The sequence below is a fragment of the Arenibacterium sp. CAU 1754 genome (assembly GCF_054482635.1).
This window is the reverse complement of sequence record NZ_JBTLRG010000004.1, coordinates 57672-115342: the sequence shown is the minus strand read 5'-3', so window position 1 is coordinate 115342 and position 57671 is coordinate 57672. Positions and strand designations below refer to the sequence as shown.

The following is a 57671-nucleotide window of genomic DNA, read 5'->3' as shown; positions in this document are numbered from 1 at the left end:
TCCCATCGCGCCGCTTGGTGACGCCGGGCAGGCGCACATGATCCACGCGGCGGGGGAAATCGAACCGTCCCGCCACCGGCGATCCGGTCAGGATCAGGGCGGATGCATCCGGGTCCGCCTTGGTGATTGCCTGTGCCAGGGCCCGGGACCGGCGCAGATGGCCCAAGCCAAAGGTGTCATGGCTATAAAGCATGATGCGCGGCGCGCGGGACGAACGGGGGGAGGCGGGGCGATTCATTGGCGCGCCTTAAAGCCGCCCATCGCGGCAGGTTCGTGCTGATGTGCGTGCGCGGCCATATCTTGCCTCATGGTCGGTCTGTGTCGCGGCGTTGAGCGTGCACCCGGTTCCTGAGGTCCTGGCAGCATATGTTGCAACGGCGCGATCTTACTTGAATTCGTACTAGTAAAAATGCCTTGGATTGAAAACACGAAACTCATCATCCCTGCTTGGGGAACCAAGCCTTATCGATAATCTAAGCGTTACCTGCGGCCCTGCCAATTGCGTCATTTTGTATGGGCCTATAGCCTTCGGTTCAACTGACCCATCAGGCAAGGCGAAATTCTTCATGCTGACCAACCTCACATGGCTCGTTGTCGCGGTCCTTTTTGCCTTCCTGACGCCCGGTCTCGCACAGGCGCAATCGGGCACGGACGGGACGGACCCGGCACAAAACGGGGCGCTGGCCGAGGCCATTCGCCAGGCCGCCGAAAGCGGGGTCAACGTCATCATCGTGGACAGCGCGGGCAACATGATCAGCACCGCCGCAGCCCCGGACCCTGAGGCCACGGCCAACGTGGCGATGGAAGGCGCATCATCTCTGATGAAGACGCAGGCCGAGGCCAACAAGTTCCGGAAAACGCTGCGTGAACGGCTGCGCGATCTGCCCAATTCGTTCAACGAGGTCGCGTATGTTCTGCGCGCCACCAGCCCCGACGGGCGCATCATGACCTATGTGAATGTCCTGTTGTGGAGCGTGGGCCTGTTTGTCCTGGCACAGCTGCTGACCCGAGAAATCTATGGCAAGCGGCTTGTGCGCAATTTTGTGGTCGGAAGGATACGGGAAAACCCGACCGGCTACCGAGAGAAAATGCCGTTCCTGGTTTTCCGGTTCGTCATGGGTGTGGGCGCCACGATATTTTCGATGGTTCTGGCCTATACGATCGGAGCGATCATTTTCGGTCCGGTCGACGATCTGTCGGTGCAGTTCACGATTTCGGCCATCTACGTTGCCTATTTCGTCGGGCGCACCGTTTCCGATCTGTGGCGCATGTTGTTGTCGCCCTTTCTCAGCCAGTACCGGATCCCGGTGTTTTCGGATCGCGCGGCCAAGGGGCTGTATTACTGGGCGGCGATCCTGGCCTGGTACAACATCTTTACCATTCTGTTTTCCACTTGGGTCGCCGATTTCGGGCTGAACTATAACGTCTATGCCATCCTCTACGGCATACTGTCTCTGATCGGGGCCATCGCGAATATTCTGATGATCCTTTTCAACGCCAATGCGATCACCAATGCCATTCGCAATGGCAAACCCCATTCAGAACTGACATTTGTCAAACGGCTGGTGGTGGCGGCCTGGGCGCCGCTGTTGATCGGATACATGATTTTTGGCTGGTTCAAACTGGCGTTTGATCTGGTTCTGGAACGTCCCGAACAGACACCTCTGATCCTGGGGGCCTATGTCGTATTCCTGTCGATCGTGGTGGTCTATGGCGTGATCAATTACGTGATCGAACGCTATTTCGACCGCACCATCGCGGTTGAACGGATGAACGCCGAGATGGCCATCGCCGACGCGGCCGAGGACAGTGAACAGCCATTGCCGCCCCGGCCTCCGCGCCCGTCGATCACCACGTTCGAGGACCTCGCCCGCCGCGTTGCCGGTATTCTGGCCTTTGTCGCAGGCAGCTATGCCTTGTTGCGGATCTGGGATCCGGGAAACATGGTCATGGAAGAGTCGCTGGTGGGTCGGGCGCTGGACGTTCTGGTGATCCTGTTCATCGGCTATGTCGTCTATCACTTCTTTCGCATCTGGATCGACAGCAAGATCGCCGAGGAAACAGTTCCCGAAGAAGATATGGAACTGGGCAACGAGGGCGGCGCAGGTGGCGCCAGCAGGTTGGCCACGCTGCTGCCTTTGTTTCGCGGTGCCATCCTCGCGATCGTCGTGGTCTCGATCACGCTGATTGCGCTGCTGGAAATCGGCATCAATGTCAGCCCGCTGTTTGCCGGTGCCGGTGTTGTGGGACTAGCCGTCGGTTTTGGGGCGCAGACCCTGGTCCGGGATATCTTCTCAGGGGCGTTCTTTCTGCTCGACGACGCGTTCCGCAAGGGGGAGTATATCGACGTCAACAGTGTCAAAGGCACGGTCGAAAGAATTTCGGTCCGGTCCTTCCAGTTGCGCCATCATCTGGGCGCCCTGCACACGATCCCCTTTGGCGAAATTCAGGTGCTGACTAATTATTCGCGCGATTGGGTCATCATGAAACTGCCCCTGCGGGTAACCTATGACACCGATGTCGAACACGTGCGCAAGATCATCAAGAAACTGGGGCAGGAACTTTTGCAGGACCCGGTGATCGGGGACAACTTCATCCAGCCGCTGAAATCACAGGGCGTGATCGAAATGCAGGACAGCGCCATGATCATCCGGGTCAAATTCATGACCAAGCCGGGCGATCAATGGCTGGTGCGCAAGAAGGTATATGAAGAAATCCGCGAACTTTTTGCCCGGGAAGGTGTGCGCTTTGCCCATCGTGAGGTCACCGTGCGTCTGGCCGACGGCAAGGTCGATGACCTGACGGACGAACAGCGTGACGCGGTTTCAGGTGCTGTCCAGGCCGCGATAGACGAAGAGGTGGTGGAGGACCAGGGCGGTGGCGACGACCGCTAGGGCCTCACGTTGCGCCGGGTTTGGGGATGATCCGTCCGGTATTGGCCTGAACACTGGGTTTTCCCAATTTCTGCGCCAAGGTCTGAAAACTGAACCCGAGTGACCCGCAAGCGCACAGGGCCACTCCGTTCTGCTCGTTGATCAGGATCAGGCGGTCATTGAGAAACTGGAGCCCGAACCCGCGCGCATCCAGCGCCGAAACAAGGTCGGACCACGACGTGGCCGCGGAAAACGTCTGGTTCAAATGGCAGGCCAAGGTCACTTTTGTTTCCGTGTCCAAAGCACTTGCAGACGGCGTTCGGCTTTGGGTTGCCCAGATCGTCGACATCGGACGTGCTTCGGGACGCATAGTCATGGCGTTCATCTTGACCCTCTTTAACAACTAACCACTTGGTTACCTTTCACTCTGGGTCAAATACGGGAAGGGTTTGGGAAATTTCAGGTCTTTTTTGTGCCGAAATTCCCACCCAGCCGCCGCGCGTGCGACAGGGCAGGACGCGACATCACGCAGATCAGTGATGGTAGGGGTCCAGTGAATCCCGCAACCCGTCCCCGAGAAAGTTGAACGCCAGTACGACCACGATGATCGGCACCATCGGCAAGGCGGTCCAGGGATAGATCTCGATATTGGCCAGGTTCTGCGCGTCATTCAGCATGACACCCCAACTTACTGCAGGGGCGCGCAGGCCAAGGCCCAGGAACGACAGCGCCGTTTCCCCCAGGATCATTGTCGGGATCGACAGTGTGGCGCTGGCAATCAGGTGCGACATGAAATTGGGCAGCAGATGCTTGCGGATGACCCGGCTTGACGAGGCCCCCATCATTTCGGCCGCGCGCACATATTCCTCTTCCCGCAGGGACAGGAATTTGGATCGCACCGATCGTGCCAATCCCGGCCAGTCAAGAATGCCCAGGATAACCGAGATGATAAAGAACACGGCCACCGGCCCCCAGTTTGACGGCACGGCCGCCGACAGGGCCAGCCACAGCGGCAATTCGGGCAGGGATCGCAGAATCTCGATCACGCGGTTGATGCCCCAGTCGATCCCGCCGCCGAAATACCCTGCAACGCTGCCGAAAAAGATGCCCAGAGCAAAGGAAACGGTGATCCCGATCAGGCCCACGGTCAGCGACAGCTGGGCGCCGAACAGGATGCGGCTGAACACGTCACGGCCCAACCGGTCCGACCCCCACAGGAAAATGGTTGCCCCCTCGGGCGCACAGAACAGATGCCGGTTAGTCTTGATAAAGCCGGCCAGACGATAGGTGCCGCCCTCGCAGAAGAACTCCAACTTCATCGGTTTGGTCTCATCCGTCGTGAACACCCATTGGAAAGTTTCCAGATCGGGTTGGGAAGACACCGCATAGACATAGGGCCCAATGAATTTGCCCTCATGAAACAGGTTGATGCTTTGGGGTGCGGAATAGAGATATTCGGAATGACGCTCGTTCGGGGTGTAGGGGGCGATGAACCCCGCAAACGGCAGCATCAGATAGGAAAACAACAGAAAGATGCCCGAGATCAGGCCCAGCCGGTGCTGTTTGAACTGGCGCCACACCAACAACCAGTTGGGCGCGTCCAGATCGCTGCGTTCCAGTGTCTGAATGCTGGTCTCCGGATCATAGGGTGCATCGTCCACATAGCGGCCATCGGGTAACTGGGTCATGACTGGCGCCCCTGATAGCGAATGCGCGGATCCAGCAGAACCAGCAGGATGTCCGAGATCATCGTGCCGACCAGTGTCAGCAGCGCCACGAACATCAGAACGAACCCGGCCAGAAACTGATCCTGCGTCTTGAGCGCGGTCAACAGGGTTGGGCCGATGGTCTGCAGGCCCAGGACCACGGAGACCAGAACCGACCCCGACACCATCGACGGCAGCAGGTTCCCGATATCCGCCACAAACGGGTTGAACGCCACGCGCAACGGATATTTCACCAGCATGCGCACCGGGCTCAGCCCTTTTGCGATGGCGGTTTCCACATAGGGTTTACTCAGCTCATCCAGAAGGTTCGCGCGCAGCCGCTGCATCATCGCCGCCGCGCCGGACGTGCCGATCACGAAGGTCGGCACGATCAGGTGGAGCAGGATGGATTTCACCTTGTCCCAGCTCAGCGGCTCGGATTCGAACGACGGGTCCATCAACCCTCCAATGGGCAGGTTGAAATACTTGTGCCCATAGTAAAACAGGATAAGCGCCAGCAAGAAATTGGGTGTGGCCAACCCGAGATAGCCAACAAAGGCTGATGTGTAATCGACCCAGGTCTTGGATTTGGCCGCCGCCAGAATGCCCAGGGGCAACGCGACGAGATACACGAAAAGAACGGCCGCAAGGTTGACCAGAACGGTCAGCCACAGGCTGTCGCCCACGATCTCGGAAACAGGGCGGTCGAATTCAAATGACCAGCCGAAATCGCCCTGCAGCAGGCCCGAGTACCCTTGCGGTCCGGGGATGAACCCGACCCAGATCAGGTATTGCTGATAGAGCGGGCGATCGAGCGCATATTCCTTACGCAGAAATTCGGCCTTGGCCACGCCGGCAGACTGGCCCGTGGCCCGCAATTCGCTGATCTGGTTGGACAGGTAATCGCCCGGCGGCAGGTTGATGATCATGAAGATCAGTGCCGACACCACCAGCAGGGTCAGAAGCATCGTGCCAAAGCGATAAACAGCGTAGCGTAAAGTGGACATCAGTCCGTCATGCCCTCAGCGAAAAAGAATTCATCCGGACGGTGAATGCCGAAATGCGCCCCCGGATCCCAGGCCCAGATGCCTTTTTGGGGAACGTTGCGCAGGCGGTTGGACACCACCACCGGCTGTGGCGCTTCGGCGAGGATGCCGATGCCGAACACCTGATCGGCGTGAATGGCCAGCATTTCGCGCCAGACGGCGCTCCGTTCTTCGTCGGTCTGGGCCTTTTCCCACTGGTGTGACAGTTCCATCAGGCGGATCGCGGGTTCCATATCCGGCGCTTCGCCGGCCTCTCCGCCGGTTTGATAGTGCTGACCCCACTTGGGCCAGGCGAAAAACTCCTGATGGCGCGGGGCCAGATAGTCGGGCGATGTGTAGGGCTGAGGAATGCCATTGTCCCACCCGTACCAGACCGCCGCCATGGTGGTGCCGGAATAGATGCGATTGCGCAGAATATCGCGGTCCAGCGGACGCATCACCATCTTGATGCCGATTTCACGCCAGGTGTCGGTAACAATCTGCAGGGCGTTTTCGACCTCTTGTCGTTCACCGGCGGTTTCAACCACCAGCTCCATCGGGCGTCCGTCAGGCAACAATCGGATACCGTCCTTGCGCCTCTTATCCAGACCCGCCGCGTCCAGCAGGGCATTTGCCTGTTCCTGGTCGAACGCGGCCCAGGCCGCGCGGTTGGCGGGGTCGAAAAATGGGCTGGCGGGCAGCACGGTCATCGCCCCCGGTTTTGCCAGTTTGAAAAACAGCGCCCGGTTGATTGTGTCCCGGTCGATACCCAGGGACAGCGCCCGCCGCACCCGCACATCGCGCAATACCTCGCGCCAGACCGGGTCGGCATAATTCAGGTTCGGATAGATTGCGATCTGGCTTGCGGTGCCGTTCGCCCACAGCAGGGTCTTGTAGTGGCCGCCATCCACCTCTCCCTTGCGCAGGATCGGGATGTCGCGGAAATCCAGTCCGCGCGCCTGCAGGTCCACCTCGCCCGCGTTTGCCTTGGCCGCAACCAGACCGCCCGTCACGATCTCCATCTCGACGACGTCGATATAGGGCAGTTGAACACCATGGCTGTCGAACCGATGGTAATAGGGGTTACGCACAAACAGATGCCGGATCTTTTTGCCCGCGCTGGAATTGATCCACGGCTGCAAGGTCGGCAACGACGTGCTGTCGAACTTGTACATGTTGTCCCGCTTGTTGTGCAGCGCCGCCCAACTTTTGACGCGGCTCTCGCTGATGGCCTCTTCCAGTTTGGCGGGATCGGCGTAATCAATGTGGAACTGTTTCAGGTAATGCGCCGGGCGATAGATGAACGGCGGGCGCGCCTGTGCCAGCGACTGCAGGAAATTCGGGTTTGGCGCGTCCCATTCAAACACGACCGTGGTCGCATCAGGGAATGTCACGTTGGGATATTTGCCATCGATCCGCAGAAAATCTGGGGGGCCGGCCGGGCTCAGTTCCGCATGGTTTGCGACATCTTTCCACCAGTATTCGAAATCGGCCGAGGTGAACGGCGCGCCATCCGACCAGCGGTGGCCAGGACGCAGATGCAGCGTAAATACCTTGTTGTCCTGATTTTCATACCGTTCCAGAATGTCGGGAACCAGATTGTATCCTTGGTCATACCCGACCAGCCGGGCATAGCCGTAAACGACCATCTGGCGGATGTCCTTGTCACGTGACACCATTGTGGCGAGCGTGCCGCCCTGGATGCCGAACTGGCGCCCCTTGGCCTCAAGATCGACAAACAGCGGCACCGCAGGGGCGCGCTCGGTGACCGGCGGCAGGTCGCCGCGCGTCACTTCTGATTTCCAGAAGGACCCCTCCTGCAGGGTCGGGTCCGCAGCTGCGGCACCGCAGGTGGTTGCCCAGGCAATCGCTGCGGGGAGGATCAGTTTGCGAAATATTTTAGACATGACAACGCACCTTGTGTCCGGGGTCCATTTGCGTCAGCGCCGGTACGACGTTGGCGGAGAACCGGAAAGCCTCGGGCCAGCTTTCGGGCGATCCGGCCCCTTGTGCCACCAGCTTCAAATCGATGGGGCGGTTGATATCAGGCGTCGGCTGCGCCGCGATCAGGGCCTTCGTGTAGGGATGTTTGGGGTTGTTGAACAAGGTTTCCGGCGGGGCCTGTTCAACGATCAACCCCTGGCGCATCACCGCTACGTCATCGGCGATGCGCGCGACCACGGCCAGATCGTGGCTGATGAACAGGTAACTCAGGTTCATCCGGTCGCGGATATCCTCAAGCAGGCTCAGGATCTGTTCCTGAACCGAGACATCCAATGCCGAGGTCGGTTCGTCACAAACGACGAGGGCCGGATCCAGCATCAGCGCCCGTGCGATCGACAGGCGCTGTCGCTGACCGCCTGAAAACGCATGCGGATACCGCATCAGCATTCCCGAATTCAGGCCGACCTGTTTCAGCATCTGCGCGGCCCTGTCGCGCCGGTCCGACCGGGTGCCGATCCCGTGAATGTCCAGCGGTTCGCTGAGGGCGTCCAGAATTCGCATACGCGGGCTGAGCGACGAATACGGATCCTGAAACACCATCTGGGCCTGTTTCTTGAAGGCAAACCGTTCGGCGCTGTCCATGGCATGCACCGGCATTGGGGCCGCATCAGATGTGGCGCGAAACATGATTTCGCCCCCCAAATCTGGCGGTTCGGCCCCCAGCGCGATACGTGCCGCGGTGGTCTTGCCCGATCCGCTTTCGCCGACCACGGCCAGCGTCTTGCCGCGCGGCAGCGCCAGATCGATGCCCCGGCAGGCCTGTATCGGGGCGCTGGGTTTCCACGAGGACGAGCCTCGCATGAAATAGGTCTTCGAGACGTTTTTCATTTCAAGAATGAGATCGTCCCGGGGCAACGGGGGCGGTGCGATGGCCTGTGCCGGTATACTGGGCGCGGCGTCAAAAAGCTGTTGGGTATAGGGGTGCGCCGGCGCGTTCAGCAAGGGTGCGGCGGCCCCGGATTCCATCACGCGGCCCTTGTGCATGACCACGACCTGTTCGGCCATGTTGGCCACCACGCCCAGATCATGGGTGACCAGGATCATCGCCATGCCGGTGTCGCGCTGCAAATCCTTCATCAGGCCCAGAACCTGTGCCTGCGTGGTCACGTCCAGCGCCGTGGTCGGCTCATCCGCGATCAAAAGGTCGGGCTTTGACACCATCGCCATGGCGATCATCGCTCGCTGGCGCATTCCGCCCGACATTTCGAAAGGGTAGGAGCCATAAGCGCGTTCGGGGTCGGGAAAACCGACCCGGTCGAACGTGGCGAGAACCTCGCGTTTGGCCTCGGTCTTGCTGGCACCCTTGTGCAGCAACAGCACCTCGGACACCTGATTACCGATCTTGTGAAGCGGCGACAGGGAGCGCATAGGCTCCTGAAAGATCATCGACACAGCATCGCCGCGCACATCGCGCATTGCACGCTTGCCGAGGGCGGACAATTCCAGGGGGCCGTTGCGCCCGTTCAGCACCACCCGGCCCGAATGGATGCGCGCAATTCTGGGCAGGATGCGCAGGATGGCACGGCAGGTGACCGTTTTGCCCGACCCGGATTCCCCGACCAGGGCCAGTGTCTGACCCTGTTCAACCTGAAACGAGACATCGCGCACCACCGGGTCGTCGCGGCCGAACCCGATGCTCAGGTTCTCGACTGTCAGCAGAGGGGCCATGCGAGAACTTTCATTCGGTTACGCATTGCACATCATTCTTTGTCTAACCCCCAGTCTTCGGGGACTACCTTCGCTTGGCGCCGACCCGCTAGTCAAATGACAATTGCACGCACCCGTGAGGAACACGTGAAATTGTTGTCGCAGGCGGCCTACACATCGGCGTGGAAATTTGGCATGACTTGGCGACCCGGCCGACACACAGGCCCCAACAAAGGATCGCACCCGTGAGCCGCCTTGACCTTTTCATCGACCGCATGGTGTCGCAACGCGCCTGTCTGGATTTTGCCATTGCCGAAACCGCCCACATGACCGGGCCGACCTTTGAACTTGGCCTCGGCAACGGGCGCACCTATCACCACATGCGCGAAAAGATCACCGGACGTGACATCTATGTGTTCGAACGTGCGGTTGCCTCACATCCGGATTCGACACCGCCGGAAGATCTGACAATTCTTGGCGACGTGATGGAAACGCTGCCCCAGTCCGTTGAACGCTTTGGCCCGACCGCCAGCCTGATCCACGCCGATCTGGGCGGGCACAACCGGGAAAAGAACGACATTTTCGCGCGCAAGGTGTCGCCGCTGATTGAACCGCTTCTGGCACCCGGGGGGCTGATGGTGTCCAGCGACCGGATGTATTTCGAAACGTTGACCGAACTGCCGCTGCCCGAGGGCGCGGTCGAGGGGCGTTGCTTTATCTATCGCAAGTGATCGGCGGGCTATAGGGGCGCGAATCCGTAGCATTGCGCCGGATTTGCCGTTACCTCTGGACCAACCGGATCAGCCAAGGATGCAGGCGCAGATGCAAAACGTTCCTTTCGACCAGTTGGAAATCGGGATGGAGGCCGAACTGAAACGCGTTCTGCGGGCCGACGACCTTTATGTCTTTGCCAATTCGTCCGGCAATCTGAACCCGATGCACTTGCCGAAAGAGGACGGTGACGGCGATGGCCGCCCCGAGGCGGTCGCGCCGGGCATGTGGGTGGCCTCGCTGATCTCGGCGGTTCTGGGCTGTGATCTGCCGGGGCCGGGGACGCTCTATCACACGCAGACCCTGCGGTTCGTCGGTCAGGCCCACGCGGGCGAAACCCTGACGGCCAAGGTACGCATTACGGGCAAGGGCGACGGGCGGCTGGTGCGATTTGACACCACCGTTTCGGCCGAAGATGGCCGGATGATCGTCGAGGGCGAGGCCGAGGTGTTCGCCCCCGAAAAACCGATGACCTTCCAGCACATGCAAATCCCTGGACTGACGGTGCAAAGCCATGTGCATTTCGACCGTCTGCTCGAACTGGCCGAACCGCTGCCGCCGATCCCCACCGCCGTTGTTGCCCCCGAAGAGCCTGACGCGCTGGGCGGGGCCATCCTGGCAGCGCAGCACACGCTGATCACGCCCATCCTGATCGGCAGCGCGGCAAAGATCGCCTCTGCGGCCGAGGAGTCGGATATCGATTTGTCCGGCTACACGATCGTGGATGTGCCCGATCACCACGCTGCGGCGGCGCAAGCGGTGGCCATGGTGCATTCCGGGCAGGCCGCCGCCCTGATGAAAGGGCACCTGCATACGGACGTGTTCCTTGGGGCAATCGTGAAACGCGAAACCGGTCTGCGCACCGGGCGCCGCCTGAGCCATGTGTTCGTCATGGACGTGCCGGGCCTTGCGCATCTTTTGATGGTAACGGATGCGGCGATCAATATTTCGCCCGATCTGCAGACCAAGGCGGATATCATCCAGAACGCGATTTATCTGGCGCACAGCCTGGGCATTGTCGAACCCAAGGTCGGTGTTCTGTCGGCTGTGGAAAAGGTGAACCCGGCCATCCCGTCGACTCTGGACGCAGCGATCCTGTCGAAAATGGCGGAACGCGGTCAGATCAAGGGCGGTCTGGTCGATGGGCCGCTGGCCATGGACAACGCCATCGATCTGGGGGCGGCCGCGACCAAGGGCATTCATTCGCTGGTCGCGGGCCGGGCTGAAATCCTGGTCGCCCCCAACATGGAATCCGGCAACATGCTTGCCAAGGAGCTGACTTATCTGGCCCATGCCCAATCGGCGGGCATCGTGATGGGGGCGCGCTGCCCGGTGATCCTGACCAGCCGTGCGGATGACGAAAAATCGCGGCTTGCCTCCTGCGCGGTGGCGGCTCTGCACGCAGCGCGAGGTCGGGCATGAGCATTCTTCTCACCCTCAATGCGGGCAGTTCCTCGATCAAGTTCGCGGTTTACCGCGACGGGGACGAGCCGGAATTGCTGCAGGCCGGGCAGGTCGAGAACCTTGGGCCGATTGCCCGGCTCATCCTCAAGGGGGACGGCGGCGGGACAAGTGAAATCGGCCCGGCGGATCATGCCGGTGCCGTCCGCGCCATCTTGCGGGCGGTTGCGCCCGTGCTGGACGGCGAAAAGGTGGCAGGGGTAGGCCATCGCATCGTTCACGGCGGCAAGACGTTTGGCGAACCGGTCGAACTTTCACCCGAGGTGATCGATCAGCTTACCGCCCTGATCCCGCTTGCCCCGCTGCATCAACCCCATAACCTGGCCGCTGTTGCCGCTGCGCAAGAGGCGTTTCCGGACGCGGTTCAGGTGGGGTGTTTCGATACGGCGTTTCACAGGGGCCATCCCTTTGTGAACGATGCCTTTGCGCTGCCGCGCAAATACTATGATCAGGGGGTACGCCGGTACGGGTTTCATGGTCTTTCCTACGATTACGTGTCGGGTGTTCTGCAGCGCGATTGGCCCGAACTTGCACGGGGCAGGGTGGTTGTTGCCCATCTGGGCAACGGGGCCTCGATGTGTGCAATCAGGAGCGGGCAAAGCATTGGCTCGACCATGGGGTTTTCCGCGCTTGATGGCCTGCCCATGGGAACCCGCTGTGGCCAACTCGACCCCGGCGTGCTGCTGTATCTGATGGATCAGGGCATGAGCAGTGCTGAAATCACCACCATGCTCTACAAGGAAAGCGGGCTGAAAGGTCTGTCCGGTATTAGCCACGACATGCGCACACTGCTGGCCAGCGACGCCGAACACGCGCGCCAAGCCATTGATTACTACGTCTTCCGGATCAAGCGTGAACTGGGTGCAATGGCGGCCGTGATGGGCGGGCTCGATGGTGTCGTGTTCTGCGGCGGGGTTGGCGAAAACGCCACTGAAATCCGCGCCCGCGTCCTGAGCGGCATGGGCTTTCTCGGGCTGGAACTGGATTTGCAGGCGAATGCAGAGAACCAGACGCGGATCGGTTTTGGGCCGATCCGTGTTATGGTGATCAATACGGACGAGGAACAGGTGATCGCCCGGGCCGTCGCACGCACCCTGAGGGCCTGAACCCTGCGTCACGCCCCCTTGTGCCAAGGCGCGAATGCAACAATGCTGGCGGCAACCAAGGGGGGAGAAATCACATGCTGTTTTACGACTGTTCCACCGCGCCCAATCCGCGCCGTGCCCGGATGTTCATTGCCGAAAAAAGGCTGGATATTGAAACCCGCGATATCAGCATCGCCAAGGGCGAACAGCTGACACCCGAATTTCTGGCCGTGAACCCGCGCGCGACCATTCCCGTCCTCGTCACACAGGAGGGCAATGTGCTGTCCGAAAACCTCGGCATTGCGGCCTATCTCGAAGCGGCCTTTCCCGAACCGCCCCTCATGGGGCGCAATGCCGAGGAAAAGGGCGCGGTGATGATGTGGAACGCCATCGCAGAACAACAAGGCGGCATGCCCATCGGCGAGGCCCTGCGCAACGGCAACCCGCACATGAAGGGACGCGCCATAACCGGGACGGAAAACTATGAACAAATCCCGGAACTGGCCGAACGCGGAATGAAACGCGCGGCGGCCTTCTTTGACATTGTCGAAGAGCGGCTTCAGCAAAGCCCGTTCATCGCCACCGACCATTTCACGCTGGCCGACATCACCACCTTTGTGTTTCTCGACTTTGCGCGCGTCATCAAGATGCGCATTCCCGATGCCAACACCGCCACGCAATCATGGTATGAAAACGTCAAATCGCGCCCCAGTGCGGCGCTGTAACCCGGCGCCGATTGCCTGAACGCTTTTGTCACTCGGGGGATTGAAATACCGCGCTTTGCATTTACCCTGCGTGCCGACCTGACCCCCGTCAATCAAGGATGAACCAATGCCCGAAGCCTATATTGTCAGCGCCACCCGGACTGCCGGTGGCAAAAGGGAAGGCCGCGTTTCCAGCTGGCACCCTGTCGATCTCGCCGCGGCCGTTCTGGATGATGTGGTCGCCCGGGCCGGCATCGCGCCCGACGCGGTTGAGGATGTCATCATGGGTTGCGTCAGCCAGGCGGGCGAACAGGGCCTGCATTTCGGACGCAACGCTGTGCTGGCGTCGACCCTGCCGCAATCGGTGCCTGCCGTGACGATCGATCGTCAATGCGGGTCGTCCCAGCAATCGATCCACTTTGCCGCCCAGGCCGTCATGTCCGGCGTTCAGGATGTGGTCATCGCCGCCGGCGCCGAAAGCATGAGCCGCGTCGCCATGGGATCGACCGGCCGATGGAGCCGCACGCCCGAACCCGGCAGTCCCACCAGCCCCGGTCTGGATCGCAAACACCCCGGAACGATTTTCAGCCAGTTCACCGGCGCCGAGATGATCGCCGAGAAATGGAAGCAGAGCCGAGACGATCTGGACCGGTTCGCACTGCGCAGCCACCAGAACGCGATTGCGGCCACAGACTCTGGTGCATTTGATGCCGAGATACTGGCGCTGGACGTGCAAACGGAAAAAGGCCCCGAACGCCACATTCACGACGAAGGTATCCGGCGCGAGGCAACGCTCGACAGTATTGGGTCTGTCCGAACGCTGGTCGAAGGGGGCCGCATCACCGCCGCCAACGCCAGCCAGATTTGCGACGGATCGGCCGCTGTCATGGTTGTCTCGGAACAGGCGCTGAAAACCCATGGGCTGACCCCGCTGGCCCGTATTCACGCCATGACCGTCACCGCAGGCGATCCGGTCATCATGCTGGAAGAGCCTTTGTTCGCCACCGACCGTGCGCTGCAGCGCGCTGGCATGAAGATCGATGATATCGACCTATACGAGGTGAACGAGGCCTTTGCCCCGGTCCCGCTGGCCTGGTTGCAGCACACAGGCGCGGATCCGGACAAGCTCAACGTCAATGGCGGCGCCATCGCGCTGGGCCACCCCTTGGGCGGATCGGGGGCAAAACTGATGACGACGCTGGTGCACGCGCTCAAGGCGCGCGGAAAACGCTATGGGCTGCAAACCATGTGCGAAGGCGGCGGTATCGCCAACGTCACCATCATCGAGGCGTTGTGACACAGGACATCGACGCCAACACCCGAAACGCCAAGGCGTTTTACGACCTGATGTTCAATCAGTGCAAACCGCGCGAGGCCATCGCGCGGTTTGTTGGTGAAACCTATACCCAGCATAATCCGCATGTGGGCGACGGTAAGGATGCCTTCATCGCTTATTTTGAGCGTATGGCCACCGAATACCCGGGCAAAAACGTGCGTTTTGTGCGCTCGGTCGCGCAGGGGGAGCTGGTGGTGTTGCATTGCCATCAGACATGGCCCGGAAGCGATGATTATGCGGGGATGGATGTCTTCCGTTTTGACGAAAACGGCAGGATCGTCGAGCATTGGGACGTGCTGCAGGTCATTGCGGGCGAGTCCCAAAACGATAACGGCCTGTTCTGAGACAGCCGCCCTAAGGCAAGGGCGAGTTTGACTTTGACCTGTAGAAAAAGCCCCCAAATCGTACTGGACAGAAATGTCTAGACGGACGTGCCCCGGCTGAATACCGTCGTTTCAAACAGGACAGTCCGACAATAGGGGGGGAGGCATCCATGAAGGCGCATTATCAGGCCGTGGTGATCGGCGGTGGCGTGGTGGGCGCCTCGGTTCTTTATCATCTTGCGAAATTCGGATGGCGCGATGTCTGCCTGATCGAACGCAGCGTTCTGACTGCCGGATCGTCCTGGCACGCGGCGGGCGGCATCCATGCCCTGAACGCCGATCCGAACATTGCCCAGCTTCAGGCCTATACGATCGACCTCTTGTCCGAGATCGAACAGGAAAGCGGTCAGAACATCGGCCTGCACATGACCGGCGGGCTGACCATGGCCGGAACGCCGGACCGCTGGGAATGGCTGCAATCGGCCTATCGCGTGTTCCAGTCCATCGGGATCGAGGATTGCCGCCTTGTGACGCCGCAAGAGGCGCGCGAACTGAACCCGATCATGTCCACCGACGGTCTGTTGGGCGGCATGTGGGCTGACCGCGAAGGCTATATCGACACGACGGGCACCGTGCATGCCTATGCCGGCGCGGCCAAGAAACGCGGCGCCGAGGTGATTGAACACAACCGCGTTCTTGAACTGCACCAGACGTCCGATGGCTGGGACGTGGTGACCGAAAAGGGCACGATCCACACCGAACACGTGGTCAACGCCGGGGGGCTTTGGGCCAAACAGGTCGGGCGCATGGCGGGGATTGAATTGCCGGTCTCACCGCTCAAACACCATTATCTGGTCTCGGATACCATTCCGGAACTGGAACAGATCGATTTCGAAGTTCCGATGACCGTGGACCTTGAGGGGTTCACCTACCTCAGACAGGATCAAAAGGGCGTTTTGCTGGGCATTTATGAGGTTGATCACGAACACTGGGCCATGGACGGCGCCCCGTGGGACTATGGAGTGGAGCTATTTCAGGAAGACACGGACCGCATCGAAAAGGAACTGACCCTCGGGTTTGAACGCTATCCCTGCCTGCAGGAGGTCGGCGTTAAAACATGGGTCAACGGCGCCTTTACCTTTTCGCCGGACGGCAATCCGCTGGTCGGCCCGGTCCCCGGCAAGCCCGGGTATTGGTGCGCCTGCGCGGTCATGGCCGGATTCCTGCAAGGCGGCGGCGTTGGCAAGTCCCTGGCCGAATGGATGATCCACGGCGAACCCGAGGCAGACGTGTTCGGCATGGACGTGGCCCGCTATGGCGATTTTGCCCAGAACAAACGCTATATCCGTGAAACCACCGGGCAGTTCTATTCTCGCCGGTTCGTGATGACCTACCCGAACGAGCAGTTGCCCGCCGGTCGCCCGCTTAAGATGGCCCCCGCCCATACCGCCATGACCGAGGCGGGATGCAAATGGGGCGCCAGTTGGGATCTCGAGGTGCCGCTCTATTTCGCGCCCAATGGCTTTGTCGAAACGCCGACCCTGAAACGATCCAACGCGCATGACATCGTGGCGCAGGAATGCAACGCCATCCGCAAGGGTGTTGGCCTGCTCGATATCACCGGATTTTCCCGGTTCGCGGTGTCCGGGCCCAATGCCGAACGCTGGCTGAACCGCCTCATGGCCAGCAAACTGCCCAAGCCAGGCCGCGCCGCACTGGCCCCGATGCTCAGCGAAACGGGCAGGCTCAAAGGGGATCTGACGGTGCTGAACTGGGGCGATGGAACCTGGTGGATCATGGGGTCCTATTACCTGCGCGCCTGGCATATGCGCTGGTTCAGCGACCATCTGCAGGACGGCGTGACCGTCACCGACCTAGGCGAGGAAATCGCCGGGTTTGCCCTTGTCGGCCCCAAATCCCGCGATGTGATCGAAACCCTGGCCGAACAGGACATATCCGGCCTGCCGTTCATGGGCTGCGGATCGTTCGACATCGGCCTTGTGCGGGCTCGCGTTGCGCGCATGTCGGTGACTGGCGAGATGGGGTATGAAATCAACTGCCGGATGGGCGATCATATCGCGCTGCGCCAGATGCTGCTTGCGGCGGGCGCGGAGCAGGACATTCGCGAATGTGGTTTCAACGCCATGCTTTCGACCCGGCTTGAAAAATCATTCGGCATCTGGTCGGCGGAATTCACCCAGGGTTACACCCCCGCGATGACCGGGATGGACCGCTGGATCGCATGGGACAAGGGTGACTTTGTCGGTCGCGCCGCCGCGATGGCCGAGCGCGACGGTCCCGGCCCGGCGCAGGTGCTTGTCACGCTTGAAATCGACGCGCTGGACGCGGACGCAAGCGGGTATGAACCGGTCTGGTCAGGCGACCGCAAGGTCGGCTTTGTGACCTCGGGCGGGTATGGGCACACGTTGGAAAAATCACTCGCCATGGCGCTGGTTGACCGCGACTGCGCTGACACGGGCACGCCCTTGTCGGTGCATGTGGTCGGTGTCGAACGCCCCGCCCGCGTGATCGCCCCGTCCCCCTATGATCCCAAAGGCGTGGCGATGCGATCATGATCCGCGCATGTGCGACCTGTTCACCGGAACCGGGCGGCGCCGTTGCGCCCGGCGCGGATGCCTGACCCATGGCCCGTCCCAAACCCAGCCTGTTGCACCGGGACGATCCCACCCTTGAACCGCTCAGCGGTAATATCAAGGTAACGCGCCAGGATTGGCTGAACGTCGCCATGGATGTTCTGGTCAGCGACGGGGTTGAACAGGTCAAGGTGATGTCGCTGGGCGATCGGCTGGGTGTGTCGCGGTCCAGTTTCTACTGGTATTTCAAATCGCGACAGGACCTGCTCGACGCGTTGTTGAAACGCTGGCAGGACACCAATACCGCCGCCCTCGTGGCCCAGGCGGAACGGCCGGCCGAGACAATAACCCAAGCCGTCTGCAATGTTTTTCGCTGTGTCGTGAACCCGGTGCTTTTCGACACGGCGCTGGATTTTGCCGTGCGCGCCTGGGCCCGCCGTTCAGGCAAGGTGCGCCGGGTGCTCGACCTGTCCGATCAGCGCCGCGTGGCCGCTCTGACGGCAATGTTCGAACGGTTCGACTTTGACCCGACCGAGGCGATGACCCGCGCACGCGTGCTCTATTACATGCAGAACGGCTATAACGAGGCCGAACTCAACGAATCCCTGCAGGACCGGTTGGCTTTGGTCCCGCATTACCTGCTGATCTTCACCGGCCAACACCCGCGCCCGCAGGAAATCGCGGACCTGCGTGCCTATGCTCTTGCTGCTGATAATGAGGCCAGTTCATGACCCAATCTCCCGACGTCATCATCATTGGAACCGGCGTCATCGGCGCGGCCATCGCGTTCGAGTTGTCCAAGGCTGGTTGGGCCACCCTGTCGCTGGATCGCAACCAGCAGGCCGGGCATGGTTCAACCTCGGGGTCCTGCGCCATCGTGCGGATGCACTATTCGACCTTCGATGGCACCGCCCTGGCGTGGGAGGGCTATCACTATTGGCGCGATTGGGCCGAATACCTGGGGCTGCCGGCTGGCACCGATCTTGCCAAATTCCGCGAGGTTGGCTGCCTGGTGATGAAAACCGAGGCCAACGATCATCTGCAAAAGCACATGAAATTCAGCGCCGGTCTGGGGTGCCCGTACGAGGAAATGACCCCGGAACAGATCACCGCGCGTCTGCCGATCTACACGCTGGAGAGTTTCGCGCCGCCAAAGCGCCTGGACAATCCCGCCTTTGGCCAGCCAAACGGGCGTCGCATGGGCGGGGCTGTCAACTGGCCCAACGCGGGCTATGTGACGGACCCGGCGCTCTCGGCGCAAAACCTGCTGGCGGCGGCCCAACAGCATGGCGCGCGCATCCGGCTGGGCGCCGAGGTGGTCGAGATCCTGCAAAGCGGCGGACGCGTCAGTGGCGTGAGACTGGCCGGTGGCGACACCCTCCACGCCCCCGTCGTCATCAACGTCGCGGGTCCCGGCTCATCAATCGTGAACCGCATGGCCGGGGTCCTCGAGGACATGACCATCCAGACCCGCCCCCTGCGTCAGGAGGTTGCACATCTGCCCAGCCCTCAAGGGTTCGATTTCGAAAATATGGGAACGATCGTATCGGACAGCGATATCGCCTGCTACGTGCGCCCCGAACATGGCAACCACATCCTGATCGGCTCCGAAGACCCCGAATGCGACCCGCATGATTGGGCCGCAAATGACCGCGACTACGACCGCGATTTCACCGATCAATGGACCACGCAGGCCATGCGCTATGCGCAACGCGTCCCATCGCTCGGCATTCCCCGGCAGTCGCGCGGCGTGGTGGACCTCTACGATGCCTCTACCGACTGGATCCCGATCTACGACCGCTCCAGCCTACCGGGCTTTTACATGGCCTGCGGCACCAGCGGGAACCAGTACAAGAACGCCCCGATCGCGGGCAAGATGATGGCGGCTCTTGTGACCTATTGCGAAAACGGGGGGCATCACGACGCCGCGCCGCTGACCTTCACGCTTCCCTATCTGAACCGCGACATCGACGTTGGCTTTTATTCCCGGAAACGCCCGGTCAATCAGGACAGCAGCTTCTCGGTCCTGGGCTGACACAGGGCTTCATCTTGCTCGATAAACTCCGTGGGAGTCGCCCGGCAGGGCGGCGGGGGCAGAGCCCCCTTTCACGGTGCCGACCCGGCGGTGAAATAAACCCAAAGTGCGGCCATCGCCACGTAAGTCAGATGATGCAGAGCCTGATCAAACCCGTTGGCGCGCCAGTATCCTGCCTCGCTTGGATCATACTGTTTGGCTTCGGAATACCGTGCCTTGGCCCAGTCGATATTGAAATGCACCACCCATTCGGCCAGCGCCAGTCCCACAATGAAACCGACCGGGGCACCCACCAGCGTAATGGCAATGGCAGACCCGATCGCATGTACACTGGCGTGCTGGGCCCGGCCCAGATGCCAGTACTCTCCGCGACCCGACAGCATGCGCGACGTTTGCAGAAAATAATCGGCAAACATGTGTTTGATCTGCAAAAGGCAGATCAGGATCAGAACTTTGCTGACAAGGTCAGGCAAATCGAACTCCGGCGCATCTCACGAGCGTCAGCTTAGGCGCTTCGTCTTCTGTCTGCAATCGCCGGGGCGGATCGTATATGTTAGCGTTTGATTATACTGGCTTTGCCTTGCTAGGCTGGTGATGTGCAGGCGCCTCTCGAAAGCGGCGCATGCCGTTGATCGATACACATAATTTTCGGAACTTTCTCATAGAACGCACTCTTTTCCGCTTCATCTGGAAATATTCCAAACGCGATCAGCTTGTTTTGCTGGTGGTCACCGCGGTGTTGTTCCCGCTGCTCTATCTCACACTCGAACTGCCCAAACGCATCATCAACGATGCCATCGGCGCGCAATCCTCGGAAATAGAATTTGCCGGATACCAGGTCGATCAGGTGACCTATCTGGGTATTCTCTGCATCGCGTTTCTGTTGTCTGTTCTGGCCCACGGGCTGGTCAAGATGCGCATCAATACGATGAAAGGCGTCTTGTCCGAGCGGATGCTGCGGCGGTTTCGCTATCAGCTGATCTCGCGTGTTCTGCGCTTTCCACAGCCCTATTTCGAACGGGTCAGCCAGGGCGAACTGGTGTCGATGATAACGGCCGAAAGCGAACCCATGGGCGGTCTCATGGGCGACGCTATCAGCCAGCCGGTGCTTCAGGCGGGGCAGATGCTGACGATCCTGGGGTTCCTGTTCCTGCAAAGCTTCTGGTTCGGCGTCGCCGCCTGTGCCCTTATTCCGCTTCAGGCCTGGCTGATCCCGAAACTTCAACGGCAGATCAACCTGCTGAACAAGAAACGCATACAGGAGGTCCGCATTCTGGCCGCCGAAATCGGCGAAAATGCGGCGGGGGTTTCCGCGATTCGCGCCAGCGGCGGTTGGCGCTATCGCATGGCGGTGATCACCGACCAGCTGGGCCGCCTGTTCAATATCCGCTTCGAGATATACCAGAAGAAATTCTTCATGAAGTTTCTCAACAACTTCATCTCGCAGCTGACCCCGTTCTTTTTCTTTTCCATCGGCGGATACCTCGTTCTTCAGGGAAGTGTCTCTCTGGGCGCCCTGGTCGCGGCGCTGGCGGCCTACAAGGACCTCAGCTCGCCCTGGAAGGAATTGCTGGCCTATTACAACCAGACGCAGGACATGGCCCTGCGCTGGGAGGTGATCACCGAACGCTTTGCACCCCCCGGTATCATGGACGAAACCCTGTTCGAGGATGAGCCCGAAGACCTGCCACATCTGACCGGCGATATCGTTCTCGATCACGTGACGGTGCGCGATGCGGATGGCAACGCCGTTCTTGAGGATTTGAATGCCTCCTTCCCGGCGGGCAAGGAGATCGGCATCACCGCGCCCAGCTCCGAGGACCGGCGCGCGCTGGGCGAGCTCCTCACGCGCGAGGTTCTGCCGGCCGCAGGCACGGTCCGTATCGGCGATCAGGACCTGAAAATGCTGCATCACGCGGTGATCGCGGCGCGCATCGGCCACGCATCGTCCCGGCCAATGTTCTTCAGGGGCACCTTCGGCGACAACGTCATGATGCCGATCCGCCGCTGCCCGATTGCGGGCGAGGGCGAAACGCCCTTTGCGCGCGAGGCGTTTCTGGCTGGAAACAGCCCCGATCCGCTGAGCGCCAATTGGCAGGATCCGAGTGCCGCCGGTTTCGAAACCGCCGAGGAACTGCGCAGCTGGTGGCTGCGCCTGATCGAAGGGATGGGGCCGGGCAATGCCCTGTTTCGCCGTGTCCTGGATCAACGGTTTGATGCGGATCAGCATCCGCAGCTGGCCCGCGCCCTGGTGGGTCTGCGCCCCGCCGTCAGAGAGGCGGTGGCCGCGGCCGGGCTGGACCGACATGTTCATCCGCTTGATCCCGAACTTTACAATCCTTCGCTGCCGGTGGCCGAAAACCTGCTGTTTGCCGCCCCGCGCCAACCCATCACGCCTGAGCTTTTGGCGTCGCAGGGGGAATTCCTGACCCAGTTGCGGGTGCTCAAACTGGACAAGGCCCTGGTGGCCCTGACCCAGGACGTGACCGACATGTTGCGCCAGATTTTTGGTCTGGACGGCACCGACCATCCGCTGTTTCGCAATCTCGGACTTGACGTGAAAACCTATGAAACGACGCTGGCCCTTGTTGAGAAAACCCGCAAGAGCGGCGCAGCCGAGCTCAGCGAAATCGACATGGGCCACCTGTTGGCGGTGCCGTTCCGGATTTCCGCCGACCAGATTGGCCCGGCCTTTCCCGAAGACATCAAGACCCGCATCCTGGAACTGCGCAAAACGCACGCGCCGGCGCTGCTGGAAAGTCTGGGGGACCTGTTCGTGCCGCTGGACAAGGGGGCTTTTGTCCCGGGTATGACTGTTCTGGAAAACGCGCTGTTCGGTAAGATTTCGCAGGATGCAGGCGGGCGCGTCGATGATCTGCGCAAGACGGTCGCCGAGGTGCTGATCGAAGGCGGCGCGCAGGAACTGGTCGTGCAGCTGATCTATGACCTGCCCATTGCCCTGTCGGGGGCCAACCTGTCGCCCACCTTTGCCGAACCGCTGTCCTTTTCCCGCGCCACGATCAAACGCCCCGACATCGTGATCCTGGATCAGGTGTTTGACAGCTACAGTCGCAGAACCCAAGTGGCAGTGAAGGAAAACCTGCGCAAGCTGATGCCCGAGGCGACCTTGATCTATATGCGCGAAAACTTTGACCCGGAGGACGAATTCGATGCCACATTCGAAATGCAAAGGGGCCGTATCGTGACCGAGGACATGGGTGAGGCTGCCGGAGAAGATGGCATGGCCAGCGCCGACCTGGCGCGCAAGCTGCGCGCGCTGGAACAGACAGACCTGTTTTCGGGGCTGAACCGCAAGCAGTTGCGACTGCTGGCCTTTGGCGCGCGCTGGTACGAGGCCCCGGCGGGTGAGGTCGTGTTCCGAAAGGACGACGCGCCGACCGATGGCGCCTATATGATCCTCGAAGGAGAGGCGGGTCTTTACCTGCCCAAGGACGGCGCCGCGGATCAGTTGATCGCCAGAGTTGGTGCCGGGACGCTGGTCGGGGAACTGGGCCTAATCCGCAACGAGCCGCGCGCCCTGACCATGGTGGCCGACAGCGACATAAAATGCCTGCGTATCGGTGCCAGCGAGTTTCTGGCCGTGGTGGAAAACGATGCCGCCACCGCGTTCAAGCTTTTGCAGGTGGTGGCGGGATACGTGTCGAATTGATCTGACGCCGCACGGACTGCGCGGGCAGGACCGGGGGCTGCCTGTCCCCGGACCCCCGGGAGTTTTTCTGGCAAGATGAAAAGGTGTCAGTGACGCCGGATCGGATCGATGGGCGTGGCGGGCAGGTCCAGCGCGTCTTCGACGAAGCGGGCGACCTGCAAAAGCCGGGCCTCGCCGCGCGGTGGGCCGATCAACTGCAGCCCGACCGGCAGGCCTGCGTCGGTGAAACCGGCAGGCATGGCCAGTGCGGGCAGGAGGGTTGTGGTGGCCAGAAAGGAAAACCGCAGCCAGTCCTCGTAAGTGCCGATCTCGCGCCCGTCGACGAGGCGGGGGTATTCCTGCGCGACGTCGATCGGGGCGATGCCGACCACGGGGATGGCCAGCACGTCATACCCGTCCAGAAACTGACGCATGATATCGTAGAGCTGGCTGCGCCGGGGAATCGCGTTGAAAAGATCCTCGGTGCTGACGTTCAGGCCGTAGTCGACGTTGTCCTTTAGGCGCGGGCCGAATGTGGCCTGCACATGGTCGGGCAGGCGGGCGACCACGGCACCGTAATGCATGCCGCGCAGGGCCATGTAGGTATCGTTCAGGTAAGGCAGGTCGGGGCAGGCCTCGGTCACCTCGGCTCCGGCGCGGGCCACGGTGTTCATCGCGCTGCGAAGAACGTCGCGGATTTCGCGTTCGACGGCAGCGAACCCATTCTGATCCTCGCTGAAGGCGATGCGCGGTGCGCGGGGCAGTTGATCGACCGCAGTCTGGAAGGGGGTGGCGGGTGCGTCGAGGCTGATCGGCATGCGCGGGTCCCATCCGGTCATGGCATCGAGAAACAGGGCGAGATCGCGCACGTCCCGGGCCATCGGCCCCTGCAACCCTTCGGTCAGAAAGGCGGCCGCGCCGGGTCCGCCGCCACAGCGACCCGGCGAGGGGCGCAGGCCCAGAACCCCGCAATGTGCCGCAGGCGTGCGCAGAGAGCCCATCAGATCGGACCCGTGGCTGAGCCACACTTCGCCCGTGGCAAGGGATACCGCCGCGCCCCCGGAAGAGCCACCGGCATTCATCCGGGTGTCCCAGGGGTTGCGCGTTGCGCCAAAGACGGGATTGGTCGAATTGCCGCCCGCGCCAAATTCGGGTGTATTTGTCTTGCCCATGACCAGCGCGCCGCGATGTTCCAGAATATCGACCAGCGGATCACTGGTTTCGGGCACAAAATCCGCCAGCGCGAGATTGCCATAGGTCGTGCGCACGCCGGCCACGGCGTTGAGATCCTTGATCCCGATGGGCAGGCCTGCCAGCCAACCGGGATTTTGTTCATTGGTCTGCGCATGGGCCGCCAAATCACCAATCGCCGCGCGGGCCCGGTCGATACAGGTGGTAGGCATGGCGTTCACGTCAGGTTCGACCTGCGCGATCCGCGTGGCCGAGGCCGCGACAACGTCGGCAGGCTCCAGATCACCGCTGCGCAGGCGCGAAACGATCTCGCGCGCGGGGAGCGCGCAAAGGTCAGGCCCTGAAAACGTCGCGGACGGGCGGTTCATTTACTGTTGCAAAACAGAGAATAGAGCATCCCGATCATTTGCTCGGTTTTTTCGTCGGCAAGCGAATAGTAAACGGTCTTCCCGTCGCGGCGCGTCTTGACCAAGCCTTCATCCCGCAGCCGCGCCAGCATCTGGCTGACGGCGGCCTGCCGGATATCAAGAAGGTCCTCGAGCGCGCCGACCGATTTTTCGCTGCTGCCGAGGTGGCACAGGATCATCAGACGTCCTTCGTGGGCCAGCGCCTTGAGATAGGAGGCGGCCTCGGTTGCGCGCTCGGCCATATCCACTGGGGTTTCCGGGGCAAGTGCGGCGTCAATTTGGTTCATCAAATACGTCGTCCCTAAGAATAATCAGAGATAGGATATCATGCCCAATCGGGCGGCTTTTGTCACCCCTTTGACGGGGGGGCACCCCCCTGGAATGCGTTTCCGTTGACGTAATCGCAGGGGGGCTCCTGCATTTCAAGATGCAAAGAGCCGCCAAGATAGGGGTGCGCGCGGGCCAGGTCTTCGTCCACATCAATGCCCAGTCCGGGGGCATCGGGCGGGGTAATGAACCCGTTTTCGACCCGGATCGACCCCTTGATCAGCGCGTCATGAAACGGCGTTTCGATGGTTTCGGCCATCAGCAGGTTCGGAATTGCGGCGGCCAGCTGGATGTTGGCGGCCCATTCCACGGGGCCGGCATAAAGATGCGGGGCCAGCTGCGCGTTATACACCTCGGCCAGGGTGGCGATCTTCTTGGCCTCCCATATTCCGCCCGCGCGCCCAAGCGCCGGCTGCAGGATGCTGGCCGCGCCTTCGCGCAGGATCGGGGCAAATTCGGCCTTGGTCGTCAACCGCTCGCCCGTTGCCACGGGGATGGCCACGGCGCGGGCCACCTGCGCCATCTGGGCGACGCTGTCGGGCGGCACCGGTTCTTCGAACCACAGCGGGGTGTAGGGCTCCAACGCGCGGCCCAGCCGGATGGCCCCTGCGGTGGTGAACTGTCCGTGGGTGCCGAACAGCAGGTCGGCCTTGTCACCGACCGCCTCGCGGATTGCCCTGCAAAAGGCGACCGAGCTCGAAATATCGCTCATGGCCGGCATATGGCCCCCGCGCATCGTGTAGGGGCCGGCGGGGTCGAATTTCACCGCCGTGTACCCCTTGGCTACCATTGCGGCGGCGCATTCCGCGGCCATGTCCGGCGAGACCCAGAAATCGTCCATTTCATGATGGGGGAGGGGGTAGAGATAGGTATAGGCGCGAATGCGGTCATTCATCCGCCCCCCGATCAGCGCGTGCACCGGGCGGTCGCGATCCTTGCCCAAGATGTCCCAACAGGCGATCTCGAGACCTGAAAACGCGCCCATGACCGTCAGGTCCGGACGTTGCGTGAACCCCGAGGAATAGGCGCGGCGGAACATCAGTTCGATGTTTTCCGGGTTTTCGCCCTGCATGTGGCGGGCAAAGACATCTTCGATCACGGCGCGCATGGCGTCCGGCCCGACCGAGGACGCATAGCATTCGCCCCAGCCGGTGATGCCGGTATCGGTGGTCACCTTGACCAGGATCCAATACCGCCCGCCCCATCCCGGCGCAGGCGGGGCCGTCACGATGATGTCGAGGTCCTGCAGCTTCATGATGGTCTCCCTGGGATAACGGGGCGGGACTGGCCCGCCCGGCAAAGGATGCTATCCGGGCTGCAAGGTTGCAACCGGGATTGCAGGGATGCGGCCGGACCGGGTTAGCGGTTGAACAGGATCACATTGCGCTTGGCCGCGCCGCCCAGCGTATCCTCGATCGCCTCGTTGATCTGTTCCAGCTCCCAACGGCCCGAAATCAGCTCATCCAGTTTCAGGCGACCTTGTTTATAGAGGTCGATCATCCAGGGAATGTCGCGTTTGATCACCACGTTGCCCATTTTCGAGCCGATGAACCCCTGGCCCTGATCGGCCATGTTCAGCGGCGAGAATGACGATTGCGTATCGCCGTGGGGCATACCGACCATGATCACGTTGCCGCTGGCCGCCAGGTATCGGGGGGCCTGGTCGTAAACCTGTGCGACGCCCACGGTGACCAGAACCGCGTCCGCGCCCCGGCCCAAAATCTGTTTTACCTTTCTCCAGGGCTTGGCATCCTTGGCCGAAACAACATCGGTCGCGCCGAATTCGCGGGCGACGTCCAGCTTTTCGTCCAGCATATCCACCGCCACGATGCGCCGCGCCCCGGCGATGCGCGCGCCCTGAATCGCATTCAGACCCACGCCGCCGGCGCCGATCACCACAACGTCCTGACCGACACGGATGCCCGAGGCATTCACGGCCGCGCCGACCCCGGTGATCACGCCGCAGGAAATGAGCGAGGCGACATCCTTGGCAATGTCATCCGGGATTTTGACGATCTGGCTTTGATCCACGACCACCTTTTCGGCGAAGGCGCCACAGGCCATCGCCTGCAGCATTGCCCCGCCATCCTTGGTTTTCAGCGGCCCCTTGGTACCATCACGCGGCGTTTCGCAGGTGGTCAGATGCCCCGAGTAGCAGGATGGGCAATGTCCACAGGCCCGGATCAGGGTGACGCAGACACTGTCGCCCAGTTCGAACTCATGCACACCGTCGCCCAAGGCGGTGATGCGGCCTGCGGCCTCGTGGCCGTAAACGGCGGGCAACGCGCCGCCAAATCCGCCCTGCTGGAACGAAATGTCCGAATGGCAGATGGCCACTGCATCCAGTTCCACCTCGACCTCGCCCATCATGGGATCGTCCAGAAGAACCTCCTCAATGACCAATGGTTTCCCGAACGCGTGGCACACGGCCGCCTTGATGGTTTGCATGGTTTTCTCCCTAACGGTTTTGGCGAACGTTACCGGGATACACGCCATTCGCAAGTGCGAAACGAAATTCTGCTTGGCGGAATTTTCACGCGTTTCGGAACACCCGCAGGAACACCAGCAACCCGGCCACGACCAGCAGCATCGCCAGGACAAAGGGCGCGCCCGGAAAGTGAACAGGCGCCGTGGGGGCGGTGAATGCCGAAAACACCGTTGTCATCATCATGGGTGACACAACTGTCGCCAGCGCTGCCATGCTGGTCAGGATGCCCTGCAATTCGCCCTGCGCATCGTCATCGACCCGCTGAGACATGATGCCCTGCAAGGCTGGCGTTGCGATGCTGCCCAATGCGGCCACGGGCGTCAGAAACAAGGCCAGCGTGCCATCGGTGACAATGGCAATCGCCCCACAGGCCAGCATGTCGAAAACAAACCCGTAAACGACCGTGCGCGCATCCCCGACCCGGACCAGCATGAACCGGATCAGAACGGTCTGCACGATGGCGGATGAAATGCCATACACGGCTAGGGACAGGCCGATGATCTGCGGGCTCCACCCGAACTGCGCCTGGGTGAAATAGGCCCAGATGACAGGATAGACATACAAGGCCACCGAATAGATGAAATAAACCAGAAGAAGCGGCCGGATGCCCGGCATATGTGCCATGTTGCCGAAGGCCGCGAGCGGGTTGGCGCGCGCCCAGCGAAACGGGCGGCGGATGCGATCGGTGACCGTTTCTTTCAGGACGAACAGGCCCAGCGTGAAATTCAGCGCCGATAACGCGGCGGCGGCATAAAATGGCGCCCGGGTGCCGTATTCGCCCAAGACCCCACCCAGCAACGGGCCCAGTACAAACCCGATGCCATATCCCGCGCCGATCAGCGCAAAATTGGCCGATTTTTCGCCGGGTTTGGAGATGTCGGCCATATAGGCACTGGCGGTTGCATGGGTGGCGGCGGTGATCCCGCCGACGATACGCCCGGCCAGCAACAGCCAGATCGACCCGGCCACGGCCATCACAAGGTAATCCAGCGCCATCACGCACAGCGAGACCAGCAACACGGGGCGGCGCCCGAACCGGTCCGACAGGTTGCCGATCAACGGCCCGACCGCAAATTGCATGACGGCGAAAACGGTGGTCAGAACACCCCCCCAAAGGGCCGCGTTCGACAGGGTGCCGCCATGCACCTCGCGGATCAAATCGGGCATGATCGGCATGATCAGCCCAACGCCCATCGAGTCGAGAACGACTGTCATCAGGATGAACAGAACCGGCAGACGCAAGGCAATTATCCTGTCTGACGCGCCTAGCCGGGCGCTGGGTGCCTGTCGCGCACGGTTTGGGCAAACCGCCGCGCCTCGGCCGGGGCATGACCCATCTGATGAGATGGGTCAAACAGCATTGCGGCGTCAAGGTCGGGATATTCCAGCATCACAAGATCGCGCAGGGGCGTTTGCTTTTCCTGCGCCGCGCGGCACAGCGCCTTGACCGCGGCCTGCGCCTCGGGGCGCGGCAGGGTTTCTGCCAGCGCAAAGCTGAGTGCCTCGGCGTGGATCATGCCCAGCTGTCCTTCAAGCGCGTCCATCATGGCCGCGGGTTGCGGGGCCAATGCCTGGCACAGCGGCAGCGCCGCCTGTGTCGAGGCGGCGGCCCCCAGAACGATCTGAGGCAGGCACATCCATTCGGTGAACCAGGCCGCCCCGTCCCGCTGATGTCGCGGCATCGCCGCCCCCTGCAACACGCTGTGCAACCCCGCCGACTGGCGCGCCAGCGCAACTAGGACCGACGGCCCAACCGGGTTCTGTTTCTGCGGCATGGTCGAAGACGCCCCCGCGCCCCCGAGGCTCAGTTCATTGATGCCACTTTGAACCAGTTCGGTGGCATCCTCGCCCAGCTTACCCAGGGCAAGCGAGACCCGCACCATCCAGTCTGCAATGCGCAATATCGGCGTGCGATCGCTGTGCCAGCTACGTCCGGGGTCGCTCAGGCCCAGCGCCTCGGCTATCGCGGCGCGTGTGTCCGTCGCTTGGGGACCAAGAGCCGAAGAGGTGCCCGCAGCGCCAGACAGGGACACCAAAAGGCAGGCGCCACGCAACGCGGGCAATTCCCCTATCAACCCCAACAGCGGCGCGCCCCACCCGGCCACAACGGCCCCGAAACTGGTGGGCGTGGCGTGTTGGCCATAGGTGCGTGCCGCCATTGGCAGATCGGCGTGGGTTTCGGCCAGATTGGCCAGCGCGCGCAGAATTTGGCCCAGATCATCCTCGATCAGCATCAGCGCCTGGCGCAGGCGCAGCATTAGCCCGGTGTCCGAAATATCCTGGGACGTGGCGCCCCAATGCACGAATTGCGCGTGTTCCGGTGCGCTCATCTCTGCGCGAAAGGCCGATACCAGCGCCGGGACGCTCACGCCGTTTGTTCCCGTGGCCTTGGCCATCACGCCAGGGTCGACCTGAACCTCCATCGCGGCGCGCGAAATCGCGGCGGCGCTGAGGTCGGGGATCACACCCAGGGTCCCTTGTGCCTTGGCGAGCGCCCCTTCGACCAGCAGCATGGCGCGGATTTCCGCAGCATCCGTGAACAACCGGCCCGCGGCACCGGTGGGGAAAAGCCGGCCATAGAGCGTGCTGTCAAATACCGATCCGGCCATTATGCGCGCTCGGCAATCTGGCCCAGAAGGTCGGCCAGACCATCGGGATCGGACAGGAATGGCGAATGCGATGTAGGCATTTCATAGACCCTGTCGCGCGGCCAGTCGGCGACCATTTCGGCCTGATATTCGGGCGGAATGGTCTGATCGTCTGTGCAGCGAATATAGGATTTGGGCACTGACGCGTAGCGCTCGGTTACGGTCAGTGGCGTCGATTGCGGTTTGATGGCCTGCGGACACAGGCGCGGCACCGCATAGGCGACGGCCTCGGGCGAGCAATCGTTGTAAAACAGGTTGGGTGCCTGTTCGGGATCGATAGACATGGTGATGCCATCGGGGTTTCGGATCACTGCTGGCAGGATCGGCTGACGTTTGGAGCGTTTGCGCATGTCCACCATCGACAGGCCCGAAATCGGCACATAGGCGCATAGGTAAATCAGCGCAAGCATGGCTGTCGGGTCGGTTTCGGCGGCCGCGCTGATTGGGTAGCCGCCCCAGGAATGGCCGACAATCACCGTCTCCGGAGTCGAGGCCGAAAGGATCGCATCGGCGCAGCCCTGCAATGTCGCCTCGCTGGCCGGGGTGGGATCATCGCCATTGGCGGGCAGGTCGATGGCCCGTGCGGTATGCCCCCGCGCCGTGAGCGCGGGGATCAGGTCACGCCAGCACCACGCACCGTGGCATGACCCATGGATCAGAAGAAAATCGGCCATCAGATATCCAGAAAGATGGTTTCGCCTTCACCTTGCAGGCGGATATCGAAGCGATACTGCCCGTCGCCGGTTTTCTTGGCGATCAGGGTCGGGACGCGGTTCTGATGTTCGATCCGGTTCAGCAGTGGATCGCCTGAATGGTCGTCGCCTTCGAAATAGATGCGCGTCTGAAGGCCGATATTGATGCCGCGCGCCACCAGCCACAGGGCGATGTGCGGGGCTTGCCCGCCGACCGAACCTGGCTTGACGGTGTCGAGCGTCCACTCGCCCGTTGTCTGGTCCGACGGGATCCGGCACCAGCCCTGCGTGCCGGGCCCGAAATTGCCATCGCCGTCCGGTTGCCAGCTTTCGATCAGCACATCGCGCAGCGCCGTGCCCGTGCCGTCATAGACCACGCCGGTGATGGCGATCCGTTCGCCCGGCGCATCGTCGGGAAAGGCGCGCAGCCCCAGGTCTTCGGAGTAAATCCCCTCGATCCCGGCAAAGTTGGGGGTGCAGCCGATATGCACGTAAGGGCCCGCCGTTTGCGATGCGCTTTCGGTCAGGTAATCCAGTTTCTGTACCATCTTACATCCCCTCCATCTTGTTTTCGAACATGGTCTGGCGCGATCCGCGCAGCACGATGTCGAACTTGTAGGCCAGCGCATCCAGCGGCAGGGCGGTGTTCATGTCCAGTGGCGCAACCAGACGGTCGATGGCCACCTGATCGGGGATGGTATTCACGATCGGGCAAAGCGGGATCAGCGGATCGCCCTCGAAATACATCTGGGTGATCAAGCGCTGGCCAAAGCTGTGCCCGAAGACCGAGAAGTGGATGTGCATCGGCCGCCAGTCATTGGGGCCGTTCGGCCAGGGATAGGCCCCGGGCCGGATGGTGAGAAATTCGTATGACCCATCCTCACCCGTGATGGTGCGCCCGCAACCGCCGAAATTGGGGTCCAGCGGCGCAAGATAGCTGTCCTTCTTGTGGCGATACCGGCCACCGGCGTTGGCGTGCCAGATTTCGATCAGGGCATTCGGCACGGGGCGCGCGTTTTCGTCGAGCAACCGGCCATGCACGATGATGCGTTCGCCGATCGCAGGCTGACCGGTGTAGTTGAGGATCAGGTTGTTGTCTGTTTCGCCCAGCATGTTGTGACCGAAGGTCGGGCCATTCTGCTCGGTCGGTGTGGCGGACATGGAAATCAGCGAACGGTTGGGGCTGCGCGGGACGCTTGATTTGTATCCGGGTGCATAGGCAACCGGGTGCGCTGCGCGATTGCGTGGCAGCAATGTCATGTATCTTCCTCCATTTCGGAAAAGGTCGCCTTGGCCAGTTTGATGGCGTGGTTCGCCTTTGGCACTCCGGCATAGATGGCGACGTGCTGGAACACTTCCATAATGTCGCGCTGGGTGGCTCCCGTTCGCGCGCAAGCCCTGATGTGCATTGGAATTTCTTCGAAGTTTCCCATGGCCGCCAGCAAGGCCAGTGTCAGCATGGATCGTTCGCGCCGCGTGATCGCGTCGCTGGCCCAGACAGTTCCCCAGGCGCCTTCCGTAATCAGCGTCTGAAACGGCGTGTCAAAGCTGGTCTTGGCCGCCTCGGCGCGGTCGACATGCGTATCGCCCAGAACCTCGCGGCGTACCTTCATGCCCAGTTCCCATGAGTCAGACATGGCCAATCTCCTTCAGGAACCCGCTGAGGACGGCGGCATATTCCTCGGGGCGCTCGACACAGGGCAGATGCCCCGCCTTGCGGACCAGGTGGAATTGCGAGCCGGGGATCAGATCGACGGTTTCGCGCACCAGGTCGGGCGGTGTCGCGCCATCCTCGTCCCCCGCGATGCCGAGGGCGGGCAGGCGCAGGCCGCTGGTCGGGGTATAGAAATCGGTTCCGGAAATCGCGGCCGAGCACCCCGCATAGCCCTGCGCCGGCTGGCGCACCAGCATGTTCCGCCAAAGGGTCAGGTCGGGGGTCTTCAGAAACGCCTTGCTGAACCAGCGCTCCATCACCGCATCGGCCATGCTTTCGATCCCGTCGCGGTTGGTGATCTCGATCCGCTCGGCCCACATTTCGGGCGTGCCGATCTTGGCGCCGGTGTTGGACAGAACGATGGCGCGCACCATGTCCAGCCGCTTGATCGCCAGCCCCTGTGCGATCATGCCGCCGATCGACAGACCCACGAACACACAGTCGCGCACGTTTAAATGGTCCAGCAAGCCTTCGACATCGCGCACCAGCGCACCCATCGCATAGGGGGGCGGCGGCAGCGAGGACAACCCGTGCCCGCGCTTGTCGTAGCGGATGAATTTCAGCCCCTTGGGCAACAGCGGCAGCACCGCGTCCCAAAGGCGGAGGTCGGTTCCAAGAGAGTTCGCAAAAACAACCGGCGCGCCGTCCGGATCGCCGTCGATCCGATAGTGCAGCTGCACGTCACCCAGATCTGCAATGTGCATGAAAACTCCCCCAGAATTTTTCTGTGCCTATCTAGCGCGCGGCGTGCCGAAAGGTAAAGCATCCGGCCCCGGTTTTTGCCGGGCGTCAATCCTGCCCGATCCGCATGTGTGCCATGATCTGACCGTGGTCCGAGGCCAGCTTGTTATAGGGCGCTTCGGGGTGGCTGCCGTCGGTCAGGTGGTCGTTGAGCACGCTGTAGTATTCCATCTCGCCGATGGCGCGGTGGTATTCGGGCAGGAAATGCCGGGACATGTAAATCTGGTCGATGCTTTCATAAATCCCACCAAAGGCCGCAGTATACACCATGTCGCGCAGCGATTTGCGCACGAACATCTTTTCCGCCGAATGCAGGCGCACGCGTTCGACCGCCTCGGTGATCTGTTTGTTCTCTTCCTTGGAATACCGGTCATTCGGGTGCTTGGCATCATGGCGCAGCATCCAGGAATAGTTGTGAAACGGCACCTCGCCGCTGATGATTTCGCTGCTGACCGCATGTTCACCGTCGTTGAAGTCACCCAGCACCATGACCGGATGACCGCGGTCCAGTTCGGCCAGTATCTCGCGTCGCAGAACCCAGGCCTCGGCCATCCGCCTGAGGGCGGATCGCAACGCCCCCATTGCCCGGCCCGCAGGATTATAAGCCGTCAGGACAGCCTCGGGCGCAAAGGGCGCACCGGCAGGGCGAATGAATTCTCCCAGCTTTGATTTCAGGTGGCAGTTGAACACGCTGACCACGTGATCCCCCACGGGAATGCGCGTCAGCAGGATCGGGCGGGACATCCGCGTGATGGTGTAATGTCCCGCACTGTGTTCGCCACCGAGGGACGACATCGGGATGTTCAGCGGCTCCTCAAGATCCTGCAACACGCGGGGCGGCTCGGCAAATCCGAACCGTGACAGGGTGGCCAGGCCCGGGCGACGCTGCCCCGGTTCGCCATCGGACGCATTGGGCGCAAAGGCCAGTTCCGCGCCGGTATAGGGGGTATAGGACAGTTTCCGGAAAATCGCCTTTTTGTGATAGCGTTTGGACGAATCCGGCACCGTGGCCTCATTCGCGGCAATGCCGCGCCGGTCGGTTTCTGTAATCACCTGGCGCAGGGCGTCTTCTTCGAAAATCTCCTGAAAGCAGACGATGTCGGAATCCAGCGTCAAAAGCTGATCGGCCATCCAGTCCTGTTTCCAGGTGAACTCCTCGGGGGTGTAGGTCTGAAACTTGTAATATTCCTCGTCCGCGCCAATCAGGTTCTTGACGTTGAAACTGGCAATCGTGAACCGGGTCATCCCGCTTACTCCTCTGCGTATTTTTCCAGGGCCATCCGGAACACGGCGCTGTCGACGTTCCCGCCCGAGGCAACGGCGATCACGGCCTCGCCCTCGACCTGGTCGCCATGAAAGAGCGCCGCCGCCAACCCGACGGCGCCGCCTGGTTCCAGCACGATTTTCAACCGCAAGAACGCCAGGGCCATGGCCTGTAACGCCTCGTCATCGGTGACCGCCAATCCGGGTCCGCACAAACGCTGCATGATTGGAAAGGTCAGTTTGCCCGGCTGCGGCGTGACGATTGCATCGCACAGCGATCCGGTCATGCGAGCGTTGCGCTCAATACCGCCAGAGGACAGGGACCGGGCCACATCGTCAAACCCTTCCGGCTCGACCGGGCGCACGCGCATATCGGGCGCGCGCGACTCCAGCGCCAGCGCGATGCCTGCTGTCAGGCCACCGCCGCCGCAGCAGACCAGGACATCGCCTGCGGTCACGCCCTCTTTGGTGGCCTGTTCTGCGATTTCCAGCCCGACCGAGGCTTGCCCGGCGATCACCAGCGGTTCGTCATAAGGTTTGATGAGGGTCAGACCGCGGTCCGCGGCAAGTTTCGCGCCGATTTCATCGCGGTCTTCCGTGGCACGATCATAGAGTATGACCTCAGCCCCCAGCGCACGGGTGTTGGCGATCTTTAGCTTGGGCGCGTCGGACGGCATCACGATCACCGCCGAGGTGCCATGGCGCGCCGCGGCCATCGCGACGCCCTGCGCGTGGTTACCGCTGGAAAACGCGATGACCCCGCGCGCCCGCACCTCCGGGTCCAGCGCCGAAAGCGCCGACCACGCGCCGCGAAACTTGAAACTGCCCGTATGTTGCAGGCACTCGGGTTTCACCAGAACCTGCCGCCCGGCGATCTCATCCAGAAACGGTGAACTCAAAAGCGGTGTGCGCCGCGCGTGTCCTTCAAGCCGCGCGGCCGCGGCTTCGATCATTTCCAGAGTGCTCATGTGGTATCCCGTTTTGTCCGGTGTTGTGTGTTCCGAACAATTGGTAGACCACGCACCGGGACGAGGCCAGCCTTACAATCCGGCCTGTTTCGGGATGGTCGTCAAATCCGACAGGACGGTTTGCGGTGTCCAGGGCAGCCGGTCCATCGGTTCACCCGCGCGGTTGACCCAGGCCGTGGTAAACCCGTACCCCGCTGCAGCCGCCGCATCCCATCCGTTGGAGGACACGAACAACACCTCGTCCGGGGCACATTTGAACCGCGCGCCAACAAGGTCGTACACCCGCCGGTCCGGTTTGAATATGCCCACGCTTTCGACCGACAATACATCGTCCAGCACGTCCCCGATGCCGGCCGATTGAACGGCCCCGTCCAGCATCGCAGGGGACCCGTTCGACAGGATGGCCGTCTGCAAACCACCTGCCTTCAGCGCGGCCAGCATGGCGGGCACCTCGGGATAGGCCTGCAATTCCCAGTAGAGATCCAGCAACCGCTGTCGCAGCGCGGGGTCGCCATCAAGCCCTGTCGCCTCAAGCGCCCAGTCCAGACCGTTCTGCGTGACCTCCCAGAAATCCGTGTGCGCATCGGCCACCGCGCGCAGCCAGCTGTATTGCAACTGTTTCAGCCGCCAGTGATTGGCAACCTGAACCCACTTGTCCCTGAGCGCCGGGAAATCCGGTGCTTCGGCGGCCTGCCGCGCGGCGGCGGCGACATCGAACAACGTCCCATAGGCATCAAAGACACAGACACTGATCGGCATGGGAGGGCCCCCTGTTTTCCCCTGTTCGTCTGGACCCTGACACAGGCAATCCCGCCGCGAAACCCTTATCGCAGGACTGGAGGGCCACGCGTCACCGCCGGTGGTCAGCTTTACCTTTTGCGGCTCGATTGCTAAACTGACCGCTCAAAAGCACCCGCGCCGATACGCGGCCTTTTTCAAACTCACCCATAAATTTTCAGATTGGATACCCATGACCCAGGTCAAAACCGGCGATACCGTGCGGATTCACTATACAGGCACCCTGCTTGACGGCTCTACCTTCGACACGTCCGAAGGGCGCGATCCGCTGCAGTTTCAGGTTGGGTCCGGCCAGATCATTCCCGGTCTTGACGTGGCGCTGCCGGGCATGGCGGTCGGGGATAAAAAGACCGTGAACGTGCCCTGCGATCAGGCCTATGGCCCGATCAATCCGGGGATGCGCCAGGCCGTGCCGCGCGACGCTATTCCCGACAACATCCCGCTGGAACTGGGCACACAGCTGCAGATGCAGACCACCGAAGGGCAGGTCATGCCGGTCACGGTGGTCGATGTGGCCGAGGCCGAGGTCACATTGGACGCCAACCATCCACTGGCGGGGCAGGACCTTGTCTTTGCGATTGAACTGATGGGCATCGACCCTGCCTGAGGGCCGGGAACGACAAAATTCAACAAGGGCCTGGCATTGGCGCGGTCCTTGTTCCACCTGAAATTGAACTGGGCGGGTATTTCGCTGCCATGTCGGTCATATACCGGCCCGCACTCTCTCTGGCCCGGTATGCGATACACCGGGTCAGGCAGTTCGGAAAAGCCTTGCGCCTTTAGTTGTTCGATGTGCCGCTGGCTGATCCGCCAGCAGGCTCATTACCCAGAAATTGCTGGATACGGTCCTTGAATACCGGTTGTGTCAAAATAACCAAAAGGATCATCAAAAGTGCAACCATGGCCACACCACGTAACAATACCCGAAGCGTCGCCTGGCGCCGCCGGGGAATGCGCAATTCTTCTTCTGTAGGAACATCAAGATGCGTCATGGGATCACAATGACACCATACTGTGGCAGAGCAATGGCAAATTCAGAAAAAATGATCCGCTGGCGGGAAATTGCCAACGGATTTGTCGTCCTGAAGTTGTGTCAGAGAAAATCGGGCTGGGGCATGCCCAGAACGTGATACCCGCCGTCCACGCGGATGATTTCGCCCGTGGTACAGGCGCCCGCATCTGATGCAAGGTAAACCGCTGTTCCGCCGACCGCTTCCAGCGTTGCATTGCTGCGCAGAGGGGCGTTCTGGCCGGTGTGCTTGTATGTCTTGCGCGCCCCGCCAATGGCCGCCCCTGCGAGCGTTTTCATCGGACCCGGCGAAATCGCGTTGACCCGGATACCGTCCGGCCCCAGGTCATTGGCCAGATATCGCGTCGCCGCCTCAAGCGCGGCCTTGGCCACCCCCATGACGTTATAGTTGGGCACGACGCGGTTGGAGCCCTGATAGGTCAGTGTGATCAGGGTGCCGCCCTTCTCTTCCATCATCGGATGCGCGCGGCGCGCGATTTCGATGAAGGAATAGGCGCTGATATCCATGGAGTTCTTGAAATTCGCGCGGCTGGTGTTCAGGAACCGGCCGGTCAGTTCGGACTTGTCCGAAAAGGCGATCGCATGGACGACAAAATCGATTGTCGGCCAGCGTGCGGCCAGTTGATCGAATGCGGTGTCGAGCGAGGCATCGTCGGTGACATCGACATCAACCATGAAATCGGATCCGACGCTGGCCGCCAGTGGTTTCAGGCGCGAGCCGAATGCCTCGCCCTGGTAGGTGAACGCCAGCTCCGCGCCCGCTTCGTGCATGGCCTTGGCGATGCCCCAGGCGATCGAGCGTTCATTGGCGACGCCCATGATCAGGCCGCGCTGTCCCTTGAGTTGATCCGACATTCTTTGCGTTACCCGTTGTACTTGGAAAGGATCATCGACCCGTTCGTTCCGCCAAAACCAAAGGAATTGGTCATGACACTGTCCAGACCTGCATTCTCGACTTTTTCCAGCGCGATTTCCGAAGGATCCAGTGCCGGGTCCAGCGTTTCGACATTGATCGAGCGCGCGATGAAATCATTGTCCAGCATCAGCAGGCTGAAGATCGCCTCAAGCGCCCCTGCCGCGCCTTGCGCGTGGCCGGTCATCGACTTGGTCGAGCTGATCGGCGGGGTACTGCCCTGGCCGAACACGCGGCGCACGGCCTCGACCTCGCCCACGTCGCCGACCGGGGTGCTGGTGCCATGCGCGTTGATATATCCGACCTTGCGCCCCTCGGGCAGGGTGGACAGGGCCAGGCGCATGGCGCGTTCGCCGCCCTCACCGGACGGGGCCACCATGTCATGGCCGTCCGACGTGGCGGCATAGCCGGTGACCTCGGCATAGATCTTGGCACCGCGTGCCTTGGCGTGTGCCAGTTCTTCCAGCACGACGATACCGCCGCCGCCTGAAATCACGAACCCGTCGCGATTGGCGTCAAACGCACGGCTGGCCGTTGCGGGGGCGTCGTTGTACTTGCTGCTCATCGCGCCCATCGCGTCGAACAGGCAGGACAGGGTCCAGTCGAGTTCTTCGCCGCCACCGGCGAACATCACATCCTGTTTGCCCAACATGATCTGTTCAGCGGCATTGCCGATGCAATGCAGGCTGGTCGAGCAAGCCGAGGTGATCGAATAGTTGATGCCCTTGATCTTGAAGGCCGTCGCAAGGTTCGCACTGATGGTCGAAGACATGCATTTGGGCACGGCAAAGGGGCCGATCCGCTTTGTCGCACCGGTCTTCAGCACGACCTGATGCGCGGCCAGCATGGCCGAGGTGGAGGGGCCGCCGGACCCGGCCACAAGTCCGGTGCGCGGGTTGACGATGTCGGACTCATCCAGCCCCGCATCGGCAATCGCCTCGCTCATCGCGATATGGGCATAGGCGGCGCCCGGTCCCATGAAGCGCAAGGTGCGCTTGTCGACATGCTCGGCCACGTCGATCTTGAGCGTGCCGGCTACCTGACTGCGAAAGCCGTGTTCGGTCATTTCCGGGCTGGCTTCGATCCCGCTGGTCCCGGCCTGCAATGACGCCAGAACCTCGTCCCGGTTGTTTCCGATGGACGAGACAATGCCCAGCCCTGTGACTACGACGCGGCGCATCGGCACTCTCCTTGTTGGTGGCACCCAGGTTTCAGGTGATCAGGCATCGGCCGCGGCCAAGCCCACCTTCATGTCCTTTACGGAATAAATCTCTTCGCCGTCCGCGACAACCCGTCCATCTGCAACACCGATCTTCAATTTGCGGTCGATGACGCGCGTCAAGTCGACGTAATACGTCAGCATCTTGCGGTCGGGTTTCACCATGCCGGTCAGTTTGACCTCTCCCACGCCCAAGGCCATGCCTTGGCCGAGCATCCCGCGCCAGCCCAGGTTGAAGCCGGTCAGCTGCCACAGACCGTCCAGACCCAGACAGCCGGGCATGATCGGGTTCCCGGGAAAGTGGCATTTGAAGAACCACAGGTCCGGGTGAATATCGAATTCGGCCACAACGTGCCCCTTGCCGTGGCTGCCGCCATCGGCGCTGATCTCGGTAATCCGGTCCATCATCAGCATCGGAGGTTCGGGCAATTGCGCGTTCCCGGGGCCGAAAAGTTCGCCACGGGCGCATTTCAGCAATCCCTCTTTGTCAAAGCTGCTGGGGTAATGGGCCATTCGGGCGCGTCTCCTGCCTGGTTCACTGCTGCATTTTCTTTTGTCTATCATCGCGTTGGCGTGTCCTGCAAGGGTGGGCGGACGCGTTCGGATTGACCCAACCGCAGGCTGTTGCAAATGAAATTCATTTGAAACCATGCCGCAATGCGCCCTATATATGGGGGTAACCCGGAATGAGAGACCCGCAATGACGCCGAACACGACCGACACCGCGACCAAATGGCTGGGCACTGCTGGCCTGCGCCCGACCCGTCAGCGCGTGGCCCTGGCCGAACTTTTGGTGGGTGACGGGCAACACCGCCACGTCACGGCTGAAAGCCTGTTTGACTCTGCCCGCACCACCGGCGCGTCGGTGTCTCTGGCCACGGTCTACAACACCCTGCGCGCCTTTTGCGAGGCGGGGTTATTGCAAGAGGTGACGGTGGACGGATCAAAAAGCTATTTTGACACCAACACCCACGATCACCCGCATTTCTACTGGGAAGATGACGGACGGCTAACAGATGCCGCATCCGATCAACTGATCATCACCAACCTGCCCGATGCGCCCGAAGGAGCCGAGATCGCATCGGTCGACGTGGTGATCCGACTGCGCCGCAAGTAACCCGGCACCGCGATGTTGCACTGGTGCGCCGCCCCGGCCATTGTGGGGCGACTTTGCCGAGGTGAACCATGACCCATTCCCTGATTTCACAAGACGACCTAGCGACCTATGCGGCCGATGGCGTCGTTCTGATCCGCGGCCTGTTCGCCGATCACGTGGACCGTTTGCGCGACGGCGTGGCGCAGAACATGGCGGACCCGGGTCCCTATGCCTCGGAGAACAAGCGCGCGGGTGAAACCGGCCGGTTCTTTGACGATTACTGCAACTGGACCCGCATCCCCGTCTTCGAAGAGGTGATCCGCCAGTCGCCCGCCGCCGAGGTCGCCGCGGATCTGATGGGATCGGACAGCGTACAGATGTTTCATGACCATGTTCTGGTCAAGGAACCCGGCACCTCGATGGCCACGCCCTGGCATCAGGACAGTCCCTATTATTTCGTGCAGGGGCGACAGACCGTCAGCTTCTGGTCGCCGCTGGACCCGGTGCGCCATGCCACGCTGCGCTGTGTCGCCGGATCGCACCGCTGGCCGCGCGAGGTGTTGCCGACGCGCTGGGCGTCCGAGACGGAGTTCTTTGATCAAGGCGACTACATGCCCGTGCCGGACCCCGATGCCGAAGGCATGCGGATTGTCGAATTCGACATGGAACCGGGTGATGCGGTCGCGTTTGATTTCCGCACCCTGCACGGTGCCCGCGGCAATCAGAGCGACACGCGGAGGCGCGCATTTTCGCTGCGCCTTGTGGGCGACGACGCGCGATATGTTCAGCGCCCCGGGCCAACCTCGCCGCCCTATCCCGGGCATGGCATGCAACCGGGTGACCGCCTGCGCGAAGACTGGTTCCCGGTCATCTTTTCCCGCTAGGGCAGAGAAAAATTCCGTGGATGCCGGCACCTGCGCCCCAACATAGGGATGTCGTGTTCTGACAGCGAAATTTCGGAAACCGGGACGATCCGGACGTGTTTCGCGCGAATACTAGGGCGAAAGGGAGACGCCCATGGAAAACACGCAAAAGGCCCGAGGCCGTTCCGGGGGGCGGGCCGCCCGACGCACATTGCGCACAGCGACGGATTTCACCATGCTGCCGGGTCTGCGGCGAAACCTGCCCCTGTGCGAAGTCATGGATGGCGCGCAGGTCGAGCGTATCGACAATGCCTCGATGGATATTCTGGAAAACGTAGGCGTGCAGTTTCGCGATCCCATTGCGTTGGAGGATTGGAAACGCGCCGGTGCCCGGGTTGATGGCGAACGCGTTATCCTCGACCGGGCGCTTGTGCGCGAGCTGATCGCGACCATCCCGTCACAGTTCACGTATCACGCGCGCAACCCGGAGAAGAACGTCGCCCTTGGCGGGAACCAGTCGATATTCGTGCCGATGACCGGCGCGCCCTACCTGCGCGATCTGGACGATGTGCGGCGCAACCCGACGCTGGACGATCTGGCGATGTTCCACAAACTCAGCCATATGCTGCCCGCGCTGCATTCCTCGGCCCATCACATTGTCGAACCCTATGATCACCCGATCAGCCAGCGCCATCTGCGTATCACGTATTCGTCGATGAAACATTCCGACAAGACATTCATGGGCATGACCACCAGCCCGAAGAATGCCGAGGACGTGATGGAAATGTGCGCGATCCTGTTTGGCGAGGATTTTCTGGAGACGCACCCCGTCACCACGGGAAATTGCAACGGAAACTCTCCGTTGGTCTGGGACGAAACGATGCTGGGGGCGATGCGGGCCTTTTGCCGGCGCAACCAGCCTGTTCTGTGCTCGCCCTTCGTGCTGGGCGGGGCGAACACGCCCGCCAGCGTGCCTGCAACGGTTGCCCAGTTGAACGCCGAGGCCCTGTCGGCGCTTGCCTACACACAGGTCATTCGCCGGGGCTGTCCGGCGATTTACGGCCATTACCTGTCAACCGTGTCGATGCGGTCGGGGGCGCCGATGGCGGGGACGCCCGAAATCAGCCTGATGAATTTCATGATCGGTCAGATGGCGCGGTATTACGATGTGCCCTGGCGGACCTCGAACACACTGGGCGGGGCCAAGACGTTCGATGCCCAGGCCGGGTACGAGTCGGCGACGACCCTGTCGGCGGTGCTCCATGCCGGGGCGAATTACATCTGGCATTCCGCAGGCTGGAACGAGGCGGGGATGCATTGCTCGACCGCGAAATTCATCGTCGATGCCGAACAATGCGCCATGGGGCACCGCATGGCCGAAGGTGTGAAATGGGATGATTTCGAGGCCGCGCTGGCGGCTGTTCCGGACGTGGGGCCGGGCGGGCATTATCTGGGCCATCCGCATACGCAGGATAATTTCCAGACCGCGTTCTTCATGCCCGAAATGTTCGACAACAACTCGATCGAACAATGGATCGCAGAGGGGGCGCAAGAGATCACCCAACGCGCACTGGAACATGCCCGCCACCTTTTGAACGTCTACGAAGAACCAAAGCTGGACCAAGGCCGGAACGAGGCATTGCTTGACTATATCGCCCGCCGGGAACGGGAAATTCCGGCTGCGGACGCTTTGAACGACGAATATTGACCGGCGGGTTCAGACCCCACGGGAGATGACGCCCTCGGCCCATCTGTCCGACGCCGCGCCAAGGCAGTCGTGGATGGAGTCGACACCAATGACACTGCCCAGGGCCAGCCGGCCCAACAGGCTCAGCCCGGTCTGGACCTTGCCGGTCTGATCAATGATTTGCCCGTCCGCTGCGGTGTCGGCGCCGAACCCGTCGGCAATCGCGTGGATGCGCCCGTCTGCTTTCAGTTTCACGATGAGGGGCTCTGTGATCCGGTCAAGCGCAGGAGAGGGCAGCACCGCGTCGACCATGGCGCAGACATCCGTCGCGTCGTCGTCTTCGACCAGCCGCCAACCGGCATCGATCAGCAGGATGTCCGGGTCGTCAGCCGCGTGCAGATCGACCAGCCCGGCCTTGTTCAGCATGATCAGTTCCCGGGCCGAGGACACCGGCGGACCATATGAAAACCGTTTCAGCCCTTCGTCAAAACCGACCACCGCCTTGATTGTGTCCGGCACGATCCGGGCGGGATTAAAGGCGCGTCTGATTTCGTTTTGCCATTTGCGCCAGAGCTGACCGATGACATAGGCGGGCGAGGGCGGCACGCGGCCCGTCGCCATGGCGATACCATCCTGCAAGGCCGGGATCGGAGCGCGTGTTTCCTGTGTGCCGGGTTTGTCACGTTCGACCGCCAGCCAGGTCTGGACTGCTTCGACATCCGCCGCCGCGCCTGTTGCCTTCAAAATGCGCAGGGCGGGCGGCACCAGCGCGTCGCAGATGCGCACCAGCGTGTCCTGAGGGCCCTCGGCGATGGCGGTGGCCAGCGACTCTTCAAAGGCACGGGTTTCTTCGCGCAACGGATCAAAACTCTCATCCACAGCGGCTGTGGCGGGTTTTGGAACCGGCGCATGACCGTCAAGGGAAAAGGGCAGAATGCGCGCAGGTTCACGACCCGAGGGGTGATAGCGCCCGTTTTCGAATACCCCGCCCAGACCACAGGTCAGCATTCGCAAAACATCCAGTGTGGACAGACCCATGCCCCGCACCGCGACGGACTTACCCGCCCATCTCTTGGCGGCCCGGACAAGCGCATCGGCGGGATAGGCCGAAACCAGGTCGGCGCCGCAGCTGCGCGCATGCGTTTGCCAGCGGCCCAACTGTTCGTCCGGGGCCGTCCGGGGCTGTCCCTGGGTCAAAAGAACCTCGTCATACGGGCCATGTCGGGACCGATCGGTGACAAGGACCCAGCGCTCAGGCGCGCCTTCGATGTGGTGGACCATTTCGGAATGCCGGCTGAGGCGCAGGGCCTTCCCGTGCTCCTCCAGATCGCGGAACCGTTCGGCAAGATATTTGCCCAGCGTGGCGCGGGCAGGAAAGGCATCCGGGTCTGTGTCTGGCCCAAGCCACTCTGAAAACGTCGCGGTTTGTGCCCCCGCGTATCCCGGCCTGTCCAGCGCCACCTCGCGGATGGGAATGTTCAGGATGCAAAGCGGCGTTTGATCCGGGTCGAAGTTAGGGCCTGCACCGTAGTGTTCGACCGGATCGAAAATATCCAGATCAAGGGTCATACCCGCCTGTTGGGTCCGCTCTTCCAAGGCTTCGAGAGCGCCCAGACCGCGCGGTCCCATGCCGATGACGGCAATGCGCCGCGCTGCGTTTTTCGTCGTCATCCGATGCGCCTTTCTCAGACCCCTGCCGCGATTGGGCGGCTCGGCAGTGTCACTTGCAAGGTTCAGGCGTCACAGACTGCCCCATTGGCCTTTGGACCTAGCCTGCGCCGACCCGATTGCAACAAGGGGACGACGGAATGGGATGCCGCCGTCCAACCGGGTAGGGACGCGCCTGTTCACTCACTCCGGGCGCGCCATTCCTTCCAGCGCAGGGCGATATTGGCGCCAATATCGCGGATTGGCCGGGGGGGCAGGCGGCTGGGGGCGGGTTCAGCAGTGAAATGGCGGGTGATGGCGCTGGTCTCGCCACAGGCCAACTCGGCGGCAGCGATCCCCGTCAGGGTGCCACGTGCGGTGCCAAGGCCGTTTTGCACACAGGCTGATATCAGCCCCGGTTCCAGCTCGCGCATGACAGAAACGCCGTTCAAGCTGAGACAAAGATGCCCGGCCCATTCGTATTCCATCGGCATCCCGGCCAGCGGCGGAAACCGGTCGTCGAATTTGCGCCGTTGCACACGGGTGGCGCGGGCCACGTCGCCTGCGCTGGCCTGCATACCGGACCGCAGGGTTGCGCAGGTACGCGTCACGATGCGGTTGCCGCCCTGGGCGGTATTGATCCGCCGCAGGGTGGTGCCCATCGGGTCGGACGGGGTGATGCCCCAGCGCGGGGCGCCGCCAAGGCGCCCCAGCGCATCGGTGTCCAGTTCCGGCGTCATCGAGGCATAGAGAAACACATGCATCAGACGCCCGCGCGAAAACCCAAAGCTTTCCAGATGGCCGTTCGTGGCAAGGATGACGCGCGGCGCGGTGACTGCACCTTGGGGGGTTTCGACCTCCCAGTCGGGGCCATGGCGGGTCAGGGCGGTGACCGGGGTTTGTTCATGCAGTGCGATCTGGTCGGACAGTCCGCCCGCCAGCCCGCGCACATAGCCCGCCGGTTGCAGCATGACCGTTCCGGGCGTGAAAAGACCCGAGCGATAGTGCCGGCTTCCGGTCAGGTCCTGCATCTGCGCGGCGTCGAGCGTTTCGCTGTGTTCGCCCAGCGTATCCAGATGGGCGGCGTAGCTGCGGTTATGCGCATCCGCGGCCGCGCTCGCCGCGCCGTTCACCTTGCCCGCCGCATCAAAGAAATTCGGGTCGATCCCAAAGTCATCCACGGCATCCCGGGCAAAAGCGATGGCTTGACGGTTGAGGTCGATCTGTGTCCGGTCATCGCCGCTGCCGGCATAGTCGTCCGAAGTCAGTTCGTGCGGCAGGTCGATCATGAACCCCGAATTGCGTCCGGCTGCGCCCTCGGCGATCCTCCCCGCCTCAAGCAATACGATGCGTGTGCCTGGCTGCAGTTGCAGCAATCGGCGCGCGGCGGACAGGCCCGCGAAGCCACCCCCGATGATGACAAAATCCGCAGTTCGCGCCGCACGCAGGGGGGTGGCCTGCGCCTGCGGCCCGAGGATTGCGCTCCACGCCGCCGGACCCCGGTGCACCGGCAGGCGCGCCGCCGGATAGCGTGTCACGACACCGCCTCGTCCTCGTCATCCGACAGGTCCAGCCAGATGGTCTTCAGCTGGGTGTACTGATCATGCGCGTGAACGCCGTTGTCGCGCCCGCCAAAGCCGGATTGCTTCCAACCGCCGAAGGGGGTCGAAATATCACCCTCGCCAAAGCTGTTGACGGTCACGGTACCTGCCCGCAACTGGCGTGCGCCGCGCAGGGCGCGTTTGGCATTGGCCGTAAACAGCGAGGCGCATAGCCCGTAATCGGTGTCATTGGCCACGGCGATGGCCTCATCAAAGCTGTTGATGGTCAGCACCGACAGGATGGGGCCGAAAATTTCTTCGCGTGCGAGGGGGTGGTCGTTGCCGGGCAAGTCGACCACGGTGGGGTCCACGAACCCGTCCTTTGCGGTGCCGCCGAACACCACGCTTTCCGCCTGTTCGAGATAGTCGCAGACCTTGCCGAAATGGGCATCACTCACCAGCGCGCCCACCCGCGTTTCGGGGTCCAGAGGATCACCGACAACCCATTCGCGCGCATGTGCCGCGATCCGGGTCAGCAGGTCGTCCTTGATGTCCGCATGGACGATCAGGCGCGATGTAGCGGAACAGTTTTCGCCCATGTTCCAGAAGGCGCCGTTCACGATATGGGCGGCGACCCGGTCCAGGTTTTCGGCGTCCTCCATCACGATCGCAGGGTTCTTGCCGCCCATTTCAAGAACGATCTCCTTGGCATTGCTGTCGGCCGAATAGGACAGGAACCGTTTACCCGTGACGGTCGATCCGGTGAACGAAACCGCATCGACATCCATGTGCCGGCCCAGCGGCTCGCCCACGTCAGGCCCGCTGCCGGGCAGCACGTTCAACACACCGCGGGGCAGGCCGGCCTCCATGGCAAGTTCGGCCAGACGCAGCGCGGTCAGGGACGTTTCCTCGGCCGGTTTCACCACGACCGAGCATCCGGCAGCCAGCGCCGGCCCGATTTTCCAGACCAGCATCAGCAGCGGAAAATTCCACGGCAGAACAAGGCCGACAACGCCAACCGGTTCGCGAACGACCATGGCGATGTGATCGTCAGATGCCGGCGCAACCTGATCATAAATTTTGTCGATGGCTTCGGCATGCCATTTCAGGCAATGGATCGTTTCGGGCAAATCCACGGTCTCGCAATCATAGATCGTCTTGCCGGAATCGAGGCTTTCCATGACGGCCAGTTCGCGTGCGTTTCGTGTGATCAGCTTTGCCAGACGGATCAGCACGTCCTTGCGCGTGGACGGGTGCAACCGCGACCAGCGCCCATCTTCGAAGGCATCGCGTGCCTTGGCCACGGCGAAGTCGACATCCTCGGCACCACATGCGGCAATCTGTGCAAGGGTCTGGCCGGTTGCCGGGTTGACGGTGTCAAACGTCCTGCCCGATGCGGCCGGGCGGAACGCGCCATCGACGAACGCACCGGTGGGCAAGCTCAGATCGCGCGCAATCGCCTGGTATTCCTCTTTGGTTAGCAACGCCATGGCTTACCCCCCTGCCTGAATGTCTGAAATGGTGCGTTTCAAGACGCGCACGACCTGTTCCAACGCGCGCTTGTCGTCCTTGTTGAGCGGTTTGAGCGGTTGGTGCACGACAGAACAGTCGATCCCGTTCATGGTCACGCCGTGTTTGATCGTCTGGATGAATTTGCCGCCCTGTTCCAGGACCCGCATCAGCGGCAGCATGGCCGACATGATGCGACGGCCTTTTGCAAAATCGCCTTCGACCACGCAGGCCTGATACAGCGCGACATGTTCCCGGGGCAGGAAATTTGAACCGCCGCAGACCCAGAACGGTGCGCCCCAGGCGAAGAACTCCAACGCCTGATCATCCATGCCGCATCCTAGCTGAATATGCGGATAGTCGCGCGCCAGAAGATGCACCCGGTTGATGTCACCCGAACTTTCCTTGATGCCGCAGAAATTGCGGCTGCGTCCGACACGATCCAGAAAATCCTCGCCCATCATCGTACCCGTGCGACCCGGATAGTTATACAGCATGATCGGCAGATCGGCGGCCCGGTCGATGGCCAGCGCATTCAGCGCATTTTCCTGATCGGTCGGGACGGCATAAGGCGGGCTGGCCAGCAGGATCGCGTCCGCCTTGATGTTGCGCGCGGCCTGGGCCAAGGCGATTGAATCGCTGGTCAGCATCGCACCCGTCCCGATGACCAGCGGTAAACGCCCCTTCAGCCGCTCACTGGTGAACGTCGCAATCTCGATCCGCTCGGCAGCGGTTTGGGCATAGTTTTCACCGGTTGACCCTCCGGAAATCAGGCCGTGAACACCGTTGCCAACCAGAAACTCGATCATATCGGCCAGGCTGTCCCAATCGACCGAGCCATCGGTCATCAGCGGCGTGACAAGCGGGGTATAGATTCCGTCAAAACGAAAGAGGGGGGTCATGGCGGTCCTCAGGAAGACGACGAAGCCAGATCGCGGCCAAGGGGCAGGTCAAGCGATGCGGGCATTACGAAGGTTTCAATTTGTCCACGGGACAGCGCCCAGTGGTCTTCGGCAAGTTGTGCGGCACGGGTTTCGTCGGCGGATTCGATTGCTGCGATGATGGCGTCGTGCTGGTCGCTGGCGCGCGACAGGTTTTGTGCCATCTCGCCCGAGCGCGGACGGTAGAACGTCATGCCGATGCGCGCGTGATCGATCAGCAGCCGGTGAAAGGACGGCAACAGGTAAATGTTGCTGGCCATGGTCCCGGTGATCTGGTGAAACAGATGGTTGGCCAGCGTCCGGTCTGCCGGATTGCCCTGCCTCAGCGCCGCCCGAAATTGCTGTTGGGCCTCTTTCAAGGCTGCGATCTGTTCGGGTGTGGCATTGCGGGCGGCCAGCCTGAGGATGGCGCCATAGACCATCGGGGCGGCCAGAAAGAAGTCGCGCAATGTTGTGTGCGACAGGTCCGACACGCGCACCCCGCGGGTTTCGCGCGACTGCACATAGCCCAAACCTTCGAGGTCGCGGAACACTTCGCGGACCGGCGTTCTGGATAAGTCGAACGCTTTGCACAGGGCCGCTTCGTCAAGTTCGACACCCGGCATCAAATCCTGTGTCAGAATCGCGTGCATCAGATGTTCGGAAAGCTTGTTTTTACGCTCTTTTGCAGACATCGAAGGCTCTTCGTCAAAAATACTTCGTCGATCGTTAGCAAAAATACAAATTGAATACAAATTGTATTATTGTTTCTTCAGCACAATTGCTTGGGAAAACCGGAAAATGACCACGGTTCATTTTGTCTTTCTCCTGCTTAAGGATTTTTCCCATTTGGCCTTTGCCAGTGCGGTCGAGCCATTGCGCATTGCCAATCTGGTTTCGGGGTCGACCTGTCACGCCAGAGACCACAGCTGAACTGAGTATTCGTGGTATCTTGAGGCAGTGATGTGAATCAAGGACGCCTTGCCCCGATGCGAATAGACATCGCGAAACGGATCAGCATGAATGGACGTCATGCGAAACAGGAGATCTCCATATGCCTTCGGGGGCCAGACCTCGTGACGTTGTGCGCACAGGAAATGACAAGCGGCTTTTCCCTATTTTAAACCGTAGTGAGGGGGGCTGGTGATGGAACGTTTCGGTGTGATCCGGCGCGCGATAACCCGTTTGCTGGCCGTGATTTTGCCAGGTGCCGCCGGTGTCGGTATTCTGCTGTTTTCGGCGACGCTGAAATCCGATCCGGTGCCAACCGAACGGGGCAAAGCCGCGGTGCCGGTGCGGGTGATCACGCTGGACCCGTTGTCATTCGTCCCGCGGGTGACGGGCTATGGCACCGTCGAACCGGCGCATGAGTGGCGCGCGGTTGCCCGTGTGGAAGGTGAAATCGTCGAAACCGCCCCGCAATTGCAGAATGGCAGCGCCGCGTCCATGGGCACCGTTCTGTTGCGCATCGACGATACCGATATTCGACTGAACCTTGCCCAGATCGACGCCCGCCGCGCCACGTTGGAGGTCAAGGACCGCACCCTTGCGGCCAGTCAGGTGATTGCCGAACGCGAAAGTGCGCTGGCCGAGGCCGACCTGGCCCGCAAGCGGGAATTGCAGACCCAGGGCGCGACCACCCAGACGGTCGTCGAACAGGCCGAGCGGTCGGCCCTGACCGCGCAGGCGAAACTGACGGATATCGCGAACCAGCTGGCCCTGAACGCGGCCGAACGCAACGTACTGCGCGCCGAGCGCGACAGCGCGGCGCGCAGCCTTGGGTTCACCGAGGTCAAGGCGCCGTTCGACGTTCTGATCGCCGAGATTTCGGCCGATCTGGGGCAGGTGGTCAGCAAGGGGCAAACCCTTTTCGCAGCGGACGGCACCGCACGGGCCGAGGTGTCGGCGCAATTCCCGATGGGGCGGATGGGCCCCGTTGTGCGCACCCTGTCCGGTGGCAATCCACAGGATTTGCTGTCGGCCACCGTGACCCTGTCGCAGACCGGACATGCGGTGACCTGGCCGGCCCGTATTTCGCGCATAAGCGAGGCGATTGATGCGCGCACCCAGAGTGCGGAAATCATCGTGTCGGTGGACGATCCGGTTGGACAGGCCGTGCCGGGACGCCGGCCGCCCCTGCGCCGGGGCATGTTTGTCGAGGTCGAATTGACGGCACCCGCGGTCATGGGGCTGGTTGTCCCGGCCGCGGCCGTTTGGGGCGGCAAGGCATTGGTCGTAACCGGCGACGGTCGACTGGCCCGCCGCTCTGTCACGGTCGCTTTTGAAACGGACGGCCTTGCCCTGGTTGCTGACGGGTTTAACCCCGGCGAGCAACTGGTCGTAAGCGATCCGGCCGTGGCTGTTCCGGGCATGGCCGTGCTTGCGGTCGAGGACGCCGAATTGGCGGATCAGATCAGGCGTCAGGCCGCCGGGGACGCGGCGAAATGATCGGCCTTTTCGTTCGTCACCCGACGGCTGCCAATATCCTGATGGTGGCGCTAATCGGTCTGGGCGCAATGGCGGCTCCGACCCTGCAGCGCGATACCTTCCCCGTCACGTCGCCCTCGCTGGTCGAGGTGCGCATCGCCTATCCGGGGGCCAGCCCTGCCGAGGTCGAACGCGGCATTTGCATGGTCGCAGAAGATCCGGTGCGCGCGGTTGACGATCTGGATGAACTGACCTGCGAAGCACGCGACAACATGGCCGTCCTGACCGCCGAGATGGTGGAAGGGGGCGACATGACGGCCTTTTCCGACGATGTCAAAACTGCCGTCGAGGGCGAAACCGGGTATCCGGCCGAGGCCGAAGCGCCGGTGACGCGCATTGTCGAGCGGACCGCCAACGTGGCGACCATCGCCGTGACCGGCCCCGATGACCCGCATGTCCTGTTCGCCTATGCGGATGGGCTGGCCGAACGGCTTATGCGCGATCGGATGATCGCGCGCGCCGACATCAAGGGATTTTCGGATCGCGAGGTTGCGATCGAGATTTCCAACGCTGCCCTGCGGACCTATGGGCTTACGATCGCCGATGTCGCGGCGGCGCTGCGGCGCAATTCGCTGGACCGGCCCGCCGGCATCCTTGAAGGGCGCGATGTGGATTCAACCGTGCGCTTTGCCGGGGAGCGGCGCACGGCGCAGGACATTGCAAGACTACCCTTGACCGCCTCGTCCCTGGGGGCCGAGGTCCGTCTGGGCGATGTTGCGACCGTCAGCACCGCATTTTCCGACGCATCCGTAAAATCCCTGCACGACGGGCAGCGCGCCGCCCTGATCACGGTCGTCAAAACCAGCGAGCAGGACGCGCTGCGCGTGATGCAGGCGGTGCGAAACGGGGTCGAGGACGCCCGTGCCGCCGCGCCGGACGGGATCACGCTCACCATCTCTCAGGACACGACGAAAAATATCGTCGAGCGCCTGGATATCATCTTTTCCAACGGGGTTCAGGGTCTGGTTCTTGTCCTTGTGGTCATGGGGTTGTTCTTTGGTCTGCGCTTTTCATTCTGGGTCGCCATGACACTGCCGGTGTCATTTCTCGGCACGATTTTCGTCATGCAGTTGATGGGCCTGAGCATAAACATGATCACCATGGTGGCGCTGTTGGTGGCGATCGGGCTTTTGATGGACGACTCCATCGTCATTTCCGAAAATATCGTGCGTCACCGCCGTGACGGGAAAACCGCGACGGATGCCGCAGTGATCGGTGTGACCGAAGTGTTGCCGGGGGTGACATCCTCGTTCCTGACAACGGTGATGATCGTCGGGCCGCTGGGCTTCATGGCGGGACAGATCGGCGAGGTTTTGAAATTCCTGCCCATCGTGCTGGTGATCACGCTGGTGGTCAGTCTGCTGGAAGCCTTTCTGGTTCTGCCCCATCACCTGGCCCATGCCCTGAAACAGACCGGCCGGGAGGGTCTCCTGACCCGTGCAACGAATGGCGCTTTTGACAGTCTGCGCGACAGGGTCATCATGCCGATTGCCCGCGCCGCGTTGCGCGCGCGCTACCTCACGCTCGGCCTTGCCGTGGCGGTGCTGGTGACCTCCTTTGTGCCGATTGCGGCGGGTTGGCTGAAATTCCAGAGCTTTCCCAGTCTGGAAAGCGACACGGTCGAAGCGCGGTTCCTTTTGCCGCAAGGGACACCGCTGGCGCGCACCGAGGCGCGCGTCGCCGCCGCATTGAAGGCGCTGGACCAGTTGAATACCAGGGAAACTCCGAAGCAACCGGACGGTCAGCCACTGGTCCAATCAGTGACGGTTTCCTATGGGGCAAACGCCGATGCGCCCGCGGAAAGCGGCGCCCATCTGGCCACCATCAGCGCCGAGTTGCTGCCTGCGGGCGTGCGGACCACGGCCCTGGATGATGTACTGGATTCCTGGCGAAAGATGACCGGCCGGCAGCCGGATATGATTTCGATGCGCTTCACCGACCGCGAACGCGGACCGGGCGGCAAACCCATCGACATCCGTCTTCAGGGGCCTGATCTGGGTCAGTTGCAACTGGTGGCCGAGGATATGCGGCGGTTCTTCCTTGCCTTTCCGGGCGTGCGGGATGTGCAGCATGATCTCAAACCCGGAAAGCCGGAACAGGTGGTGCGGCTGAACCCGCCCATGGCCTCGGCACTGGGGGTAAGTGCCGAGACGGTCGCGGCCCTTCTGCGCGGCGCATTGAAGGGCGATACCGGCGTCGAAGTGCGCGATGCGCTGGGCGGTCTGGACGTGGTGGCCCGCCTCGCCCGCAGGGACCGGGACGATGGCGCCGACCTTGCCGCCCTGCGCGTTCCGGGCGAGGGGGGCGCGCTGGTGCCGCTTGAGGCCGTAACGACCATTGAACAGACGCGCGGCTACGCGGCCATCAGACGGATCGACGGCGTGCGGACGGTTGCGGTCACAGGGTCGATCAACCCGGCGGTGGCCAATGCCAATGAACTGATGGCCGCCCTGCGCGCCGATTTTCTGCCCGACCTGATGCAATCCTATCCCGAGATTTCAGTCGTCGTTGTCGGTGAGGCCGAGGATTCCGCAACGACCGGGAGTTCGCTCGTCCGCAATCTGGGCATGGGTCTGGTCGGGGTGTTCCTGATCCTTGCGGTGCAGTTTCGCAGCTTCGTGCAGCCTGCCGCGGTTCTTGTGGCGGTTCCGCTGGGCCTTGTCGGGGTGATGTGGGGGCACGCGGCCCTGGGCATACAACTGTCGCTGCCCAGTATGGTGGGCCTCGCCACGCTGGCAGGGGTCGTGGTGAATGATGCGATCCTGCTGGTCGAATTCACCAAGGACCATTTCAATGCAGGGAAAACACTGCAGGACGCCGCCGCAGCCGCCGTGTCCGATCGATTTCGCGCCATCTTTCTGACATCGCTGACCACGGTTCTGGGCTTGACCCCCCTGTTGCTTGAGCAATCCACCCAGGCGCAATTCCTGCGTCCCATCGTAGCGAGCCTTGCTTTTGGGTTGTCGGGGGCCACGTTGCTGGCGCTGTTTGTCACTCCGGCGGCCTTTGCGGTGCTTTACGATCTGGGACTTGTCCGGCGTGAGGACCCGGAAGACACCGACGGAGCGGGGACCGGGTGACCGGGGGGGCGACGCGCCCCGCCCTTGGGCTTTGACAACAAAATGGCGGCCGCTTGTGCGACCGCCATTTTTGCAGGGGGGCGTGTAGCTGCCGGCGGAGTGAGGGGGCTTCGCCCCCGCCGCCCCGTCGGGGGGACCCCCAGAGGTTTCCTGGAAAGAGGAAAGTCAGAGCGTCATTCCGCGGCGTCGGCGTAGTCCTCCATCGGCGGGCATGTGCAGACCAGATGACGGTCGCCGAAGACGTTGTCGACCCGGTTGACCGGTGGCCAGTATTTGTCGACCCGGAAGGCGCCGGGCGGAAAGCAGCCCTGTTCGCGCGAATAGGGGCGCTCCCAGTCCTTGACCAGGTCCTCCATCGTGTGGGGCGCGTTTTTCAGCGGGTTGTTGTCGCGGTCGATCTTGCCCTGTTCGATCTCGGTGATTTCGGCGCGGATGGCGAGCAACGCATCGCAGAACCGGTCAAGCTCGGCCTTGGTTTCGGATTCGGTGGGTTCGATCATCAGGGTGCCTGCGACCGGCCAACTCATCGTTGGGGCGTGGAACCCGCAGTCGATCAGGCGCTTGGCAATGTCATCGACGCTGACCCCGGCGCTGTCGGCAAAGGGGCGGGTGTCGATAATGCATTCATGGGCAACGCGCCCCTGTTTGCCACGGTAGAGCACATTATAGGCCCCTTCCAGACGCGTGGCGATGTAATTGGCGTTCAGAATCGCGACACGGGTGGCCTGAGTCAGCCCATCGCCGCCCATCATCAGGCAATAGGCCCAGGAGATCGGCAACAACGAGGGCGAGCCGTAAGGCGCGGCGGATACCGGACCTTCAGCGCCGCCCGTCGAGGGATGTCCGGGCAGATGGGGCACGAGGTGCGGTTTCACACCGATCGGGCCCATGCCGGGGCCGCCGCCGCCATGCGGGATGCAAAACGTTTTATGCAGGTTCAGGTGGCTGACATCGCCGCCCAGATCGCCGGGGCGCGACAGGCCCACCATCGCGTTCATGTTGGCCCCGTCGATATAAACCTGACCACCGTGGGCGTGGGTAATGTCGCACACCTCGGTCACGGTTTCCTCGAACACACCGTGTGTCGAGGGATAGGTGATCATGCAGCCAGCGAGATCATTGGCGTGTCTTTCCGACTTTTCGCGGAAATCCTCCAGATCGATATCCCCATTCTCAGCGGTTTTGACCGGCACGACCTTCCAGCCGACCATGTGGGCGCTGGCCGGGTTGGTGCCATGGGCGCTCATCGGAATGAGGCAGACGTTGCGGTGCCCTTGCCCGGTGGCGCGGTGATAGGCGGCAATGGTCAGCAGACCTGCGTATTCGCCCTGCGCGCCCGAATTGGGTTGCATCGAAATGGCAGCATAGCCGGTAATCTCACACAGCTTGGCCGAGAGATCGTCGATCATTTCGCGATACCCCTGGGCCTGATTGGAGGGCACGAACGGGTGCAGCTGGGAAAATTCGGGCCAGCTGATCGGCATCATTTCGGCGGCTGAGTTCAGCTTCATCGTGCAGGACCCCAGCGGGATCATCGCACGATCGAGCGCCAGATCGCGGTCAGCCAGACGGCGCATATAGCGCATCATTTCGGTTTCGGCCCGGTTCATGTGAAAGATCGGATGTTCAAGATAGTCCGAGGTCCGCAGCAACGCATCGGGCAGACGGTAATCGGGGGCGTAATCGCGATCTTCGAGGATGATCCCGAAGGCGCGCCAGACGGACTCGATTGTTGCCGGGCGGGTCAGTTCATCCAGGGTGATGCCCACCTTGGTGTCGCCGACACGGCGCAGGTTCAGCCCCTCGCGCACGGCGGCCTGAAGAACGCCACGCTGAAGCAGGCCGACATCCACGGTGATGGTGTCAAAGAAGGCATCCGGTTCAACATGAAACCCGGCCGCTTCAAGCCCTTTGGCCAGTCGGACGGTCTTGCGGTGGATGCGCTGCGCGATGGCGCGCAGCCCTTCGGGGCCGTGGAAGACCGCGTAAAATCCGGCCATGACGGCCAAAAGCGCCTGCGCGGTACAGACGTTGGACGTGGCCTTTTCCCGGCGGATGTGCTGTTCGCGGGTTTGCAGAGACAGGCGATAGGCGCGGTTGCCGTGGCTGTCGATGCTGACCCCGACAAGGCGGCCTGGCATGGCGCGGGCGTATTGCTGCTTGGTGGCCATATAGGCGGCGTGCGGGCCGCCATAGCCCATTGGCACACCGAAACGCTGAGTATTGCCCACGGCGATGTCGGCGCCCATGGCGCCCGGCTCTTTCAGCAGGGTCAGGGATAGCGGATCGGCCGAAATGATGCCGATCGCCTGCGCGCGATGCAGCGCGGCGATTTGATCGGTGAAATCGCGCACATGGCCGTAGGTGCCGGGGTATTGAAAGATCGCGCCGAACACCTCTTCGGGGTTCAGATCGTCGGGCGATCCGACGATCACGCGGATGTCGAGCGGTTCGGCGCGGGTCTGGATCACGGCGATATTCTGGGGATGACAATTCTCATCGACAAAGAAGGCGTGCGATTTGGACTTGGCCACGCGCTGGGCCATGGTCATCGCCTCGGCGCAGGCGGTCGCCTCGTCCAGCAGGGATGCATTGGCGATTTCCAGGCCGGTCAGATCGCTGATCATGGTCTGGAAATTCAGCAGAGCCTCAAGCCGCCCTTGCGAGATTTCGGGCTGATAGGGGGTATAGGCCGTGTACCAGGCCGGGTTCTCCAGGATATTGCGCTGGATCGCGGGGGGCGTCACGGTGCCGTGGTACCCTTGGCCGATCAGCGAGGTCAGAACCTTGTTCTTCTCGGCCGTTTTGCGCATGTGATAAAGAAGTTCACGTTCGGATTTGGGTTTGCCGAAATCCAGCGGCTTTTTCTGGCGGATCGATTGCGGAACGGTTTCGTCGATCAGCGCATCCAGGGACGTGACACCGATGGTGTCGAGCATGTCTGCCATTTCGGCCGGGGATGGCCCGATGTGCCGACGATTGGCAAAGTCATAGGGCAAATAGTCGGTTGGCTTGAAGGTCATGCGAAAGCTCCGGGTTCAAGTCGCGGTTTAGGGTCCGCGATGGGTCAGGATATTCAAAAGCGTTCCGGCGGGATCGCGCAGATAAAATCTCCGCACGCCCCAAGGTTCATTGATCGGACCATATTCAGGTTCATGGCCCAGGGCGCGGGCCCGCGCCAAAATGTCGTCCAGGTCATCCACGTCGATCGAAAGCGCGGGCAGGGCGG

General features: G+C 61.9%; 49 protein-coding genes (2 of these 49 cut by a window edge). 17 read left to right on the top strand and 32 right to left on the bottom strand.

Features of this window, described 5'->3' with window-relative positions:
• Window positions 1-238, bottom strand: the 5' end (the start) of a protein-coding gene (locus ACXYMO_RS15190; RefSeq protein ID WP_458879580.1) for a glycosyltransferase family protein. The gene continues 974 nt to the left of window position 1, outside the view; the window shows 238 of its 1212 coding nt (coding positions 1-238); its start codon is at window positions 236-238; its stop codon lies beyond the left edge, outside the window.
• A gap of 328 nt (window positions 239-566) precedes the next feature.
• On the opposite strand from ACXYMO_RS15190, the gene ACXYMO_RS15185 reads away from it, so the two are divergent.
• Window positions 567-2894, top strand: coding sequence for a mechanosensitive ion channel family protein (locus tag ACXYMO_RS15185; RefSeq protein WP_458879579.1), 2328 nt, complete (start codon window positions 567-569; stop codon window positions 2892-2894).
• Window positions 2895-2898: 4 nt separating this feature from the next.
• Here ACXYMO_RS15185 and ACXYMO_RS15180 read toward each other — a convergent pair whose 3' ends face one another.
• The 5 genes from ACXYMO_RS15180 to ACXYMO_RS15160 all read right to left on the bottom strand — a co-directional run bounded on the left by ACXYMO_RS15180 (window position 2899) and on the right by ACXYMO_RS15160 (window position 9276).
• Complete coding sequence (locus ACXYMO_RS15180) at window positions 2899-3258, bottom strand: hypothetical protein (protein WP_458879578.1); 360 nt, start codon at window positions 3256-3258, stop codon at window positions 2899-2901.
• A gap of 148 nt (window positions 3259-3406) precedes the next feature.
• Window positions 3407-4561 carry an ABC transporter permease gene (locus ACXYMO_RS15175; RefSeq protein WP_458879577.1) on the bottom strand — a complete coding sequence of 385 codons (1155 nt, stop codon included), beginning with the start codon at window positions 4559-4561 and terminating at the stop codon, window positions 3407-3409.
• A complete protein-coding gene (locus tag ACXYMO_RS15170) occupies window positions 4558-5586 on the bottom strand; it encodes an ABC transporter permease (protein WP_458879576.1) in 1029 nt (342 codons plus the stop codon). Before ACXYMO_RS15170 ends, ACXYMO_RS15175 begins: the two co-directional genes overlap by 4 nt.
• Window positions 5586-7511, bottom strand: coding sequence for an ABC transporter substrate-binding protein (locus tag ACXYMO_RS15165; RefSeq protein WP_458879575.1), 1926 nt, complete (start codon window positions 7509-7511; stop codon window positions 5586-5588). The genes ACXYMO_RS15170 and ACXYMO_RS15165 overlap by 1 nt, the downstream gene beginning before the upstream one ends.
• Window positions 7504-9276 (bottom strand): ABC transporter ATP-binding protein, encoded by a 1773-nt coding sequence (locus tag ACXYMO_RS15160; protein WP_458879574.1) that lies wholly within the window; start codon window positions 9274-9276, stop codon window positions 7504-7506. The genes ACXYMO_RS15165 and ACXYMO_RS15160 overlap by 8 nt, the downstream gene beginning before the upstream one ends.
• A gap of 224 nt (window positions 9277-9500) precedes the next feature.
• On the opposite strand from ACXYMO_RS15160, the gene ACXYMO_RS15155 reads away from it, so the two are divergent.
• The 9 genes from ACXYMO_RS15155 to ACXYMO_RS15115 all read left to right on the top strand — a co-directional run bounded on the left by ACXYMO_RS15155 (window position 9501) and on the right by ACXYMO_RS15115 (window position 19564).
• The gene (locus ACXYMO_RS15155) at window positions 9501-9986 is read left to right on the top strand and encodes a class I SAM-dependent methyltransferase (protein WP_458879573.1); all 486 of its coding nucleotides are present in this window, start codon (window positions 9501-9503) and stop codon (window positions 9984-9986) included.
• 91 nt (window positions 9987-10077) lie between these two features.
• A complete protein-coding gene (locus ACXYMO_RS15150; protein ID WP_458879572.1) occupies window positions 10078-11448 on the top strand; it encodes a bifunctional enoyl-CoA hydratase/phosphate acetyltransferase in 1371 nt (456 codons plus the stop codon).
• Complete coding sequence (locus tag ACXYMO_RS15145; protein WP_458879571.1) at window positions 11445-12593, top strand: acetate/propionate family kinase; 1149 nt, start codon at window positions 11445-11447, stop codon at window positions 12591-12593. The genes ACXYMO_RS15150 and ACXYMO_RS15145 overlap by 4 nt, the downstream gene beginning before the upstream one ends.
• 74 nt (window positions 12594-12667) lie before the next feature.
• Complete coding sequence (locus tag ACXYMO_RS15140) at window positions 12668-13297, top strand: glutathione S-transferase (protein ID WP_458879570.1); 630 nt, start codon at window positions 12668-12670, stop codon at window positions 13295-13297.
• 106 nt (window positions 13298-13403) lie between these two features.
• The gene (locus tag ACXYMO_RS15135) at window positions 13404-14573 is read left to right on the top strand and encodes an acetyl-CoA C-acetyltransferase (RefSeq protein ID WP_458879569.1); all 1170 of its coding nucleotides are present in this window, start codon (window positions 13404-13406) and stop codon (window positions 14571-14573) included.
• Entirely contained in the window at window positions 14570-14956 is a 387-nt protein-coding gene (locus ACXYMO_RS15130; protein WP_458879568.1) for a nuclear transport factor 2 family protein, read from the top strand. The genes ACXYMO_RS15135 and ACXYMO_RS15130 overlap by 4 nt, the downstream gene beginning before the upstream one ends.
• 149 nt (window positions 14957-15105) lie before the next feature.
• On the top strand, window positions 15106-17511 hold the full coding sequence (locus tag ACXYMO_RS15125; RefSeq protein WP_458879567.1) for a GcvT family protein: 2406 nt from the start codon (window positions 15106-15108) through the stop codon (window positions 17509-17511).
• A 68-nt stretch (window positions 17512-17579) separates the two neighbouring features.
• Entirely contained in the window at window positions 17580-18260 is a 681-nt protein-coding gene (locus ACXYMO_RS15120; RefSeq protein WP_458879566.1) for a TetR/AcrR family transcriptional regulator, read from the top strand.
• Complete coding sequence (locus ACXYMO_RS15115; RefSeq protein WP_458879565.1) at window positions 18257-19564, top strand: NAD(P)/FAD-dependent oxidoreductase; 1308 nt, start codon at window positions 18257-18259, stop codon at window positions 19562-19564. Before ACXYMO_RS15120 ends, ACXYMO_RS15115 begins: the two co-directional genes overlap by 4 nt.
• A 71-nt stretch (window positions 19565-19635) precedes the next feature.
• Here ACXYMO_RS15115 and ACXYMO_RS15110 read toward each other — a convergent pair whose 3' ends face one another.
• On the bottom strand, window positions 19636-20037 hold the full coding sequence (locus ACXYMO_RS15110; RefSeq protein WP_458879564.1) for a DUF3307 domain-containing protein: 402 nt from the start codon (window positions 20035-20037) through the stop codon (window positions 19636-19638).
• 149 nt (window positions 20038-20186) lie between these two features.
• On the opposite strand from ACXYMO_RS15110, the gene ACXYMO_RS15105 reads away from it, so the two are divergent.
• Window positions 20187-23234 carry a cyclic nucleotide-binding domain-containing protein gene (locus ACXYMO_RS15105; protein ID WP_458879563.1) on the top strand — a complete coding sequence of 1016 codons (3048 nt, stop codon included), beginning with the start codon at window positions 20187-20189 and terminating at the stop codon, window positions 23232-23234.
• Between the two features lie 86 nt (window positions 23235-23320).
• Here the strand turns inward: ACXYMO_RS15105 and ACXYMO_RS15100 are convergent, their stop codons facing one another.
• The 14 genes from ACXYMO_RS15100 to ACXYMO_RS15035 all read right to left on the bottom strand — a co-directional run bounded on the left by ACXYMO_RS15100 (window position 23321) and on the right by ACXYMO_RS15035 (window position 36411).
• Window positions 23321-24772, bottom strand: a complete 1452-nt coding sequence (locus ACXYMO_RS15100) for an amidase (RefSeq protein ID WP_458879562.1) — start codon at window positions 24770-24772, stop codon at window positions 23321-23323.
• The gene (locus ACXYMO_RS15095) at window positions 24769-25098 is read right to left on the bottom strand and encodes an ArsR/SmtB family transcription factor (protein WP_458879561.1); all 330 of its coding nucleotides are present in this window, start codon (window positions 25096-25098) and stop codon (window positions 24769-24771) included. Before ACXYMO_RS15095 ends, ACXYMO_RS15100 begins: the two co-directional genes overlap by 4 nt.
• A gap of 62 nt (window positions 25099-25160) precedes the next feature.
• Window positions 25161-26393, bottom strand: a complete 1233-nt coding sequence (locus ACXYMO_RS15090; protein WP_458879560.1) for a mandelate racemase/muconate lactonizing enzyme family protein — start codon at window positions 26391-26393, stop codon at window positions 25161-25163.
• Between the two features lie 104 nt (window positions 26394-26497).
• Window positions 26498-27586: a Zn-dependent alcohol dehydrogenase gene (locus ACXYMO_RS15085; RefSeq protein WP_458879559.1), complete on the bottom strand. Its 1089-nt coding sequence runs from the start codon at window positions 27584-27586 to the stop codon at window positions 26498-26500.
• Window positions 27587-27671: 85 nt separating this feature from the next.
• Complete coding sequence (locus tag ACXYMO_RS15080; protein ID WP_458879839.1) at window positions 27672-28874, bottom strand: TCR/Tet family MFS transporter; 1203 nt, start codon at window positions 28872-28874, stop codon at window positions 27672-27674.
• Window positions 28875-28891: 17 nt separating this feature from the next.
• Complete coding sequence (locus ACXYMO_RS15075) at window positions 28892-30235, bottom strand: class-II fumarase/aspartase family protein (protein WP_458879558.1); 1344 nt, start codon at window positions 30233-30235, stop codon at window positions 28892-28894.
• Window positions 30235-30948: an alpha/beta fold hydrolase gene (locus ACXYMO_RS15070; RefSeq protein WP_458879557.1), complete on the bottom strand. Its 714-nt coding sequence runs from the start codon at window positions 30946-30948 to the stop codon at window positions 30235-30237. The genes ACXYMO_RS15075 and ACXYMO_RS15070 overlap by 1 nt, the downstream gene beginning before the upstream one ends.
• Window positions 30948-31514 carry a protocatechuate 3,4-dioxygenase subunit alpha gene (pcaG, locus tag ACXYMO_RS15065; protein ID WP_458879556.1) on the bottom strand — a complete coding sequence of 189 codons (567 nt, stop codon included), beginning with the start codon at window positions 31512-31514 and terminating at the stop codon, window positions 30948-30950. Before pcaG ends, ACXYMO_RS15070 begins: the two co-directional genes overlap by 1 nt.
• A gap of 1 nt (window position 31515) precedes the next feature.
• On the bottom strand, window positions 31516-32226 hold the full coding sequence (pcaH, locus tag ACXYMO_RS15060; RefSeq protein ID WP_458879555.1) for a protocatechuate 3,4-dioxygenase subunit beta: 711 nt from the start codon (window positions 32224-32226) through the stop codon (window positions 31516-31518).
• Entirely contained in the window at window positions 32223-32603 is a 381-nt protein-coding gene (gene pcaC / locus ACXYMO_RS15055) for a 4-carboxymuconolactone decarboxylase (RefSeq protein WP_458879554.1), read from the bottom strand. The genes pcaH and pcaC overlap by 4 nt, the downstream gene beginning before the upstream one ends.
• A complete protein-coding gene (gene pcaD / locus ACXYMO_RS15050; protein WP_458879553.1) occupies window positions 32596-33384 on the bottom strand; it encodes a 3-oxoadipate enol-lactonase in 789 nt (262 codons plus the stop codon). Before pcaD ends, pcaC begins: the two co-directional genes overlap by 8 nt.
• An 85-nt stretch (window positions 33385-33469) precedes the next feature.
• Window positions 33470-34666: an endonuclease/exonuclease/phosphatase family protein gene (locus ACXYMO_RS15045; protein ID WP_458879552.1), complete on the bottom strand. Its 1197-nt coding sequence runs from the start codon at window positions 34664-34666 to the stop codon at window positions 33470-33472.
• A gap of 5 nt (window positions 34667-34671) precedes the next feature.
• The gene (locus tag ACXYMO_RS15040; protein WP_458879551.1) at window positions 34672-35652 is read right to left on the bottom strand and encodes a threonine ammonia-lyase; all 981 of its coding nucleotides are present in this window, start codon (window positions 35650-35652) and stop codon (window positions 34672-34674) included.
• Window positions 35653-35724: 72 nt separating this feature from the next.
• Window positions 35725-36411, bottom strand: a complete 687-nt coding sequence (locus ACXYMO_RS15035; protein ID WP_458879550.1) for a haloacid dehalogenase type II — start codon at window positions 36409-36411, stop codon at window positions 35725-35727.
• 211 nt (window positions 36412-36622) lie between these two features.
• On the opposite strand from ACXYMO_RS15035, the gene ACXYMO_RS15030 reads away from it, so the two are divergent.
• Window positions 36623-37057: an FKBP-type peptidyl-prolyl cis-trans isomerase gene (locus ACXYMO_RS15030; protein WP_458879549.1), complete on the top strand. Its 435-nt coding sequence runs from the start codon at window positions 36623-36625 to the stop codon at window positions 37055-37057.
• Between the two features lie 172 nt (window positions 37058-37229).
• On the opposite strand, the gene ACXYMO_RS15025 is transcribed toward ACXYMO_RS15030, so the two are convergent.
• The 4 genes from ACXYMO_RS15025 to fabA all read right to left on the bottom strand — a co-directional run bounded on the left by ACXYMO_RS15025 (window position 37230) and on the right by fabA (window position 40125).
• Window positions 37230-37442, bottom strand: a complete 213-nt coding sequence (locus tag ACXYMO_RS15025) for a hypothetical protein (protein WP_458879548.1) — start codon at window positions 37440-37442, stop codon at window positions 37230-37232.
• A gap of 101 nt (window positions 37443-37543) precedes the next feature.
• Window positions 37544-38335, bottom strand: coding sequence for an enoyl-ACP reductase FabI (locus ACXYMO_RS15020; protein WP_458879547.1), 792 nt, complete (start codon window positions 38333-38335; stop codon window positions 37544-37546).
• An 8-nt stretch (window positions 38336-38343) separates the two neighbouring features.
• Complete coding sequence (gene fabB, locus ACXYMO_RS15015; protein ID WP_458879546.1) at window positions 38344-39573, bottom strand: beta-ketoacyl-ACP synthase I; 1230 nt, start codon at window positions 39571-39573, stop codon at window positions 38344-38346.
• Between the two features lie 39 nt (window positions 39574-39612).
• A complete protein-coding gene (gene fabA / locus ACXYMO_RS15010; protein WP_458879545.1) occupies window positions 39613-40125 on the bottom strand; it encodes a bifunctional 3-hydroxydecanoyl-ACP dehydratase/trans-2-decenoyl-ACP isomerase in 513 nt (170 codons plus the stop codon).
• 187 nt (window positions 40126-40312) lie between these two features.
• Between fabA and irrA the strand changes: the two genes are divergently transcribed.
• The 3 genes from irrA (at window position 40313) to ACXYMO_RS14995 (ending at window position 43279) form a co-directional block, all read left to right on the top strand.
• Window positions 40313-40729: an iron response transcriptional regulator IrrA gene (irrA, locus tag ACXYMO_RS15005; protein ID WP_458879544.1), complete on the top strand. Its 417-nt coding sequence runs from the start codon at window positions 40313-40315 to the stop codon at window positions 40727-40729.
• Between the two features lie 68 nt (window positions 40730-40797).
• Window positions 40798-41592 (top strand): phytanoyl-CoA dioxygenase family protein, encoded by a 795-nt coding sequence (locus tag ACXYMO_RS15000; RefSeq protein ID WP_458879543.1) that lies wholly within the window; start codon window positions 40798-40800, stop codon window positions 41590-41592.
• Between the two features lie 133 nt (window positions 41593-41725).
• Window positions 41726-43279, top strand: a complete 1554-nt coding sequence (locus ACXYMO_RS14995) for a trimethylamine methyltransferase family protein (RefSeq protein WP_458879542.1) — start codon at window positions 41726-41728, stop codon at window positions 43277-43279.
• A gap of 9 nt (window positions 43280-43288) precedes the next feature.
• Here the strand turns inward: ACXYMO_RS14995 and ACXYMO_RS14990 are convergent, their stop codons facing one another.
• From ACXYMO_RS14990 to ACXYMO_RS14970, 5 genes are all read right to left on the bottom strand, one after another.
• A complete protein-coding gene (locus ACXYMO_RS14990) occupies window positions 43289-44929 on the bottom strand; it encodes an FAD/NAD(P)-binding protein (protein WP_458879541.1) in 1641 nt (546 codons plus the stop codon).
• Window positions 44930-45105: 176 nt separating this feature from the next.
• Entirely contained in the window at window positions 45106-46443 is a 1338-nt protein-coding gene (locus tag ACXYMO_RS14985; RefSeq protein WP_458879540.1) for an NAD(P)/FAD-dependent oxidoreductase, read from the bottom strand.
• Entirely contained in the window at window positions 46440-47936 is a 1497-nt protein-coding gene (locus tag ACXYMO_RS14980) for an aldehyde dehydrogenase (protein WP_458879539.1), read from the bottom strand. Before ACXYMO_RS14980 ends, ACXYMO_RS14985 begins: the two co-directional genes overlap by 4 nt.
• A 3-nt stretch (window positions 47937-47939) precedes the next feature.
• Window positions 47940-48857: a dihydrodipicolinate synthase family protein gene (locus ACXYMO_RS14975; RefSeq protein ID WP_458879538.1), complete on the bottom strand. Its 918-nt coding sequence runs from the start codon at window positions 48855-48857 to the stop codon at window positions 47940-47942.
• An 8-nt stretch (window positions 48858-48865) separates the two neighbouring features.
• A complete protein-coding gene (locus ACXYMO_RS14970) occupies window positions 48866-49570 on the bottom strand; it encodes a GntR family transcriptional regulator (protein WP_458879537.1) in 705 nt (234 codons plus the stop codon).
• A 451-nt stretch (window positions 49571-50021) separates the two neighbouring features.
• On the opposite strand from ACXYMO_RS14970, the gene ACXYMO_RS14965 reads away from it, so the two are divergent.
• On the top strand, window positions 50022-51323 hold the full coding sequence (locus ACXYMO_RS14965; RefSeq protein WP_458879535.1) for an efflux RND transporter periplasmic adaptor subunit: 1302 nt from the start codon (window positions 50022-50024) through the stop codon (window positions 51321-51323).
• Window positions 51320-54442, top strand: coding sequence for an efflux RND transporter permease subunit (locus ACXYMO_RS14960; RefSeq protein WP_458879534.1), 3123 nt, complete (start codon window positions 51320-51322; stop codon window positions 54440-54442). Before ACXYMO_RS14965 ends, ACXYMO_RS14960 begins: the two co-directional genes overlap by 4 nt.
• Window positions 54443-54615: 173 nt before the next feature.
• Here ACXYMO_RS14960 and gcvP read toward each other — a convergent pair whose 3' ends face one another.
• Window positions 54616-57465, bottom strand: a complete 2850-nt coding sequence (gene gcvP, locus ACXYMO_RS14955; RefSeq protein WP_458879533.1) for an aminomethyl-transferring glycine dehydrogenase — start codon at window positions 57463-57465, stop codon at window positions 54616-54618.
• Window positions 57466-57492: 27 nt separating this feature from the next.
• Window positions 57493-57671, bottom strand: the 3' portion of a protein-coding gene (locus ACXYMO_RS14950) for a VOC family protein (protein ID WP_458879532.1). It continues 178 nt past the right edge of the window; 179 of the gene's 357 nt are visible here — the last part of the coding sequence; its start codon lies beyond the right edge, outside the window; it ends in the stop codon at window positions 57493-57495.

Coding starts and splice junctions, on each gene's coding strand:
- ACXYMO_RS15020 (WP_458879547.1), bottom strand. CDS start 38,335: ATGTCGGATCAACTCAAGGGACAGCGCGGCCTGATCATGGGCGTCGCC.
- ACXYMO_RS15025 (WP_458879548.1), bottom strand. CDS start 37,442: ATGACGCATCTTGATGTTCCTACAGAAGAAGAATTGCGCATTCCCCGG.
- ACXYMO_RS15090 (WP_458879560.1), bottom strand. CDS start 26,393: ATGAAGCTGCAGGACCTCGACATCATCGTGACGGCCCCGCCTGCGCCG.
- ACXYMO_RS15170 (WP_458879576.1), bottom strand. CDS start 5,586: ATGTCCACTTTACGCTACGCTGTTTATCGCTTTGGCACGATGCTTCTG.
- ACXYMO_RS15045 (WP_458879552.1), bottom strand. CDS start 34,666: ATGACCCGGTTCACGATTGCCAGTTTCAACGTCAAGAACCTGATTGGC.
- ACXYMO_RS14980 (WP_458879539.1), bottom strand. CDS start 47,936: ATGGCGTTGCTAACCAAAGAGGAATACCAGGCGATTGCGCGCGATCTG.
- ACXYMO_RS15140 (WP_458879570.1), top strand. CDS start 12,668: ATGCTGTTTTACGACTGTTCCACCGCGCCCAATCCGCGCCGTGCCCGG.
- ACXYMO_RS14995 (WP_458879542.1), top strand. CDS start 41,726: ATGGAAAACACGCAAAAGGCCCGAGGCCGTTCCGGGGGGCGGGCCGCC.
- ACXYMO_RS15105 (WP_458879563.1), top strand. CDS start 20,187: ATGCCGTTGATCGATACACATAATTTTCGGAACTTTCTCATAGAACGC.
- ACXYMO_RS14970 (WP_458879537.1), bottom strand. CDS start 49,570: ATGTCTGCAAAAGAGCGTAAAAACAAGCTTTCCGAACATCTGATGCAC.
- ACXYMO_RS15040 (WP_458879551.1), bottom strand. CDS start 35,652: ATGAGCACTCTGGAAATGATCGAAGCCGCGGCCGCGCGGCTTGAAGGA.
- ACXYMO_RS15120 (WP_458879566.1), top strand. CDS start 17,580: ATGGCCCGTCCCAAACCCAGCCTGTTGCACCGGGACGATCCCACCCTT.
- ACXYMO_RS15125 (WP_458879567.1), top strand. CDS start 15,106: ATGAAGGCGCATTATCAGGCCGTGGTGATCGGCGGTGGCGTGGTGGGC.
- irrA (WP_458879544.1), top strand. CDS start 40,313: ATGACGCCGAACACGACCGACACCGCGACCAAATGGCTGGGCACTGCT.
- pcaH (WP_458879555.1), bottom strand. CDS start 32,226: ATGACATTGCTGCCACGCAATCGCGCAGCGCACCCGGTTGCCTATGCA.
- ACXYMO_RS15035 (WP_458879550.1), bottom strand. CDS start 36,411: ATGCCGATCAGTGTCTGTGTCTTTGATGCCTATGGGACGTTGTTCGAT.
- ACXYMO_RS15030 (WP_458879549.1), top strand. CDS start 36,623: ATGACCCAGGTCAAAACCGGCGATACCGTGCGGATTCACTATACAGGC.
- ACXYMO_RS15165 (WP_458879575.1), bottom strand. CDS start 7,511: ATGTCTAAAATATTTCGCAAACTGATCCTCCCCGCAGCGATTGCCTGG.
- gcvP (WP_458879533.1), bottom strand. CDS start 57,465: ATGACCTTCAAGCCAACCGACTATTTGCCCTATGACTTTGCCAATCGT.
- ACXYMO_RS15185 (WP_458879579.1), top strand. CDS start 567: ATGCTGACCAACCTCACATGGCTCGTTGTCGCGGTCCTTTTTGCCTTC.
- ACXYMO_RS15150 (WP_458879572.1), top strand. CDS start 10,078: ATGCAAAACGTTCCTTTCGACCAGTTGGAAATCGGGATGGAGGCCGAA.
- pcaD (WP_458879553.1), bottom strand. CDS start 33,384: ATGCACATTGCAGATCTGGGTGACGTGCAGCTGCACTATCGGATCGAC.
- fabA (WP_458879545.1), bottom strand. CDS start 40,125: ATGGCCCATTACCCCAGCAGCTTTGACAAAGAGGGATTGCTGAAATGC.
- ACXYMO_RS14975 (WP_458879538.1), bottom strand. CDS start 48,857: ATGACCCCCCTCTTTCGTTTTGACGGAATCTATACCCCGCTTGTCACG.
- pcaG (WP_458879556.1), bottom strand. CDS start 31,514: ATGGTACAGAAACTGGATTACCTGACCGAAAGCGCATCGCAAACGGCG.
- ACXYMO_RS14960 (WP_458879534.1), top strand. CDS start 51,320: ATGATCGGCCTTTTCGTTCGTCACCCGACGGCTGCCAATATCCTGATG.
- ACXYMO_RS15145 (WP_458879571.1), top strand. CDS start 11,445: ATGAGCATTCTTCTCACCCTCAATGCGGGCAGTTCCTCGATCAAGTTC.
- ACXYMO_RS15100 (WP_458879562.1), bottom strand. CDS start 24,772: ATGAACCGCCCGTCCGCGACGTTTTCAGGGCCTGACCTTTGCGCGCTC.
- ACXYMO_RS15160 (WP_458879574.1), bottom strand. CDS start 9,276: ATGGCCCCTCTGCTGACAGTCGAGAACCTGAGCATCGGGTTCGGCCGC.
- ACXYMO_RS15085 (WP_458879559.1), bottom strand. CDS start 27,586: ATGCAAACCATCAAGGCGGCCGTGTGCCACGCGTTCGGGAAACCATTG.
- ACXYMO_RS15095 (WP_458879561.1), bottom strand. CDS start 25,098: ATGAACCAAATTGACGCCGCACTTGCCCCGGAAACCCCAGTGGATATG.
- ACXYMO_RS15000 (WP_458879543.1), top strand. CDS start 40,798: ATGACCCATTCCCTGATTTCACAAGACGACCTAGCGACCTATGCGGCC.
- ACXYMO_RS15135 (WP_458879569.1), top strand. CDS start 13,404: ATGCCCGAAGCCTATATTGTCAGCGCCACCCGGACTGCCGGTGGCAAA.
- ACXYMO_RS14965 (WP_458879535.1), top strand. CDS start 50,022: ATGGAACGTTTCGGTGTGATCCGGCGCGCGATAACCCGTTTGCTGGCC.
- ACXYMO_RS15075 (WP_458879558.1), bottom strand. CDS start 30,235: ATGGCCGGATCGGTATTTGACAGCACGCTCTATGGCCGGCTTTTCCCC.
- fabB (WP_458879546.1), bottom strand. CDS start 39,573: ATGCGCCGCGTCGTAGTCACAGGGCTGGGCATTGTCTCGTCCATCGGA.
- ACXYMO_RS15180 (WP_458879578.1), bottom strand. CDS start 3,258: ATGAACGCCATGACTATGCGTCCCGAAGCACGTCCGATGTCGACGATC.
- ACXYMO_RS15175 (WP_458879577.1), bottom strand. CDS start 4,561: ATGACCCAGTTACCCGATGGCCGCTATGTGGACGATGCACCCTATGAT.
- ACXYMO_RS14990 (WP_458879541.1), bottom strand. CDS start 44,929: ATGACGACGAAAAACGCAGCGCGGCGCATTGCCGTCATCGGCATGGGA.
- ACXYMO_RS15070 (WP_458879557.1), bottom strand. CDS start 30,948: ATGGCCGATTTTCTTCTGATCCATGGGTCATGCCACGGTGCGTGGTGC.
- ACXYMO_RS15115 (WP_458879565.1), top strand. CDS start 18,257: ATGACCCAATCTCCCGACGTCATCATCATTGGAACCGGCGTCATCGGC.
- pcaC (WP_458879554.1), bottom strand. CDS start 32,603: ATGTCTGACTCATGGGAACTGGGCATGAAGGTACGCCGCGAGGTTCTG.